This is a genomic window from Streptomyces sp. NBC_01515 (assembly GCF_045040345.1).
Taxonomy (GTDB): domain Bacteria; phylum Actinomycetota; class Actinomycetes; order Streptomycetales; family Streptomycetaceae; genus Streptomyces.
Map to the genome: position 1 here is coordinate 7,578,164 of NZ_CP109416.1, position 57,671 is coordinate 7,635,834.

Below are 57,671 nucleotides of genomic sequence, written 5' to 3' on the forward strand. Positions count from 1 at the left end.
TCCACGGTCGGAGTGTCGTGGACGCTCCGTGGGCCGCGTGCGGTGGTCCCGGGGGATGGTGTGTCGGACGGAGTCGGGTCCGTAGCAACTGGCGGTGGGGGCAGGTCGGATCTGCCTTCCTCGCTGCCAGGTTGATTGGGTGCTGGCTGCGGCGCTGCTGAAGCCTCTTCTGCATGTGACTCCGGTACCTCCTCCGGCACCGCCCGCTCCGGCTGCGCCACTACAGCGTCGTCCGCGCGGAAGGCGGCCTCGGCGAGACGCGGGATCGAGAGCGGGAGCAGGGCCAGAGTCGGCGCGGTCGCGGCACCGTCCGGCGTCGGAGTGTCTTCGTCGTTCATCACTGGCTCGGCGTCGTCCCGCAGATCCGGCACACCCGGTCGCACTGTTGGAATTGCCTCGACGAGTTCGGTGACGAGGTCTTGGCCGATGCGGTGGAACTCCACCTCGCCGTCGGTTTCCTGGTCGGTGCCAGTACGGGCGAGGTCGAAGATCAAGCCGCTCTGGGTGAAACGGAGTTGGTAGCCGTCGTCGAGGCTGTCCAGTAGTTGATGGGCTGCGGTGCGGGTGGTTTGGTTCAGAGTGCCGTGGCGGGCCGCGCGCTCCAGGTAGAACCGGAGCATGGAGGCGAGGGCGAGGTTCTTGACGGGGCGGTCGACACGGTCGGGGGTGGTGAGGTTCGGGTCGAAGGACTCGGCGAGTACGGTCTGGCTGCGCTCCAGCTGCTGGGCGACCTTGGTCTTGAGCCGCTGGTAGGCGCCGACGTCGTCGAGCGCGGTGTAGCACTTCACCTCGACGAGACGGCAGGTGATGGTCCGCTGCTGTGCGTCGAGTTGGAACAGCGCGAGGTCGCTGCGCTGGAAGGAGAGGACGTCGCCGAGTTCGCGAGCTTGGCGACGGGCCTCGGCGTACAGCTCGGGATGGGCGTCGAGGGGCACGACGATCTGGTTGTGCAGGACGTCCTGGTAGTCCAGGTAGAGGCGGGCCAGTGACAGGCCGAGGACCTCGGTGCGCTGGTTAGGTGCAGTCGACGCGAGTTTGAAGGCCAGGTTGCCCGACAACAGCCGGAGCTGGTCGAAGAACGTGTTGAGGTGGCGTTCTTCGACAGTGAGTCCGTGCTGTTCAGCTGTCGGGCGGAGGAGGGTGCGCAGCTCGTCGACCGAGTTGGAGCTGACCATGATCTGGTGCCCGAGCCCACTGCCCTGGGCGGGAGCGTAGTCGATGACGTACTCGGGCCTGCCATGTCGGCCGGCGTTGTCGAAGTACTCCAAGCCCAGTGTGCGGTCGATGGTGACGACCCAGTCGCCGGACTGGTGTGCCTGGTAAAGGAGATCGCGGGCATCGGTGTCGAGCGACAAGACTGTGCACGGGACATTGCGCAGTGCCTGGCCAGCGGTGGCTACGCAGGCCGCGGCAGTGGCGAGCAGGGCGGGGAGGCGGCCCATCAGCGTGGTGAGGTCTTCGGCGTCCTCTATCGCGAGGGCTGTGCCATGTCGTGGCGCGGTGCGCCAGACAATTTGCTGGTCGCTGTCCTCGTAGGCGGAGGCGGTTGCCTGCACCAGGCCGTGGACGGGCGCGTGGGTGATGTCCTGGCGCGCTGTAGAGGCATGCTGTTCGCCGCCGAAAGCATCGATGAGGATGGTGAGATGGGCGTCGAACTCCGTCGGCTGCCGGGTGAACTCGTACACCGAACGTACGGAGTGGACGAGCTTTGCGACCCGGGCAGGGCCAGCGGTGTGAAGGAAGGCTTCGGCCTCGGCGGAGGAGATCTGGCTCTGCGCGCTCTGCAACTCCATCAGGGCGGCGCCGGTCTCGGGAGCCTCGGGGTCGATGACGCAGAGACGGATGTCGTAGGTGAGTTCGCGGGTCGCCGTGCGGCGCTGCAGTTCGAGCAGGGTGTCGGCGACGATCTCGGCCCGGCCCGCGTTGACAACGTTCATCACGAGAGTGCTGACGTACGGGTGTAGGCGGACGTAGCGCTCGATGCGGTCGGCCAGAGCCGTCCCGGACAGTGCCCCGCTGCCGTTGGTGGTGGCGCGGTTGTTCTCGGGAGGGAGGTTTAGGGCCGTGGTGAGTCGGCCGATCACCCCGCGCGGGTCGGCGGTCTCGCTCGGCAGGTACGCGCCCCAGTACGGGGTGAGATTGTCGGCCGCGGCCATCAAACGTCCGTCCTGACGCGGGATGGCGAACGGGAAGCCGAGCGGTGCCAGCGAAGCCAGCAACGAATCCCGTACGGGTAGGACGGCCTTCTTGTCCCCGGAGATGAGGCGGCTCGTCCAGTCCAGGCCGAGCGCCGACCAGGTGGCCAGCCACAGTGCCCGCAGCGGGTGGGTGGGGGCGACGAGCAGGACGGTGTCGTGTCGGCCTGTTCCGTCGGTGAGCGTCGCTGCCACGCAGTCGATCTGCTGGACGCGGGCGAGCGCCTCCAGGGCGCCGCCCCGGGTGGTGTCGGTGGCCCTTTCGATCTGGAGCGCGGCTGCGTCGACGAGTTCGGCGTATGCCTCGGCGTACGCGGCGAGTTCGTCGCGCACCTGCTCGAAGTCGACTGCCTCGCTGACCAGGAGCTCGGCGGGTTCGACGGATCCGGCCATCTCGCCTGTGATCGCGGTGAAATAGTCCCGCCGGGCGGCAACGAACGTGTCGTACGCCTCGGCTGCCCGGCTGCTGAGAGCGCGCCCGAGGTCCACGTCGTCGCCGTCGGGCAGTTGGGCAGTGCCGTCCGGGTGTAGGAGCAGTCGGCGCAGACTGGTGTCGTCGGGGTGGGCGAGAAGATGCTGCTGGGCTTGGACGAGCAGCGGGGACAGCCGGATTTCGCCGCTGCCCGCGGCGTGAATCTTTGCACTGAGGGTGCGGTGCGGGCTCCGGGCGCTGAACGCCTTCCAGCGGATGTCTGTGGCGGTGACCTGGGCCGGGTCCTCTCCCGCGGCGAGTGCGTCCAGCTGGAGAGAGCGCAGGGCCTGGGTGAGGCCGGGGAAGCGTCCCGCGCTGCGCTCCGGCGGTTCCTCGGTCTCAGCGTCGGGGACGACGTAGAAGCGCTCGCTTTCTCCGCCGGGCAGATCGTGGGCGCCAGCGGCGACGTGGAGAGGCTCGTCCTCTGCATCCAGGGGGACGACGCGGATGTAGTGCCATCCCTCCTCCCAATCGATCTTGTTGAGGCGGTTCAGTGCCTTCTTGTACTCGGGCTTGGCCGTCTTTCCCTTGCCGACATAGGCGGCCCTACCGATCGGACCACCGTTCTCGGAGACGATCTCCACGCGGAATCGCTCCAGCCCTTCCACCTTGCGTGGGTCGGGCCGCACGGCGAAGCGCACGGTGATGTCGCGGACCCCCTTCTCGCCGGTGAGGAGGTACGGCTGGCCTGCCATGGAGGCCAGTGCCGGGTAGTCCGCCAGGTGCTGGGTGTTGTCGCCTGCTGAAGGCAGACCGAGTTCGCGAACGTCGATGGAGACGGTGGCGCGGTGTCGCTCATCGATGCGCCAGTTGCCGAAAGACAGGCCCCAGTTCTCCCGGTCGACGACAATGCGGCGAGTCCAGGTCTTGGGCTCTTCCAGGCCACAGCGTGTGGCAAAGGCGGCGAGACGGGTCGCGAAGTCGTTGTCGCTCAAGCCGAGATCTAGGACGCGTTGCCGTTCAGAGCGTGGCGAGTCTGTCAGCTTCTGCACCAGGCTGTGGTTCTTACCGACTCGGTCCCGTACCTGGGCGGGATCGGTGAACAGATCGAAATCCGGTACGAGGCCGAAGTGGTAGACCGCCGCCCCGGCGACCTGGTCACGGTAGCCGTTGACCTGGAGGGTGAGGAGGTACTGAGCGACGGCGCGGTCGCTTGCTCGCCGTCCGTCCGGGCGGGTGCGGACGGCAGCCAGCAGTTCGTCGACGGCGGGACGCAGCTGCTGCGGAACCTGGTCGAGGAGATGATCGGTGAGATGGGCGTACGCGTCGCCGAGCGGAACTTCCTCGAACGTGGCGATACCGAAGGAGTCCTCGGCGCTGACCCGGATGCCTGGCGGCACGAAGACCAGGAGCGGGCCGGGCAGCACGCCTTCACCCTCACTGCGGTTTCGTAGTTCGACCAGCTTGGTGCTGCTGACGCCCACGTCGTGCAGCGGTCCGTCCGGGGCGAGGTCCTCAGCGGGGCAGAGCAGGCAGACCGTGGTGTCGGGGCCGAGCGCACCCCGCAGCCGACGCACCAGGGAGGCGGCGAGTTCGGGGTCGGCTTCGGTGACACGCATGCAGTGCCCTGCGCTGCGCTCGCCGATGAGCTTGGCCAACTGCGGTACGAGAACGCCTTCGAGGGCTTCGCGCAGGTCCTTCGCGGTGGCCTCGGCCAGGCCGGTCGTGCCGGTCGGGGTGCTGGTCATCGGGTGCTGACCCCCATCCGTGCCGCGGTGCCGATGGCATACCTGGGGGTGATGGTCTGCGTCAGGTAGGCGTCGGACATGTCCTGGTAGTAGCCGATCTCGCGCAGGCGGTTGAGGAAGGCGGCGGAGTTGGCGCGCAGCGCCGCCTGGTCGTCAAGGTGGGCGCCGGCGAAGCCGTCGCCGTCGGGGAGGCGGTCGATGTAGAGCCCATACCGGGAGCGCAGCAAGGAGAGGAACGCGTCCACCCGCATCGGGGCGGTGGCCAGATCACCGCTGCCGTCGGCGCTCTCGCGCAGCAATGACACCTGGAGGAGGACTTCGAGGAGACGCCCGTCCAGTATGAACCGACGTGCGGAGTCCGCACCGCCACCGCGCGGCTGGGCCAGGAGAGCGCCAGGACGGTGTTTCAGCAACATGGAGTCGAGACACTTCACGAACTGGCTCCGGTAGTAACGGCCGCGATAGTGCATGAGCATCTCGGTGTACTCGTCGAACGGGTCGAGTCCGAGCTGGATGATCTGCTTGAGTTCGGGTGGGAGGTCCTCCTCCTCATCCCGTACCCGGGTGACGCGTTGTAGGAAGAAGGCGTCGCGGTCCTTGCGGCGCTTCTTGTCCAGGAGCCGCAGCGCCTCTTCAGGGGTGAAGTAGTTCCGACCGGCAGGCCGGCTCAGCGTTCCGGCTTTGGCCAGGGACTCCGCGAAGTCATCAAGCTTCTTCACCTGGTAGGTCGCCTGGACGAAACGGGGGATACGCCGGTACCAGATATCCGTGCTGTGCTCGGCGAGGGCGGCGGGGGCAGTGCCGGGGGTGCCGTCCGCGTCAAGGAAGAGCCGCACTTGGTACGGGCAGCGGTCCGCCGCGGCCTGCGAGCGGTGGCCCTTGCGGCAGGCTTCCGGCACCGTGCCGGTTGTGACGGCCGCGGGCAGCAACTTCATCATCCGCAGGTGGTACAGCGCCAGGTGGAAGGCGAACAGCGTCTTGAGGTAGTCCACCAGTACGGTGCGCGGCATGTGGTCCTGGTGGTACAGGAGTCGCATGACGTCCTGGCAGAGCAGTTGTGCGGGTTCGGCGCACAGCGGCGGATAGGGAGTGCGGGGCTTGCTCGTGTCCGCCTGGTCCCGCATCCTCCCGCCCGCGAGCTCGACCAGGTGCAACAGCGCTTGCGTCTCCACGTCGGTGTCCGGACCAGGGCTGATGGCGCCCGTGGCCCGGTCGACGTCGGAGAAGAAGAACTCGCGCAGTCCCTTCAGGGCGCCCTCGTCCGCACAGAGCATCTCGTACAGCTGCTCGTCGGCCCCGTACGGGCGGGATTTGCGGCTGTTGCGGAACCGGTAGGTGAAGCCGTGCAACGGCCTGGGAGCGGCCACGGCTTCATCGGCTCGGCCGCGATTGACCATGTCCATGAGATGAGTGACGGTCCAGCGGGTGGTGGTCTCGCGGTCGAAGCCGTCGAACACCTCGGGGTGCTCCAGGAACAGCTTGACGAATACATCGACGTCGAGCAACGCCGTACGGCTGATCTTGCTGGGCATGCCCTGGTGCCACAGTCGGGCAAGCAGCGCGGTGAGGACCCGGTCCATGTCCAGCGGCTTGTAGTCGATCCGGCTGACACCGGGGTGATGGAACGTGCCGAGAGATCCCGTCAGCGCCATGCCATCTCCTCCGGCCCGTCGGTGTGTTGGTCGTCCAGGTCGTGGGCCGCGTCTGGCGAGGCGGCTGCCAGGTCTTCCATGTGTAGGACGCCGTCCTCGGAGCGGTGGACGCGGCGTAGATCGTGTCCGTGTGTGGTGAGGAGTACTTCCTGGTACGGGACAGCGGCCAGCCGGTTCTTGAACACGGCCAAGGCGAGCTGCTGACCCTGGAGGTCGGCCACCGAGGGCCGGTATCCCTGCCCGAACCGATGCAATAGCTCGAACAGGTCGAGCCGGATGTCGAGCTCCGCGGTCCCGCCCTGCCGGCTCGCGGGGTCCTGGTAGGTCAGACGCAGCGCCGTGCGACCGGATTCGATGTAGGCGGAGGCAGCCGGGGCCCCTGGTTCCAGGTGGAATCCTTCGGCGGGGAAGCGGCGGTAACTACGGACGAGACCGCCCGACACCTCACGAACCTGCAGTGCCAGCGCCTTCCCGATGCGATCTGGAGCGGTCAGACCTTCTCCCCGGTTGAGGGCACGCAGCACCATGTCGCGTGCTTCACCGGTGGAGGCATTGATGCCCAACAGCTCCATGAAGTGCAGCACCGAGGGGTAGGGCAGCATCCGCTGCGCCCGCTCTTCATCGTGGAGCTCGAAATAGAGCAGACGACGTGCCGCGTCGAGGTAGCGGCGATGGTCGGCTGCCTGGCCCGATTGGCCTCGACCATTGAGGTTCGACCGGCCGAGTTCGGTGAACTGCTGCTTCAGCAGCACTCGATCCCGATTTCCGCGCCCGTCCACGGTGACCAGGGCACCGTCCTCCAGCAGCCCTGCATAGTCGAGGCGGCGGTCGAGGCGCGGTTGCGGCACGGCGGCGACGTCGGCCTCTCGCAGCAGGGACAGCAGCCGGTCGCGCTCCCTCGGGATACCGTCATCGGCTGGGGGAGCGCCTTGGTGAGCGGTGAAGTAGAAGCTGTCCAGGACAGCTTGGGCGTCACCGGCTGCGTACAGCTGGTGGATCTCCGCGCAGTCGCGGCTTGAGGTGAGGGTGAAGGCCAGCGCTGAGCGCAGGTCGCGCAGTGTGATGTGCAACTTGCCGCGTAGTTGCGTCAGTTCGTAGATCCGGCGCAGCCGCCGCATTGCCTGTGGGCCGGCGGAGGGGTGCTGGAAGGTCTGCGCGTTGTGCCGGGCGTAGCAGGTGGCCGCGAGGTCGCAGGTCGCGCAGTCCTCCCAGAACCGCTCGTGCGTCATCCGCGTGAGCATCCGCTCCAACAGCGACTCACCGTCCAGCGGAACGCCGTCCGCGTCTGCCGGGCGGGCCGCCACGTCACGTGTGTTCAGGTTGACGACGGCGACCGTCTGCCCCGTTTCCCGCCCGGCCAGGCCCAGGTTGACGAGCTTTGCGAGATACGGAAAGCGGTCGTGGTGGTGGCTCAGGAAGTCGATCAGCCGTCCCTCGTTGACCGCGATCAGCCGCGTCTCACTCTCGATGCCGTCCCAGCCGGACTCGTCCTTTCCGGCGAATGGCGCGAAGAACTCCTCCAGGACGTCGTCCCCGCCGACCTCGCCTTCGTCCTGGCTGCCGTCATGGTTGGTGCGGAACCGGCGGCCGTCCAACGTGAAGTCGTTGCCGTTGGGCCGCCGGGGCCCGAAGTCGGCATCCAGCTTCCGGGCCTGGCGCTCGAAGCTCTCCAGGAACGCGGTCTTTCCATCGCCCGCGTTCCCGGTGACGACGACGAGCGCATGCTTGCCCTGCCGCAGCGCGGGGACAAGCTCGCGGTCCAGGGCGGTCTCGACATACACGGACATGGCGTGCGGGTCGAGGCCCCGTGTACCGCGGTTGCTGCGTCGGCTCTGGCTGTACAGGGTCTGCAGGTGGGCGACGAACGGGTTGGTATTCGGTTCGGGGACGGACGGTTCGGCGGGGCCATCGCTGGATGACGGTGTGGGCGGCAATTCCTGGCGCTCGGGCGTAGGAGCGGGTGGCGGGACATCCCGTGCCGACTCCAATGTCTGGAGCGCCTGTAGCAGTTCCTCGGCCGTGGTGAACCGCTCGCCGCGGCTCGGGGAGATCGACCGGAGCAGGATCTCGGCGAAACCGGGGGTGAGATCGCCGAAGCCGCTGTACGCGACTCGGGGATCGGTCGGTGCGACGCCGGGCAGCGGTGAGTTCGCGTCCCACGGGTACTGTCCGCCGGTCAGTGCCTCGTACAGCGTGACCCCGAGCCCGAACAGGTCACGGTCGACGTATCCGGTGGCGTTGGCCGGCACCTGGTCCAGGTCGGGCGGGCTGTAGCGGGCACTGGTGTAGGTATGGCCCTCGGAGGAATCCGCGGTCTTGGCGATCCCGAAGTCGAGCAACTTGACGCCGTCGTCGGTCCACAGCAGATTGCTCGGCTTGATGTCGCAGTGCCACACCCCGAGGTCGTGGATGTGCCGCAGCCCGCGCGCGGTATCGACGGCCAGCCGCAGCACGTCCGCCGCGCCCATCCGCCCGCCGCGGATCACCTCGGCGACATCCTTGCCGTCAACGAACTCGAAGACCAGGTACGGGTACGGATCCGGGGCAGACAGCCGGTCCGCGTCCACCATGGACACCACGTTGGGATGCGGTGCGCTCTGCAGCCGCTGCAGTACGTCAGCTTCGCGCTTGAGCCGGTCAAGGACGGAGTCACGGTCCCTGAGGACCAGCTTCACCGCCCGGTCGATGCTCCTTATGGTGTCGTACACCCGGTAGGCCACGCCGAAACCGCCGGGTCGACCCAGCCGGTGGCGTACCAGGTACTTGGTGCCGAGCTGGAAATCGGTGGGCAGGTTCTTGAAGAAGTCCGCCCCGCGTGCCGCATCCGGGCCGCCGGGCTGGTCGGCGGCCTGCTGTGCGGGGCGAGCTGCGGAGGATCCGATCCGTCGGACCGGGGTCTGGCGCGCGCCGATCGCCAGGTCCAGTCGGCGCAAAGCTTCCAGGGCACTCGGCCGGGCGCCGGGATTCGTCGCGCACAGCGTTCGCAGCCAGTGGGCCAGCTCCACCCGGACCCCGGCGTGCTCAAGACCGTCGGCAGGCAGCTGACCGGCGGCTCCGGCTTGCTCGGTCACCGAACCGAACGGCAGCTCTCCGGTGAGTAGTTGGTAGCCGATGACGCCGACCGCATACACGTCCGAGGCCATCCCCATGGCCGCAGGGTCGGCCTGGCACTCAGGAGCGAGGTACGCCGGGTCGGCGACCTGCCGCGCCTCCTCCAGCACCGTGTGCCCGCGTTGCTGCGCGGTCTTGGCGTACTCGAAGCCGGTAAGCATCGCCCGGCCGTCCTGCGCTATCAGAATCGTCGACGGGTTCAGCTCACGGTGCGCGATCCGCCGGCTATGAGCGTGCGCGAGCCCCTGCAGGACGTGCCGGACAGTGCGCAGTTTGGCGTCGGCCGTGAGCGGGTCGGCGGCCCCGGTCAGGTGCAGCTTCAGCGCATGCCCGGGGACATCGTCGAAGACGGTGACGTACACACCCCGGTCCTCGTCGGCGAAGAAATCCCGCACCCCGACGATGTTCGGATGCGCGGGCAGCTTGCCCAACGCCTCGTAGGCGATCCCGATCCGCTTCTGCTGTCGCAGCCGCTCAGCCTCCGGCGCGTACGGGTCGGCCTGACGCACCTGGAGCCGGACCGTGCCCGAGCCCTGCACGGCCAAGGCGTTCTTCGCCCGGTACTCGTCCAAGACGTCGGCACCGTCTGCGTGCTGGGACTCGCTGAGCCGTTCGATCACCTCCCAGCTGCCGAACCTCAACGGCCCGGACGGGGCACGAGAGGCGCCTCGCACCGTGTCCACGATCGCCTGGTGGTGCGCGGAGATGTCCGTGTCGAACCGGCCGGACGACACGGGTACTTGAGAGGTGTCCGCCAGCCGCCCGATCAGGTCGGGCAGGGTGACGGTCGCCTTCGCGTCGCGCTGTGCGGGTGTGTTGTCCAGCAGGACCGCGTCCGGGGCATGGAGGACGACCAGGGCGTCGGTCCATAGACGGGACAGCGGCAGGTGCGCGGTTTCCAGGATTGTCTTGAGCTGCTTGGCGTGGCTCTGCAGCTTGGGCACCGGGCTGCGGAACGGGGCCCGCCGCGCCGGATACCAGCGGCTTCCGTCGACCTCGATGCGGCCACGTGTGCCCTTGACGTCGATGACATACACCGCGTGCCCGGTGACCACGACGAGGTCGACTTCGAACAGGCGGTTCCCGTGCGGGATTTCGACGGAGTGCAGGACTGTCCAGTCGTCCGGCGCGTGATCTCGCAGGTGCGCGATCACGTGCCGCTCGGCATCGTTGACGGCCTCCCCAACAGCAACGATCCTGGCACTCATCAGCCAGTGGCCTCCTCGACGGCAGCGGTGAGCAGCGCGAGCGCCTTGTCCTCAAGGACATCGGCCCGGTCGCGGCATTGGTAGGCGGAGCGGACGGCGGCGGCGATGCGGTCGCGGTCGGCGGGGGGTGCGATGGGGATGTGCAGCTCGCGCAGGAAGTGCGGATGATATTCCTGCTGTTTGCCTCCGACGCTGAAGGAACGAAGCGCCCGGAACGCTGCGTCGGATCGGAAGAAGGCAAACAGGTAGGCGCCGGAGATTTCTGGATCGCCGCTGACGACGCGGACGTAATCCTGACTGAAGGCATGCTCCAGCCAGGGGCCCGTGACGAAGACAGAGCGACTGTAGACCTCGTTCTCGCCGAGTGTTCCCCTGGCTGCGACCAAGATTGTCTCGTCCTGAAGGCGAATATCGTCGGGAGCTTGCGATTCGTTGATCCAGCGCCCCTCAGGGCGAATCCAGAAGGACTGCCGTTGACCAATGAGTCGGACACCGTGCTCCGGGTTGCTGTCGATCCGTTTGAATCGGGCGCCCGTCCGCAGGCTGCCACCCTCACAGATCGTGCCGAGGGACTTGCCGGATACCGACCTCAGGTGCTCGATCAACCGCCGGGCCCTGGGTGCAAAATTCAGTGCCCTTAGCGAGGTCGCCCCCACACCCGCGACCTCGAATCCAAGATCGCGGTCTTGCTGATGCCAGCGCAGCTTGTTCAGCTCGGGCAGCCCGTTGCTGTCGAAGAAGTCTTTCGTCGCGGCGACGAGTTCGGCCTGATGCCGCGCCCGCAGCGCTGCGCACTCCTCAACCAATTTATGGATCTCGGTCTCAACCCGCTCACCGAACCGCGGTACCGGAAGCCCTGTGATGTGGTGCGGTTCGATGTGCTTTACAGCCGAGCCGTACACCGATCCGCGTACAAGTGTCTCGCCGTAGTGACTGAGAAGGAAGGCGAACAGATAGCCGGGCTTGATCTTCTCAGGGTTCGGTTCGACCTTGATCATGTGTTGGGAGGACCAAATCCCCTTCATGTCGGAACGTGTGTACGCCCTCCGTCCAGCATTGAATCCCGAGCACGAGATCAGAGACATGCCAGGCTTGAGTTCTAGGTACGACAGCGCCGCTGATTGGGCGTCGGACTTCCGCAACCGGGGTAGCCCTGTCAGGTCGGCGGCCATCATGTCTCTGGTCCCGAGGAACGGCACGCTGTGGTCGGGGTCGGTGAGGTACACGCGGCGGAACATAGGGCCGTTGAAGATCCCCCCGTTGTGCCCCGCCGTCACACTCGCCAACGGCACCGTCTCCGGCAGCAGTTCCAGCAGCTTCTTCACCTTCAGCGCGCCCGAGACGTACGGCGAGGCGTCGAGCCGGAGCCCCTGCTCCCGGAACCAGGCGGACGTCACCGGGTTCGACAGGCTGGCGATCTTCACGCGCGCGCCTCCGTGCTCTTGCGCGGGTCGGCGCCGGGCACCGGGTACTTGGCCCGGAATTCTCGGTAGTTCTCCGCGATCACCGGCAGGTCGTTGTCGATGACCGGTTTGCTGCGACGCAGCGGCCGGACAACCTCCTTGCCGCGGATGCGTAGACGCTCCTGCTCCACCGAGGTCTTCACCACGATCTTCCCGTCGGGCTCGCGCTTGTACAGGTCGTTTCCGCGTCGGTCGAAGCCGACCTTCTCGGCGACCGCCATGAAGACCGGGTACTCCTTCTCCGTTCCGAGCCGGTGGTTGCGGACCTCCTGGTCCGTCTTGCGCTTGAGGAAGAGGAGCGTGGTGAGGATGTTGACGTTGGCGTCGACGACGAACGTCTCCACCGGGAGTTCGATACTCGCGAGGACCCAGCAGTGCTCCAGGATGTAGCGGCGGATCGCTTCGTCGGACGGGCCCGGGTTCGACAGGATGCCGTTCGGCAGGACGATGCCGATGCGGCCACTGGGCTTGACCCACTCAATGGCACGCTGGATGAACAGCTGCTCGGGAGCCATGCTGCCCGGCTTGCTGATCAGGCTCTCCTCGATCTCGCCGGTCACCTTGTTGCGGCCCCAGGACTTCGCGATGCCGTCACGGAAGGAGCCCAGGACCGACTCGTCGCTGACCGGGATGTCTGCCCCGAACGGCGGGTTGGTCAACAGAACATCCACGGTCTTGCCGAGCGGGATCTTCTTCTTGGCCTTCTCGACGCCGGGGAGGTGTCCGCGCGGGAAGCCGAGGGAGTCCATGTGGAAGACGTTTCCGGTGGTCTCCGCGAAGGTCATGATCGCCATGGTGGTGGCGCGCACCAGGGACGGGTCGAAGTCCGCACCCATCAGGTGCTCGTCCGCGTACTCCTGGAGCCTGTCTCGGTAGCGCTCCCGCTCCTCGTCGGTGTCCGGGAAGCCGTAGGTGCCAGCCTGTTTCTTCCAGGTGTCGTGCAGGTGCTTTAGCGTGGCCTGAAGGAAGCCGCCGGTGCCGCAGGTCGGGTCGAGAACGGTCTCGTCCTCCTGCGGGTCGAGGATCTCGACCATCAGGTTGACCGCCCCGCGCGGGGTGAAGTACTGACCGCGGTCGCCGCGCAGATTGGTACCGACAAGCTCCTGGTAGGCGAGTCCCTTGGCGTCGACGTCGGTGCCGCTGAGGTCGTAGGGGGCGATTTCACTGACGATGAAGGCGAGCGCTCGGTCGGAGAGGTTGATCTCGTCGGTAGACTTGAAGACGTCGTTGTACTCGCGCTTGACATCCTCGAAGAGCTCCCGGACGCGGCTGCTGATCGCCGCCCGACCGCCATCGTCGAACATCTCCTTCAAGCCGGTGCGGAACCGACCGTGGCCAGTTCCTCGACTGGCTCGCTCGTCGTACATCTTGGCGAAGAGTAGATAGAGGAACTGCCAGAAAGCGGCATCCTTCGACATGCCCTCGTTGCCGTGGATGTAGTTGTGGCAGCGGCGGAACGCGGTCTTGAGACGCTCGGGCTCGGCTCGGCGCAGGCGCTGGTGCGAGGCGACGGTACGGCTGCCGAGGGTCCCATCGGCGACGGCCCAGTCGCTGCGGTCCTCGAAGTCCGCGCCGAAGTCGCTGATCACCTTCTTTAGGAAGAAGAAGTCGATTCCGTCCGTCCACATGCCGTCCGTGCACAGCGGGCGGTCCTCGTTGCCCATCAGCTCTTGGAGGGCTTCGAGGTCCTTTCTTGCCTGGTCGGGCTCACGGAGCTTGACGACGTTCTTGCCCGTGCCCTTGGGCTCCGGCTTGCAGATCACCACTCGGCGCAGGTTCGCGGTGGTGTGCAGGGCGCCAGACTCGAAGATCGCGATGTCGGCCGGCTTGGTCCGCTTCCGCTTGGCGCCCTCTTCGCTGATGGTGACGCGGAAGTCGCGTGCCATGTCGGCGGGGTCGATCCCGTGCTCGTGGACGAGAGCGCGGGCGACACGCTGGCGGACCTTCTCCTTCTCGGTTTCCTTGATCGCCTTACCAGTGATGTAGTCGACGATCTGCCCCTCTTCCAGGGCCGTGACCTGGGGCTGGGTCTCTTCCGCTGTCGCCGCCCGACCGGCACCGTCCTCGGGCTGCCGCGGGATGTCCAGGTCCAAGGTCAGTTCCTCCATCGGCGTGCTGCTTCTTCCCTGTGCTCGGTGGTGCGCGAGATGCCCGCCGTCCGGGGCCATGACTTTCCAGCAGGCCCTTGCGTAACGCCAGCAGGCCCTTGCGTAACGGCTGTCACCTGCGATCCTACGGCCCCGGAACGGACCCGCCGGAGCTTCTTGAAGGAGGGGTCACGACCGGCCGTACGAGCGCGTTGACCTTACCGCCGGGCACTGACAATCGCCGGATCCCGGCGGTCGGCCGCGCATTCGGAGTCGCACGCCCATCACTGCTCCGACGGCCCGGTATCGGTGTCGGTCCCCTCGTTCTGCCGTACTTCGTACGCCAGCTCATCGAGTGAGCCCTGGTCGGGCACGAACCACCTGATCGAGCCCTGCGTCGAGGTATCCACCCCGGACGCCTCGGCTCGCATCTTCCGGGCCAGGCCACTGGGCGAGTACCATTTTCCGTCCGCGGTCCAGCAGAGCGTATTCCTGGTGCCGTTCTTGTTGGACCAGGTCGCGCGGGCGCGGTCCGGGTTCGAGGCGAGCCAGTCCGTCATCTCCCGCCGCTCCGGTCGGGAGAAGGGCCGGAACTCAAGGTCCGTGCCCTCCGGGATGCGGCCGGCTGTGATGAGCGTCTTGACGGCGTTGACCTGTCGGCCGCGCTGTTCGCTTCCGGCGACCTGGTAGTCGTCCTGGAGGGCGGGAGCGGTCGTGTCGGAGTCGAGGCCGCGCATGGCGGCGCGCACTACACGCTGCATGCGTTCGGCGTTGCGGACCGCGGCGATGATGTGACTGCTCTTGCCGTACTCGTCGTCGATCGCGCGCAGCACCCAGGCGAAGGTGTCCCGCACCAGTTGCGGCACCTTCGCGAGCTCGCCCGTCCAGTCGAAGTCTGGGCTCTCGATGGCAGTGGTACTGAGACGGCGGAAGACGATGTGAGTGACGAGGAGATCGCCGTGCGAGGCGGCGGCGTCGGCGCGCCAGAGCAAGCCGTCGCGAAGTGCTTGGAGCTCCGCGCGAATCGCACGGAGCAGCTCGACCGCACGCCAGACTCGGTACACGTTCGGTGACGCCCCAAAGATCTGCTCGTAGACGTCGTCCTCCCACAGCCCCGCGAGGTTCTGGTCCCGCTTCGCCACCGCCGCAAGCTGAGCATTGGGATGGACGGCGGCCAGAGCCTCGGCGGCCTCCGTCATGGAGCAGCCGTGCTGTGGGTCAGGCAGACGCTCGCCACGCTTGATGACGTAGCTGCGATGCAGCAACAGCGCGAAGTCGTCACGGAGCTGGATCTGTCCTTGGTCAAGGGACTTGAAGTCGCGCTCCTCAATCGGGTTCTGCGTGTTCGTCGTGGTGGTGACCTGGTCGCCGAAGCCTTCCGGACAATCCTCCAGAGAGATCAGCCGCACCGTAACCCGGCCGATCTGCGCGGTGTCAGGGTCCTTGACGAAGGCCCGGTGCAGGGCGCTCACGGTCTGGGCGCCGTTGACCACGCTGATGCCGGTCAGCTTGAAGTCGCCGACCTTTCCGGGGACGGCCCGCCCGACCGGCTTGATCGTTTCACAGAGCATGGTGATGCCGTTACTGAAGTACCAGAAGTGCTCGGGTTGCTCCAGCAGCGTGTTCTGGATCTTTACGTTGACATCAGTCAGGTCGAGGGAATCGCGGATGTTGCGGGCGAAGAGCCCTCTCCGGTGCTCGCCGTACAGGTCCGCGAGGTCGGGGACGGTCATAGTGCCGTAGAGCGCTTTGTACGGGTTCGACTCCTGAACGAAGCCATCGAGCCTGACCGTGGCATCGATCTTCGGTGTCGCCGCGTCACCGAGAATCGCCCGGTGGAAGTCACGAAGGTCGAGAACCTTGTAGTCGACGATCTCGTCGACCTCGTTCTGCGCATCGATCTTCTCCTCAAGGAGCTCCCGCACCTTGGGGTCGAGGGGTGCAGTTCGCATCAACGCCAGGACGATGGTCACCTTCGGTAGGCCAAGGTCGAACGCCTGCTGGAGGTCCGGCACGAGTGGCTGGAAGCGGCTGTTGAACTTCGAGTAGGCGCGGTCGAAGAGCAGGTCCAGCCCGCGAAACAGCTTATGCACCGCCTCCTCGTCGAACCCGCCCTTGCCGGCATCGCTCCACTTTGCCTGTACAAGGCAGATCCGTGGCTGCGGAGCGGTGAGTTCCACCGACATCGCGTCGATACCGCGGTCGTCGGAGCCGTCGAAGACGCATACGGCGGCGGCCCGCGGGCCGACCTGGTGCTCGTTCTGCACGGCGAGTGCCGCGATCCCGCGACTGAGGAATGCCTGCCTACGACTCTGCTCGGAGGTTGATTTCGGTAGATCTGACAGGTCCAGCAGTCCGGTGTACCGCTCGTCGATGGCGTTGCGGACGTACTCGATATGCAGCTTGCTCATGACCTGCCTTTGCCCCCGGAACTCACTGATGGAAGGAGGGTATAAGGCGAAGATTGGCCTCGCAGGGCTCTCCCTCGACTTTCCGCCAGCAGGAGGCGGCTCCGGGCATTCCCTTACGGCGCGGCCTGGAAGGTGGCGACGGCTGCCCGCGTGGCCCCGCATTCGCAAGGCTGGTGCTGATTCGGAGCGGTCCGTGCCGCACGCGCCGCCGGACTGTCATGGCAGGAGCGACCTCCCCGGCTGTCGCGGCATCCTTAAAGACTCGGTGCCAAGCGCTCACCTACGAAGCTGCGTGTGTAGATGGTGAAGTCGCCGTGCGCGATCGGTAGTACGCCCCGGTGAAGGCCGGGGCGTACAGATGTCTGGGGCGTTGTCTCGGTGGGCGGGGTGAAAAGTGCAACGGCCTATTCCTCCGTGTCCCTTCTGGCTGTCCCGCTTGGTAAACATGCAGGTCAAAGCACTCTCCTGAGGGTGACAGATCCACCATGCGGCTTTCTATCCCACATGTGTCCCGCAGGAATCAATTTCGCGGGATCGGACAATTGGGATTTCGTCCGCCCGGCCATGGAAAACCCCTGATCAGGGCCCTGAGGTGTCGAGTGGTCACGGCCAAGTAGGCCGTGTGCGTTTTGGCATGCACAAGAAAGGCGCTGAACTGCGTTTCCGCTGTTCAGCGCCTTGATCCGGAGTGCCCCCGGCAGGATTCGAACCTGCGCACACGGCTCCGGAGGCCGTTGCTCTATCCCCTGAGCTACGGGGGCGTGTCCGTCGCGGTGATCGCGGCGACGGGTAGAACCCTACCAGCTCCCTACCGGTGTTCATGAACAGGTTTCTGGGTGGTCAAGGAGGTGGGCGGTGAGGGGTGGTGGGTCGCTCGCAGGGGGTGGAAGTGGGGAAAACCCGGACGCGGTGGCCGGTCCGGACCTACTCTCAAGTTGTGCCAGGCGCGTCGGGTCGGGTGCTTGTTGTGGACGACAACAAGGTCATCCGGCAGTTGATCAGGGTCAATCTCGAGCTGGAGGGTCTCGAGGTCGTGACCGCGGCCGATGGTGCCGAGTGTCTGGACGTCATTCATCAAGTGCGGCCTGATGTCGTGACCCTGGATGTCGTTATGCCTCGGCTGGACGGGCTGCGTACCGCCGCTCGGCTGCGTAGCGATCCCCGGACCCGTGATCTGCCCCTTGCCATCGTCAGCGCCTGTACCCAGTACGAGGTCGACAGCGGGCTCGATGTCGGCGTCGACGCGTTTCTCGCCAAGCCCTTCGAACCTGCCGAACTCATCGCTCTCGTAAGGCAGTTGATCGAGCGGGGGCGGCGTGAGCCCCGGGACCCGCGGGGCCCGCATGATCCGGCCGACGGCCTCTCCCTCGGTGGTGCCTTCGGTGCCGGCGCCGGTGAGGGTGAGCGGGCTGGACGGGGCGGGCGTAGCGGCAGCTGAGGGCGAGACGAGACTGCCTACGGCTCGCCACTTGTCGCCACGGCTTGTAGGTCCCTTTACTCGCTTCCCCTATTACTTGCTCCCCGTACATACAGACCCGCCTCCGCGCATGCAGAGCCCGCTCCATGCCGTCAGCCCCGTGCCCGCCATGTCCACATCCCGGACCCCCGGACAAACCGGCTGGCCTACCCACCCCCCTCCTCCCATACGCTTGTCCCGTGACCCCCGTCGAGCTCTCCCGTACCGTGCTGCGCGCGGTGCGTCGTGCTGTGGAAGACGGGGAGCTGCGTGTCGTCGTACCTGAGAAGGCCTCCGTGACCGTGCCGGGGGCCGGCGGGTGGGGTGACTACGCCACCAACATCGCCCTCCAGCTCGCCCGGCCCGCGGGGGAGACCCCTCGCCGTGTCGCCGAGCTGCTGCGGCCGCATCTCGCCAGTGCCCATGGCGTCAGCGGTGTCGAGATCACCGGGCCGGGGTTCCTCAACATCAGCCTCGGGCGTACGGCGTCCACCGCCCTCGTCGAGGAGATACTGCGGCGCGGACCGCGGTACGGGTACGTCGACGAGGCCGCGGCCGGCATCAGCCATGACGCCCTCGCCGGCCAACTCGCTTCGAGCACTCCGAACACGCTCGCCGGCCAACCCGTCTCCGGCAGCCCGAACGCCCCCACTCGCAACCCCGTCTCCGGCAGCCCTTACGCGCTCACCCGCGACCCCGTCTCCAGCAGCCCGACCGCGCTCACCCGCGAACACCCCCCCACCGCCCACCGCGTCCAACTCCACGCCCCCCACGACCCCCGCGCCCTCGTCCACATGGACGTCATCGCCCGCCTCCTCCGCTCCCAGGGCACCCTCGTCCGCACCAGCTGCGAGACCCGCCCCGAGCCCGAGTGGACGGCGGTCCTCGGTGTCGAGGCCGACGCGTACGGCACCCCGGCGCCACCGGCACCGGCACCGGCACCCGCACTCACACCGGCACCCGCACCGACCCCCCTCGACGTCAACGTACGACCCGTGCCCGCCCCCACCCCCGCCCCCGCGGAACTCCTCTCCCTCGGCCGCGATGCCGCCCGCTGGGCCCTCCTCCACCCCGCCGCCCACGACCGGCCCCGCCTCACCGCCGACCATCTCGTGCAGCGGGAGAGCAACCCCCTCTTCCGGGTCCGTTACGCCTACGCCCGTACCCGGGCCGTCAGCCGCAACGCCGCCGACCTCGGCTTCACCGCCGAACCCGGCGACGTACGACAGGACACACAACAAGACGTACGACACGGCACACAACAAGACGTAAGAGAGGGCACCGCCCCCCTCGCCCCGGCGGACCCCACCCCCCTCCTCACCCACCTCGCCGACCACCCCCGCCTCCTCGCCCGCGCGGCAGCCCACCGTGCCCCCGACCTGCTCGCCCGTCACCTGGTCGCCGTAGCCGATGCGACCCTTCCTCTCCTTGCCGACACGCTGCCGCGCGGGGACGAGAAACCCTCGGCCGCCCACCGTGCCCGGCTCGCGCTTGCCGAAGCTGCCGGGGTGGTGCTCGCCGGTGGCCTGTTCCTGCTCGGCATCGATGCCCCCGAACACCTCTGAGCGCCAGGACCGACAAGACACCGCACGATCTGAGCGCCAGGAAGAGACAGAAGAGAAGACGACATGAGCCGTTCCGCACATCCCGCCGGTCCCCGTCACGCCGACGTTCTGCCCGAGGGGCACTACTCCGCCCCGGCCGCCGACCTCAACGAACTCGACCCCAAGGTGTGGGCGCAGACCGTGAGTCGTGACGCGGACGGTGTCGTCACCGTCGGCGGTATCGACGTGAAGACGCTCGCCGAGCGGCACGGCACCCCGGCGTACGTGCTCGACGAGGCCGATTTCCGCGAGCGGGCCCGGGCCTGGCGTACCGCGTTCGGGCAGGACGCCGACGTCTTCTACGCCGGCAAGGCGTTCCTGTCCCGTGCCGTCGTGCGGTGGCTGGACGAGGAGGGGCTCAATCTCGACGTGTGTTCCGGTGGTGAGCTCGCCACCGCCCTCTCCGCCGGGATGCCCGCCGACCGCATCGCCTTCCACGGCAACAACAAGTCCGTCGGCGAGATCACGCGGGCCGTCGAGGCCGGCGTAGGACGCATCGTTCTCGACTCCTTCCAGGAGATCGTGCGGGTCGCCCATATCGCGCAGTCCCTCGGCAAGCGGCAGCCGGTGCAGATCCGGATCACCGTGGGCGTGGAGGCGCACACCCACGAATTCATCGCCACCGCCCATGAGGACCAGAAGTTCGGGATTCCGCTGGCCGGCGGGCAGGCCGCCGAGGCCGTGCGGCGCGCTCTTCAGCTCGACGGGCTCGAACTCATCGGGATCCACAGTCACATCGGGTCGCAGATCTTCGACATGTCCGGGTTCGAGGTCGCGGCCCATCGGGTGGTCGGGCTGCTCAAGGCCGTCCGTGACGAGCACGGTGTCGAGCTTCCCGAGATCGACCTGGGGGGTGGGCTCGGGATCGCGTACACCAGCGACGACGATCCCCGCGAGCCGCACGAGATCGCCAAGGCGCTCACCGAGATCGTCACCCGCGAGTGCGAGTCCGCGAAGCTGCGGACCCCGCGGATCTCCGTCGAGCCGGGGCGCGCCATCGTCGGGCCGACCGCCTTCACGCTCTACGAGGTCGGCACCATCAAGCCCCTCGACGGGCTGCGGACGTATGTGTCGGTCGACGGGGGCATGTCCGACAACATTCGGACGGCGCTCTACGACGCCGAATACAGCGTCGCTCTCGTGTCCCGGCGCTCCGACGCCGAGCCCATGCTCGCGCGGGTCGTCGGCAAGCACTGTGAGAGCGGGGACATCGTGGTCAAGGATGCCTTTCTGCCGGGGGACCTGGCACCCGGTGACCTGATCGCCGTACCGGCCACGGGTGCGTACTGCCGTTCCATGGCCAGCAATTACAACCATGTGCTCCGGCCGCCGGTCGTCGCCGTGAAGGATGGGGAGTCGCGGGTCATCGTCCGCCGGGAGACGGAGGAGGACCTGCTCCGCCTCGACGTCGGCTGAGTGAGCCGGAGGAGAGAAAGAAGAGAAAGAGGGGTGGAAGATCTTCGGTCTTCCGCCCCCCTAGAAATGAAATCGATGTCTCACGATCCGGACCATGGATAGAAACTCCCGTCCGGTGAGTGAGACTGGTCCAACCGATGACGGTATGAGGAAACGAGGTCGGATGATGCGTACGCGTCCGCTGAAGGTGGCGCTGCTGGGCTGTGGAGTGGTCGGCTCAGAGGTGGCGCGCATCATGACGACGCACGCCGACGACCTCGCCGCCCGCATCGGCGCACCCGTCGAGCTCGCGGGCGTCGCCGTACGCCGGCCCTCCAAGGTCCGCGAAGGCATCGACCCCGCCCTCGTCACCACCGACGCCACCGCCCTCGTCAAGCGCGGGGACATTGATGTCGTGGTGGAGGTCATCGGCGGTATCGAGCCCGCCCGTTCCCTCATCACCGCCGCCTTCGAGCACGGCGCCTCCGTCGTCTCCGCGAACAAGGCGCTGCTCGCCCAGGACGGCGCCGCGCTGCACGCCGCCGCCGAGCAGCAGGGCAAGGACCTGTACTACGAGGCCGCCGTCGCCGGTGCGATTCCGCTCATCCGGCCGCTGCGCGAGTCCCTCGCCGGCGACAAGGTCAACCGGGTGCTCGGGATCGTCAACGGGACCACCAACTTCATCCTCGACAAGATGGACAGTACGGGCGCGGGTTATCAGGAGGCCCTCGACGAGGCCACCGCCCTGGGGTACGCCGAAGCCGACCCCACCGCCGATGTCGAAGGCTTCGACGCCGCCGCCAAGGCCGCCATCCTCGCCGGAATCGCCTTCCACACGCGCGTGCGTCTCGACGACGTCTACCGCGAGGGCATGACCGAGGTCACCGCCTCCGACTTCGCCTCCGCGAAGAACATGGGCTGCACCATCAAGCTGCTCGCCATCTGCGAGCGCGCCGAGGACGGCGGGTCCGTCACCGCGCGCGTGCATCCCGCGATGATCCCGCTCAGCCACCCGCTCGCCTCCGTACGCGGCGCCTACAACGCCGTGTTCGTCGAGTCCGACGCCTCCGGGCAGCTGATGTTCTACGGCCCCGGCGCGGGCGGCGCCCCCACCGCCTCCGCCGTCCTCGGTGACCTCGTCGCCGTGTGCCGCAACCGGCTCAACGGGACCACCGGGCCCGGCGAGTCGGCGTACGCCGGACTGCCCGTGTCGGGCATGGGCGAGGTCGTCACGCGGTACCACATCAGCCTCGACGTCGCCGACAAACCGGGTGTTCTCGCACAGGTCGCCACCGTGTTCGCCGAGCACGGAGTCTCGATCGATACGGTTCGGCAGCAGGGGAAGGACGGCGAGGCATCCCTCGTCGTCGTCACGCACCGCGCGTCCGACGCCGCCCTGGGCGGGACCGTCGAGGCGTTGCGCAAGCTCGACACCGTGCGGGGTGTCGCCAGCATCATGCGGGTTGAAGGAGAGTAACCAGCAATGACCCACCAGTGGCGCGGAATCATCGAGGAGTACCGGGACCGGCTCCCGGTGTCCGACAGCACGCCGGTCGTCTCCCTCCGCGAGGGCGGCACGCCCCTCGTGCCCGCGCAGGTGCTCTCCGAGCGCACCGGCTGCGAGGTCCACCTCAAGGTGGAGGGCGCCAACCCCACCGGGTCCTTCAAGGACCGCGGTATGACCATGGCCATCACCCGGGCCAAGGAGGAGGGCGCGCAGGCCGTCATCTGCGCCTCCACCGGCAACACGTCGGCCTCCGCCGCCGCCTACGCGGTACGCGCCGGGATGGTCTGTGCCGTCCTCGTGCCGCGCGGCAAGATCGCGCTCGGCAAGATGGGCCAGGCCCTCGTGCACGGCGCGAAGATCCTCCAGGTCGACGGAAACTTCGACGACTGCCTCACCCTCGCCCGCGAGCTGAGCGACAACTACCCTGTGGCGCTGGTGAATTCGGTCAACCCGGTGCGCATCGAGGGCCAGAAGACGGCCGCCTTCGAGATCGTCGACATGCTCGGCGACGCCCCCGACATCCACGTCCTGCCGGTGGGCAACGCGGGCAACATCACCGCGTACTGGAAGGGCTACAAGGAGTACGCCGGGGATGGGATCGCCGCCAAGTCCCCGCGCATGTGGGGCTTCCAGGCCTCCGGTTCCGCGCCCATCGTGCGCGGCGAGATCGTCAAGGACCCCTCGACGATCGCCACCGCGATCCGCATCGGCAACCCCGCGTCCTGGCAGTTCGCGCTGGACGCGCGGGACGAGTCCGGCGGGTTCATCGACGAGGTGACGGACCGTGAGATCCTGCGCGCCTACCGGCTGTTGGCCGCTCAGGAGGGCGTTTTCGTCGAGCCCGCGTCCGCCGCTTCCGTCGCCGGTCTGCTGAAGGCGGCCGAGCAGGGCAAGGTCGACCCGGGCCAGACCATCGTCTGCACGGTGACCGGAAACGGCCTCAAGGACCCCGACTGGGCCGTCGCGGGCGCCCCGCAGCCGGTCACGATCCCGGTCGACGCGCCGACGGCCGCCGAGCGCCTCGGGCTGGCGTAAAGCCGCCTGGCGGGTATTCGCCACGGGGGGTGCACAGGGGGCTTACGACACGCATCGTGCGCCTCCTGTGCGCCCTATGTCGCCACAGAACCTTCCTTCGATAGGCTGTACCGAACCCGCCCGCCGCATATGCCTGCGCGCATGGCTCGGCACCGCGCCGTCTCCACGGCCCGAGGGTCTTCACGTACCTATCGAATCTCATCGAATGTCTTCGACAGTCACGCAGCTCAAGGAGAGTCATCGAGCGATGGCCGGTCCAGCCTTCCGCGCCGCCGCCGTCCGGGTGCGCGTCCCCGCCACCAGCGCCAACCTCGGCCCGGGCTTCGACGCCTTCGGCCTCTCGCTGGGGCTCTACGACGACGTCGTCGTCCGTGTCGCCGACTCCGGGCTGCTCATCGACATCGCCGGCGAGGGCAGCGAGACCCTCCCGCGCGACGAGAACCACCTCCTCGTACGGTCCCTGCGCACCGCCTTCGACCTGCTCGGCGGACAGCCGCGCGGCCTGGAGATCGTGTGCGCCAACCGCATTCCGCACGGCCGCGGTCTGGGCTCCTCCTCCGCCGCCATCTGCGCCGGCATCGTCGCAGCGCGCGCCGTGACCATAGGCGGGGACTCCCGGCTCGACGACACGGCCCTGCTGGAGCTCGCCACCGAGATCGAGGGTCACCCCGACAATGTGGCGGCCTGTCTGCTGGGCGGCTTCACGCTCTCCTGGATGGACGGCGGAGCCGCGCGGGCGATCAGGATGGACCCCGCCGATTCGATCGTTCCGGTGGTTTTCGTGCCCGGGAAACCGGTGCTCACCGAGACCGCGCGCGGCCTGCTCCCGCGCAGCGTCCCGCACGTCGACGCCGCCGCCAACGCGGGCCGCGCCGCCCTGCTCGTCGAGGCCCTCACCCGGCGCCCCGAGCTGCTGCTGCCCGCCACCGAGGACCGGCTGCACCAGGAGTACCGCGCTCCGGCGATGCCCGAAAGTGCCGCGCTGGTCGACCGGTTGAGGGCGGACGGGGTGCCGGCCGTCATCTCCGGCGCCGGTCCGACCGTGCTCGCACTGGTCGACGCCGACAACGCCGACAAGGTGTCCCACCTCGCCGGTGAGGGCTGGGCCGCCAACCGGCTGGATCTCGACGCACAGGGCGCGTGTGTACTTCCGCTCGCGGCCCCCAGCGTCAATTGACTACGTACCGTCGCCGGATTTCGAGAGGGGGAATGTTTGTTGGATCCGGTAGTGTTAATCTCAAGTCTGCACCCGACCCCACCATGGCGAGGTGCTTGTTGTCCCCGTCCGGGACAGACATTCTTCCGGGAGCCTCCCAAGCCGCACCGTGTTCTGTAGGGGCACAGAGCGGTTCGCCGGGCACGCTCCGGAATTGGTGCGACCAAGCCACGTGACACAGACACTCGGTGCCACTGCTTCGGGAAGCGCCGTCACCAGCAATCTCTTCCGCCGCTTAGGCGGACCACCGCCCCGGCACGGTTCACACAGCAAGAACCGAAGCCGGACAGCACAACCGGTCGCCGAGCCAGACAGGCCGACGTCCGCTCCAGGGAAGGACCCTTCGTGAGCGACACCACCGATCTGATGGGCGCGCGTGTCGAGGAGACCGCTGCCGCGCCCGCCACGGACGCCTCCGCGCCTGCCACCGGTGCCGGCTCCCGGCGGCGCCGCGGTACCGGCCTCGACGGCATGGTGCTGGCCGAGCTGCAGCAGGTCGCATCCGGCCTCGGCATCAGGGGCACCGCGCGGATGCGCAAGAGCCAGCTGATCGAGGTCATCAAGGACGCGCAGGCGGGCGGAGGTGCTCCGGCCAAGGCCGAGACCGCCACCGAGACCAAGCCGAAGCGCCGCGCCACCTCCAAGACCCGTACGGGCGACGAGGCGGCCACTCCGGCCGAGCAGAAGGCCGAGAAGGTCGCCGCCGAGAAGGCCGTGGCCCAGCAGCAGATCGAGATCCCCGGCCAGCCCGCCAGCGACGACGCCCCTGTGGAGCGCCGTCGTCGCCGCGCGACCGCCGAGGCCGGCAGCCCCGAGACGGTCACCGCCGAGGCGAAGAGCGAGCCGAAGGCCGAGACGCCCGCCGCCGCGCAGGGCGAGGCCGGTGACGACGGCCGTCAGGGCCGCCGGGACCGTCGCGACCGCAGTGGCCGTCAGGACCGCCAGGACCGCGACCGCGGCGACCGCCGCAAGGACGGCGAGCAGCAGGGCGGCGGCCAGCAGCAGAGCGGCGGCCGTCAGGACCGTCAGCAGGGCGGTCAGCAGCAGGACCGTCAGCAGCAGAGCGGTGGTCGCCAGGACCGTCAGGACCGGCAGCAGCGCGACAACGGCCCGCAGGACGACGACGACTTCGAGGGCGGCCGGCGCGGCCGTCGCGGCCGGTACCGGGACCGCCGGGGCCGTCGCGGACGCGACGAGTTCGGTGGCGGTGCCGCGGGCGAGCCGCAGGTCGCCGACGACGATGTGCTGATCCCCGTCGCGGGCATCCTCGACATCCTCGACAACTACGCGTTCATCCGTACGTCGGGCTACCTGCCGGGCCCGAACGACGTGTACGTGTCCCTCGCCCAGGTCCGCAAGAACGGCCTGCGCAAGGGCGACCACGTCACGGGTGCGGTCCGCCAGCCCAAGGACGGCGAGCGCCGCGAGAAGTTCAACGCGCTGGTCCGCCTCGACTCGGCGAACGGCATGGCGGCCGAATCCGGGCGCGGGCGACCGGAGTTCAACAAGCTGACGCCTTTGTACCCGCAGGACCGGCTCCGCCTGGAGACCGACCCGGGTGTGCTGACGACCCGCATCATCGACCTCGTCGCGCCGATCGGTAAGGGCCAGCGCGGTCTGATCGTGGCCCCGCCGAAGACCGGCAAGACCATGATCATGCAGGCGATCGCCAACGCGATCACGCACAACAACCCCGAGTGCCACCTGATGGTCGTCCTGGTCGACGAGCGTCCGGAAGAGGTCACCGACATGCAGCGGTCGGTGAAGGGCGAGGTCATCTCCTCGACCTTCGACCGTCCCGCCGAGGACCACACCACGGTCGCCGAGCTCGCCATCGAGCGCGCCAAGCGGCTGGTGGAGCTGGGCCACGACGTCGTCGTACTCCTGGACTCGATCACGCGTCTCGGCCGTGCGTACAACCTCGCGGCGCCCGCCTCCGGCCGCATCCTCTCCGGTGGTGTCGACTCCACGGCGCTGTACCCGCCCAAGCGCTTCTTCGGTGCCGCGCGCAACATCGAGGACGGCGGTTCGCTGACCATCCTCGCCACCGCGCTCGTCGACACCGGCTCGCGCATGGACGAGGTCATCTTCGAGGAGTTCAAGGGCACGGGCAACGCCGAGCTGAAGCTCGACCGGAAGCTCGCCGACAAGCGCATCTTCCCCGCGGTGGACGTCGACGCGTCCGGCACCCGTAAGGAAGAGATCCTGCTCGGCAGCGACGAGCTGGCCGTTACCTGGAAGCTGCGCAGGGTGCTGCACGCGCTCGACCAGCAGCAGGCGATCGAGCTGCTCCTCGACAAAATGAAGCAGACGAAGTCGAACGCGGAGTTCCTGCTCCAGATCCAGAAGACGACTCCTGGAAACGGCGACTAAGGCAAGTCGGCGTTATCAGAGGGCCGCCCCCTGTTAAGGGGGCGGCCCTCTGCGTTGTCAGTGGCTCGCTGTACGATCGCGCCCTTCGGACTTGTTTTCGATAATCGTCCGAACTTCTGATCCCGAGGGGGGACTTGAGTGGGTACGCCCATGCCTGGGGCCGGTCGGCACAGACGCCGGATACGTTTTGGCCTGCCTGTCGCCGCGGCCGGTATCGCCGCCGCCGTGACCGCCGCACTGATGACGACATCCGCCGGCGCCGCCACCGCGCTGCCGACGCCGACCGTGAAGCCCGCCGTGAGCACGACGTCGCTCGCCACGCTGAAGAAGCGCGTCGCGGGCGCCGAGGCCGGTGACGACATCGCCGGGGAGACGACCAAGAAGGCGTCCCTGAGCGCGAGTACCAATGGCAAGGCCGTCAGCCCGAAGATCATCGGCGGCACGACGACCACCATCAACACCGCGCCGTTCATGGCGCAGCTCTGGTACTACGACGACAAGGGCACCACCGACGAGAGCGACGACCTCGGCTTCTTCTGCGGCGGCTCGGTCATCTCGCCGTCGAAGATCCTGACGGCCGGGCACTGCACCAAGGACGAGCACGGCAAGGCCTACAACTGGGCCAAGTACGGCGCCGTCGTCACCAGCGCCACCGTGCTGCCGACCACGGACACCGACGGCAACACCGACCTGCACGGCGGCCAGGCCACCGCGGTCCTGCGTCAGTGGACCCACCCGTCGTACAACGCGACGACGATCGACAACGACATCGCGGTCCTCACCCTGGCGGCCCCCGTCAAGGCGACCCCGATCCGCATGACGACGAACGGCGACACGGCGTCGTACACGGGCACGCCCGCCAAGACCGCCAAGGTCTACGGCTGGGGCCGCACCAGCTCCCAGACCGAGGACATCTCCGAGACGCTGAAGACGGCCACGCTGCCGATCCAGTCGGACGCCACCTGCACCGGCGCCTACGGCAGCCTCGTCATCAAGGCCCACATGGTCTGCGCGGGCACGCCCGCCACCGGCAGCGACACCGGTACGACGGCGATCTGCAACGGCGACTCCGGCGGCCCGCTGGTCGTCGGCGGCCGGATCGTCGGTGTCGTCTCCTGGAGCGGCGACGACGGTGACGCCACCACGGTCAACGACTGCGTCGTCGAGGGCACCTACGGCGTCTTCACCAAGGTCAGCGCCTACGTCGGCGCGGCCTACGCGCAGGTCGACGACGGCAACCTGAGCTACAGCGACAACAAGGCCGACGTCTACGCCCGCAAGTCCTCCAACAAGGTGGGCTACGAGCTGGACTCCAAGGGCACCTCGCTGGCCACGCGCGTCTCCCTGGGCGACTGGGGCGGCGTCAACCTGGTCCGGTCGGCCGACCTGAACCGGGACGGCTACCAGGACTGGATCTACCGGACCACCGCCGGCGCGGTCTACTGGGACCACTTCCAGCTCAACAGCGCCCGGGACGACGGCAGTTGGGTCAGCACGAAGATCTTCGCCAACTGGAAGACCCGCACCCGGATCATCGCCCCCGGCGATGTCACCGGCGACTACCTGCCCGACCTGGTCTCGGTCGACAGCGCGGGCGTGCTGTGGATCTACCCGGGCAAGGGCAACGGCACCTTCAGCTCGCCCTCGCGTGTCGGCGGCGGCTGGAGCCAGTACAACACGCTGGTCGGTCACGGCGACTTCAACGGTGACGGCAAGGCCGACCTGCTCGCCCGCAACAAGAGCACCGGCGTCGTCTACCTGTACAAGGGCGCCGGCAAGTCCGGCACGGGTGCCTTCGCGGCCCGCGTGAAGGTGCGCACCTGGGGCAGCTACAACGCGTTCGACGCCGTCGGTGACTTCACCGGCGACGGCAAGGCGGACCTCCTGATCCGCAACGCGAGCAACGCGCTGTACCTCTACCCGGGCACCGGCAAGGCCACCAGCGAGATCTTCGGCACACCGAAGTCCCTCGGCACCGGTTTCCAGCAGTACGACATCTTCGGCTGAAATCGCAGGTGAGCGGGGTGTAACCCGCTGAAGTGACTACACAGAGTGCCCATCGCCGTACGCGATGGGCACTCTGTGTTGTGCAACCCTTTCCCGAGTTTCCCTGTCTGACCTGGTGGAGTGACCATGGAGCGAGGAATGAGCGCTATCGGTCGCTTCGACCAGGCCTGAGCCCTGAAAGCAGGGGGTACCCGACCGGAACGAGATTCGAGGAGCCCATGTCCGCCGAGAGCACGCCGGAGCCCGCCATACCGGGCAAGGACGGCAACGACGGCCCGCGCCACCGCGCCAGAGGCCGTAAGAAGGAGCGCAGCCCGCACAGCAAGGCCCTGCTGCTCATGGCCTGGACCGCCGCGGGCGTCGTGGTGCTGGGCGGCACCGGCGCCGGGTACGTGTACTTCAAGCTCAACGGCAACATCAAGACCGTCGACATCAACCAGGCCCTCGGCACCGACCGGCCGGTCAAGGTCGACAACGGCTCCGAGAACATCCTGGTCCTGGGCTCGGACAGCCGCTCCGGCACGAACAAGAAGCTCGGCGGCGGCACCGACGACGGCAGCGCCCGCTCCGACACCGCGATGATCGTGCACGTCTACAAGGGCCACAAGAAGGCCAGCGTGGTGTCCATCCCGCGTGACACCCTCGTCGACCGCCCCGCGTGCACCGACACCAAGGGCGTCACGCACGACGCGGCGTCCGGCGTGATGTTCAACGAGGCGTACTCCACGGGCGGCGCCGCCTGCACGGTGAAGACCGTCGAGGCCGTCACCGGGCTGCGCATGGACCACTACCTGGAAGTCGACTTCGCCGGCTTCGAGAAGCTCATCGACGAACTCGGCGGCGTCCCGGTCACCACGACCAAGGCCATCAAGGACCCGCAGAGCCACCTCGACCTCAAGGCCGGCACCCACACGCTGAACGGCCGGCAGGCCCTCGGCCTGGTCCGCACCCGGCACGGCGTCGGCGACGGCTCCGACCTCGGCCGCATCCAGCTCCAGCAGGCCTTCATCAAGGCCCTGGTCAACCAGGTCAAGCACATCGGCGTCCTCACCAGCCCGACCAAGCTCTACGACCTCGCCAACACCGCCACCAAGGCCGTCACCACCGACTCCGACCTCGGCTCGGTGAACTCCCTCACATCCTTCGCCAACGGCCTCAAGACCATCAGCTCCAAGAACATGAACATGGTCACGATGCCCGTCGAGTACGACCCGGCCAACCCGAACCGGGTGATCGTGGAGAAGTCGAAGGCGCAGATGGTCTGGACGGCGTTGAAGAACGACCGCCCGATCCCGGCGGCGGCGACCAAGGGCACGGCAACAGGCGAAGCCAAGGGTGTCGTGACGTCGTAGTTCGGCCGCGGGTGCGCCCCCACCGGCCCGCAGGGAATAGACAACGCGAACCCCCGGTTTTGGGAGATGGCTCCAGTGCTGGCAGACTGGACAGTCGGCCCCGGTTCACGCCCCGCAACCCGCGGAGCGACCCGGCGCCCTCCCGAAACTAGGAGACACCCTTGAAGCGCGAGATCCACCCCGAGTACGTCGAGACCCAGGTCAGCTGCACCTGTGGCGCGTCGTTCACCACCCACAGCACGATCGCGAGCGGCACCATCCGCGCCGACGTCTGCTCCGAGTGCCACCCGTTCTACACGGGCAAGCAGAAGATCCTCGACACCGGTGGCCGCGTGGCCCGCTTCGAGGCCCGCTTCGGCAAGGCTGCTGCCGGCTCCACGAAGTAGCGAGCTTCCATTTCGCCGGTCCACGGCCGCGCCCAGCTACGGGCGCGTGCCGGGACCGGCGTTTTTGGTCGCCCGCCTACCCTTCCGTACGCATTTCAGGAGCCCAAGATGTTCGAGGCTGTCGAGGACCTCATCGGCGAGCACGCCGACCTTGAGACGAAGCTCGCCGACCCGTCGGTCCACGCCGACCAGGCCAACGCGCGCAAGCTGAACAAGCGCTACGCCGAGCTCACCCCGATCGTCGCCACGTACCGCTCCTGGAAGCAGACCGGCGACGACATCGAGACCGCGCGTGAACTCGGCGCCGACGACCCGGAGTTCGCGGCCGAGGTCAAGGAGCTGGAGAAGCAGCGCGAGGAGATCACGGAGAAGCTGCGGCTGCTGCTCGTGCCGCGTGACCCCAACGACGACAAGGACGTGATCCTTGAGGTCAAGGCGGGCGCCGGCGGCGACGAGTCCGCCCTGTTCGCGGGTGACCTGCTGCGCATGTACCTGCGGTACGCGGAGCGCGTCGGCTGGAAGACCGAGATCATCGACGCCACCGAGTCCGAGCTGGGCGGCTACAAGGACGTCCAGGTCGCCGTGAAGACCAAGGGCGGCAACGGCGCGACCGAGCCCGGCCAGGGTGTCTGGGCCCGCCTGAAGTACGAGGGCGGTGTGCACCGCGTGCAGCGCGTCCCGGCGACCGAGTCCGCGGGCCGCATCCACACCTCGGCGGCCGGTGTCCTGGTCACCCCCGAGGCGGAGGAGGTCGACGTCGAGATCAACCCGAACGACCTCCGCATCGACGTCTACCGCTCCTCCGGTCCCGGCGGGCAGTCCGTCAACACGACCGACTCCGCGGTGCGCATCACGCACATTCCGACCGGAGTCGTCGCTTCCTGCCAGAACGAGAAGAGCCAGCTGCAGAACAAGGAGCAGGCACTGCGTATCCTGCGCTCCAGGCTGCTCGCCGCGGCGCAGGAGGAGGCGGAGCGGAACGCCGCCGACGCCCGCCGCAGCCAGGTCCGCACGGTCGACCGCTCCGAGAAGATCCGTACGTACAACTTCCCGGAGAACCGCATCTCGGACCACCGCGTCGGCTTCAAGGCGTACAACCTCGACCAGGTCCTGGACGGCGACCTCGACGCGATGATCCAGGCTTGCGTGGACGCGGACTCGGCCGCCAAGCTCGCGGCGGCGTAAGGCACGGCACGGTTCGGCACGGACGAGTACGACACGGAGGACTTGCGTGAACCTGCTGCTAGCAGAGGTGGCCCAGGCCACCCAGCGGCTGGCCGACGCCGGCGTGCCCTCGCCGCGCAACGACGCGGAGGAACTCGCCGCGTACGTGCACGGTGTGAAGCGGGGCGAGCTGCACTCCGTGAAGGACGTGGACTTCGACGCCCGCTACTGGGAGACCATCGCCCGGCGCGAGCAGCGTGAGCCGCTCCAGCACATCACCGGCCGGGCCTTCTTCCGGTACCTGGAACTCCAGGTCGGGCCAGGGGTGTTCGTGCCGCGCCCCGAGACCGAGTCGGTGGTCGGCTGGGCCATAGACGCGGTCCGCGCGATGGACGTCGTAGAGCCGCTGATCGTGGACCTCTGCACCGGATCCGGCGCCATCGCGCTCGCCCTCGCGCAGGAGGTCCCGCGCTCCCGGGTGCACGCCGTGGAGCTGTCCGAGGACGCCCTCCAGTGGACCCGCAAGAACATGGACGGCTCCCGCGTCGACCTGCGGCAGGGCAACGCGCTGGACGCCTTCCCCGACCTCGACGGCCATGTCGACCTGGTCATCTCCAATCCGCCGTACATCCCGCTCACCGAATGGGAGTACGTCGCTCCCGAGGCGCGGGACTACGATCCCGAACTCGCCCTGTTCTCGGGGGAGGACGGCCTCGACCTGATCCGCGGCATCGAGCGCACCGCACACCGGCTCCTCCGTCCCGGCGGTGTCGTCGTCATCGAGCACGCCGACACCCAGGGCGGCCAGGTGCCGTGGATCTTCACCGAGGAGCGGGGCTGGGCCGACGCGGCCGACCACCCCGATCTCAACAACCGCCCGCGCTTCGCGACCGCCCGCCGGGCGACGCCGTGAGCAGCGCCCCGACTTTCGACCCGCAGCAGTACGTGTACGAGGAGGCCCGCTAGACATGGCACGGCGATACGACACCAATGACGCGACCGACCGCACGACGGGTCTGCGCGAGGCCGCGTCCGCCGTCCGCCGGGGCGAACTCGTGGTCCTGCCGACCGACACGGTCTACGGCATCGGGGCCGACGCGTTCTCCTCGGAGGCCGTCGCCGATCTCCTGGACGCCAAGGGCCGGGGCCGCAACATGCCCACCCCCGTCCTCATCGGCTCCCCGAACACGCTGCACGGCCTCGTCACGGACTTCTCCGAGCTGGCCTGGGAACTCGTCGACGCGTTCTGGCCGGGCGCCCTCACGCTGGTCGCCAAGCACCAGCCGTCCCTGCAGTGGGACCTGGGGGACACCCGGGGCACGGTCGCCGTCCGGATGCCGCTGCACCCGGTCGCGATCGAGCTGCTGACGGAGGTCGGTCCGATGGCGGTCTCCTCGGCGAACCTCACCGGCCACCCCGCGCCGGAGGACTGCGACGCGGCCCAGCAGATGCTCGGCGACTCGGTCTCCGTGTACCTCGACGGCGGTCCGACGCCCGGCAACGTGCCGTCGTCGATCGTCGACGTCACGCGCGAGGTGCCGCTGCTGCTGCGCGCGGGCGCGATCTCGGCCGAGGAGCTGCGGAAGGTCGTCCCCGACCTTGAGGTGGCGAATTGACAGCCCCTGACGCGGGGCGTGGCATAGGCAACGGGGAAGTGACGGGGACCTTCGGGCTCCCCATGGACAGCTTCCGCATCCTCCACGTCAGCACCGGCAACGTGTGCCGCTCGCCGATCACCGAGCGGCTGACCCGTCATGCCCTGGCGGACCGGCTCGGCGACCCGCTGTGGGGCGGGCTGATCGTGGAGAGCGCCGGGACGTGGGGCCATGAGGGCGCACCCATGGAGACCAACGCGGCGACCGTCCTCACCGACTTCGGCGCGGACCCCTCCGGGTTCACCGGCCGCGAGCTGCTCGACGACCACGTGATCCGCGCCGACCTGGTCCTGACGGCCACCCGTGACCACCGCGCCCAGGTCATCTCCATGGGCCACTCGGCAGGCCTGCGCACCTTCACCCTCAAGGAGTTCACCCGCCTGGTGAAGGCGATAGACCCCGCAACCCTCCCACCCCTGGAGGACGGCATGGTGGCCCGCGCCCGCGCCCTGGTCCGCGCGGCAGCGGCCCTACGAGGCTGGCTCCTGGCTCCCACGGCGGAAGCGGACGAGGTCTTCGACCCGTACGGCGCACCCCTGCCGTTCTTCCGCTCCATCGGCGACGAGATAAACCAGGCGATCGATCCGGTGGTCACGGCGCTGACGGGTGTACCTGCGCGGACTTGACCGGACGGGAGCGGAGTCGGCGACGCCCGCCGCGGAGCGGCTGATGTGGCTGAACCAGGCGATCGATCCCGCGGTGACCGCCCTCACCGGCGTCCCCGCGAAGACGTAGCGACGCCCGCGCGCCCCACCCGCCCCGGGCCTACATTGGACGTACGTCACCGTCGACGGTCCGGAGTCCACCATGTCGGTCATCCCTGTCCTTGAGGCCGATGTGCTGCGTCGGCAGGATCCCGAGCTGGCCGAGATCCTGCTCGGGGAGCTGACGCGGCAGTCGACGACGCTCCAGCTGGTCGCCGCCGAGAACTTCACCTCGCCCGCCGTGCTGGCCGCGCTCGGCTCCCCGCTCGCCAACAAGTACGCCGAGGGATACCCCGGCGCCCGCCACCACGGCGGCTGCGAGATCGTCGACGTCGCCGAGCGGGTCGCCGTAGACCGGGCGAAGGCGTTGTTCGGGGCCGGGCACGCCAACGTGCAGGCGCATTCCGGGTCTTCGGCCGTGCTGGCCGCCTACGCCGCGCTGCTGCGGCCCGGTGACACCGTCCTCGCGCTGGGGCTGGCGTACGGCGGGCATCTCACGCACGGGTCGCCCGCGAACTTCTCCGGGCGGTGGTTCGACTTCGTGGGGTACGGGGTGGACGCGGAGACCGGGCTCATCGACTACCAGCAGGTGCGTTCCCTCGCCCGTACGCATCGGCCCAAGGCGATCGTCTGCGGGTCCATCGCCTGTCCCCGGCATATCGACTACGCCCTCTTCCGCGAGGTCGCCGACGAGGTGGGCGCCTATCTCATCGCCGACGCCGCGCATCCCATCGGCCTCGTCGCCGGGGGAGCCGCGCCGAACCCGGTGCCGTACGCCGATGTCGTCTGCGCGACCACGCACAAGGTGCTGCGCGGGCCGCGCGGCGGGATGCTGCTGTGCGGGAGTGAGCTGGCCGAGCGGGTGGACCGGGCCGTTTTTCCGTTCACGCAGGGCGGCGCGCAGATGCACACCATCGCGGCGAAGGCCGTCGCGTTCGGCGAGGCGGCGACGCCGGCCTTCACGGCGTACGCCCATCAGGTGGTCGCCAACGCCCGGGTGCTCGCGGCCGGGCTGGCGGCGGAGGGGCTGGTCGTCACGACGGGCGGTACCGACACCCATCTCATCACCGCCGACCCGCTGCCCCTCGGCGTCGACGGACGTGCCGCACGCGGTCAACTCGCCGCCGCCGGAATGGTGTTGGACTGCTGCGCGCTCCCGCACGGCGACTCGCGCGGGCTGCGGCTGGGTACCGCCGCGGTGACCACGCAGGGCATGGGGGAGGGCGAGATGGCGGGGATCGCGGCGCTGATGGCCGGGGTGCTGCGCGGCCGGGTCGACGCCCGGCGGGCCCGTGACGAAGTGCGGGATCTTGTGGGTGGATTCCTGCCGTATCCGGGCTGAACGGGGGTACCCGTACCCAGGTACACAGCCACACGTGCAACCATCTTCGCTACCCGGAAGTCCCCAACCATATGCGTCCCTCGCTAGGGTGTGGGGCTGTGATGGCCAGCGAGACCTGTGGGGAAGCCTGTGCGTGAATACCTGCTGACGCTCTGCGTGACGGCCGCGGTGACGTATCTGCTGACCGGGCCGGTGCGTAAGTTCGCGATCGTCGCCGGGGCGATGCCGGAGATCCGGGCCCGTGACGTGCACCGGGAACCCACTCCGCGGCTCGGCGGTATCGCCATGTTCTTCGGTCTGTGCGCCGGTCTGCTGGTCGCCGACCACCTGACCAACCTGAGCGAGGTCTTCGAGAACTCGAACGAGCCGCGTGCCCTGCTCTCCGGAGCGGCCCTGATCTGGCTGATCGGGGTCCTGGACGACAAGTTCGAGATCGACGCCCTGATCAAGCTGGGCGGCCAGATGATCGCCGCCGGCGTGATGGTCATGCAGGGTCTGACGATCCTGTGGCTGCCCATCCCGGGCGTCGGCAACGTGGCGCTGACCCAGTGGCAGGGCACCCTGCTCACCGTCGCCCTGGTCGTCATCACCATCAACGCGGTCAACTTCGTCGACGGCCTCGACGGCCTCGCGTCCGGCATGGTGTGCATCGCCGCCGCCGCGTTCTTCCTGTACGCCTACCGGATCTGGTACTCGTACGGCATCGAGGCCGCCGCCCCGGCCACGCTCTTCTCGGCGATCCTGATGGGCATGTGCCTGGGCTTCCTGCCGCACAACATGCACCCCGCGCGGATCTTCATGGGCGACTCCGGCTCGATGCTGATCGGCCTCGTGCTGGCCGCGGGCGCGATCTCCATCACGGGACAGGTCGACCCGGACGCGCTGCAGCTGTTCGTCGGCTCCGAGAAGGCGGCGGTGCACCAGACGGTGCCCGTCTACATCCCGCTGCTGCTCCCGCTGACGATCATCGCGGTACCGGCCGCCGACCTCGTGCTGGCGATCGTCCGCCGTACCTGGCGCGGACAGTCGCCGTTCGCCGCGGACCGCGGCCATCTGCACCACCGGCTCCTGGAGATCGGCCACTCGCACAGCCGGGCGGTGCTGATCATGTACTTCTGGTCGGCGCTCATCGCGTTCGGGGCGCTGTCCTACTCGGTCAACTCGGCCTCGATGTGGATCGTCCTCGGCATCGTCTTCCTGAGCGCGGTCGGCCTGCTCCTCCTCCTGCTGCCGCGCTTCACGCCGCGCGCTCCGCGCTGGGCCGAGCACCTGGTGCCGCCGCGATATCGCCGTCGCAGGGCCGCAGTTGACCCCGTGGCCGTGCTGGCGGAGGAAGACCGTGACCCGCGTCCTCCGGTTGTCACCGGAGTGTCAGGAGTCAACGGGGCGACCGCAGTCGGCCCTCGTTCGCGCCTTCTGGACGGACGTAAAGCGGAGTCCTCGCGCTGACGCCAAGGTAAGAATCTGACTAAAGCGTTGCCATCTCGTGGGAGGACAAAGCCTCCCTATACCAGACAAGTTGGCCGTTATTTTGCACAGACGCGCACTGTCACTCTCATGTGTGACAGCAAGCACACCTTCTAGGTAAAGACCGCATCAAATAGTTTGTGATACGGTTCACGAGAACCCGGGACAGAGCCGAAGGACCGTAGTGCGACGGTCCATTGGCGTGAGGTTCTCTCTCATCCCGGGACTACGCTCGTCCATGACGACACGCCCCCCTTAGCAAGCGGAGTTGCCGCCATGCCGTCCAATGACGCCCGGATTCTCCTTCAAGCCGCTGTGCCCACAGCTGCCGTCGGCGCGATTGCCGCCGTCGTCAGTGCCGTGGTCGCCGGCGGTGAAGGAGCTATTGGGGCAGCCGTTGGGACGCTGATCGTGATCCTCTTCATGGGAATCGGGCTCTACGTTCTGCAGCGCACTGCCAAATCGCTTCCGCACCTGTTCCAGGCGATGGGCCTCATGCTCTTCGCGGCGCAGATTCTTCTGTTGTTCATTTTCCTCGCCGCGTTCAAGCACACCACGCTGTTCAATCCCAAGGCCTTCGCGTTCACCCTGCTCGCCGGAACCATCGTCTGGACCGTCGCGCAGACCCGTGCCCACATGAAGGCCAAAATCCTCTACGTCGAGCCCGAGAAGTCGGGGCACTCGTCGTGAGAGGTAGGGCCGGGATAAGAGCACGTAAGCGACCCTGCTATCGTCCGGTGCCAACTGCGGCATCGCGGGCGCGGGCATCTGAGCTGACGCCTGCTCAATCGCGAGGCTCGATGCCCCACTGCCGCCCCCACATCCGTAACACCAGTCCAGTGCCGAACCGCGGCTGCGCGCCGCGCCGACACAACGAGGTTGCCGTACCTATGCGCCACGCTGAAGGAGCCCGCGGTGAGTGCTGACCCGACGCAGGTGCTCGCCTTCGAGACCGACTGCCACATCTTCGACGGCTGTGGCTTCCCGGCTCCCGGCCTGCACTCGTTCCTGTTCAAGCCCCTTCTGGGGGACGGCGACAGCAACGTGTACTTCAACAAGCCGATGCTGCTGGCGCTGCTCGGCTCGGTCATTGTCGTCGGCTTCTTCTGGGCCGCCTTCCGCAAGCCGAAGGTCGTCCCCGGCAAGCTGCAGATGGTCGCCGAGTCCGGCTACGACTTCATCCGCCGCGGAGTCGTCTACGAGACGATCGGAAAGAAGGAGGGCGAGAAGTACGTACCGCTGGTCGTCTCGCTCTTCTTCTTCATCTGGATGATGAACCTCTGGTCGATCGTCCCGGTCGCCCAGTTCCCGGTGACGTCGATCATCGCGTACCCGGCGGTTCTCGCGGTCATCGTCTACATCCTCTGGGTCTCGCTGACGTTCAAGCGGCACGGATTCGTCGGTGCCTTCAAGAACTTCACCGGCTACGACAAGTCGCTGGGCGCGGTGCTGCCGCTGGCCATGACGATCGAGTTCTTCTCGAACCTCCTCGTCCGACCGTTCACGCACGCCGTGCGACTCTTCGCGAACATGTTCGCGGGCCACACCCTGCTGCTGCTCTTCACGATCGCCAGCTGGTACCTGCTGAACGGCATCGGTATCGCCTACGCCGGCGTCAGCTTCATCATGACGCTCGTGATGACGGCCTTCGAGCTCTTCATCCAGGCCCTGCAGGCGTATGTGTTCGTCCTCCTGACCTGCACCTACATCCAGGGCGCGCTCGCCGAGAACCACTGAGCGACACCCCTCCAGAATCCCCTTAAGCGTCCGGTGGCCAACCCCCGCCGGTCCGTACAGAGAAGGAAGAATCAGCATGGCTGCCACTGAGACCCTCGCCGCCGTCTCCGGTTCGCTCGGCTCCATCGGCTACGGCCTTGCCGCCATCGGTCCCGGCGTCGGCGTCGGCATCATCTTCGGCAACGGCACCCAGGCTCTTGCCCGTCAGCCCGAAGCTGCCGGCCTGATCCGTGCCAACCAGATCCTCGGCTTCGCCTTCTGTGAGGCGCTCGCCCTCATCGGTCTGGTCATGCCGTTCGTCTACGGCAAGTAGATCTGCGGATCCACGACAGCCCACTAGACGAAAGGCACTGACATGAGCCAGCTGCTCATTCTGGCGGCCGAGCAGGAGAACCCGCTCGTCCCGCCGATCCCTGAGCTTGTCATCGGCCTGATCGCCTTCGTCATCGTCTTCGGCTTCCTCGCCAAGAAGCTCCTCCCGAACATCAACAAGGTTCTGGACGAGCGGCGCGAGGCCATCGAGGGCGGTATCGAGAAGGCCGAGGCCGCCCAGACCGAGGCACAGAGCGTGCTTGAGCAGTACAAGGCTCAGCTCGCCGAGGCCCGGCACGAGGCCGCGCGGCTGCGCCAGGAGGCGCAGGAGCAGGGCGCCACGCTCATCGCCGAGATGCGCGCGGAAGGCCAGCGGCAGCGCGAGGAGATCGTCGCCGCCGGTCACACGCAGATCGACGCCGACCGCAAGGCCGCTTCACAGGCGCTGCGCCAGGACGTGGGCAAGCTCGCCACCGACCTGGCCGGCAAGCTCGTCGGCGAGTCCCTTGAGGACCACGCCCGGCAGAGCCGTGTGATCGACCGTTTCCTTGATGAGCTTGAGGAGAAGGCCGAGGCGGCGCGATGAACGGAGCGAGCCGCGAGGCCCTGGCAGCCGCACGTGAGCGTCTCGACGCGCTGACGGACTCCACGTCCGTGAACGCGGCGCAGCTCGCCGACGAGCTGGCCGCCGTCACCGCGCTGCTCGGCCGTGAGGTGTCCCTGCGCCGGGTCCTCACCGACCCGGCGCAGGACGGCGAGGCCAAGGCCCAGCTGGCCGAGCGCCTGCTCGGCGCCCAGGTCGGCGGCCCCGCCCTCGACCTGCTGTCCGGCATGGTGCGCTCCCGCTGGTCGCAGTCCCGCGACCTGGTGGACGCGCTGGAGGAGCTGGCGGCCACCGCCGACCTCACCGCCGCCCAGCAGTCGGGCGAGCTCGACGACGTCGAGGACGAGCTGTTCCGGTTCGGCCGGATCGTCTCCTCGAACACCGGGCTGCGCGCCGCGCTGACCAACCGCGCCGCCGGCACCGCGGCCAAGAGCGAGCTGCTCGGCAGCCTGCTCGGCGGCCGTGCCAAGCCGGCCACCGAGCGACTGGTGACCCGCCTGGTGACCGCGCCCCGGGGACGTAGCCTGGAAGCGGGACTCGAATCCCTCTCCAAGCTCGCCGCCGAGCGCCGCAGCCGCCTGGTCGCGGTCGTCACCACGGCGGTCCCGCTGAGCGACCCGCAGAAGCAGCGCCTGGGCGCCGCCCTCGCGAAGCTCTACGGCCGCCACATGCACCTGAACATCGACGTGGACCCTGAGGTCCTCGGCGGCATCCGGGTGCAGGTCGGCGACGAGGTCATCAACGGCTCCATCGCGGACCGCCTCGATGACGCCGCCCGCCGCATGGCGAGCTAGCAGCACCACAACAAAGACGTAGTAAGGCGGCCCGAGTTGGGCCGTGCAGAGGATTCACCTCGTCACGGGGGGAGTCCCCCCATCCCCCCAAGTGAAACTTCGGGCCCAACAAGGAGAGCAGGGAACCCAGATGGCGGAGCTCACGATCCGGCCGGAGGAGATCCGGGACGCGCTGGAGAACTTCGTCCAGTCGTACAAGCCGGACGCGGCCTCGCGCGAGGAGGTCGGTACGGTCACCCTTGCCGGCGACGGCATCGCGAAGGTCGAGGGCCTCCCCTCGGCCATGGCCAACGAACTGCTGAAGTTCGAGGACGGCACCCTCGGTCTCGCGCTCAACCTCGAAGAGCGTGAGATCGGTACCGTCATCCTCGGCGAGTTCAGCGGTGTCGAGGAGGGCCAGCCGGTCACCCGCACCGGAGAGGTCCTGTCCGTCGCCGTCGGCGAGGGCTACCTCGGCCGTGTCGTCGACCCGCTCGGCAACCCGATCGACGGCCTCGGCGAGATCGAGACCACCGGTCGCCGCGCGCTGGAGCTGCAGGCCCCGGGCGTCATGGTCCGCAAGTCGGTGCACGAGCCGATGGAGACCGGCTACAAGGCCGTCGACGCGATGACCCCGATCGGCCGCGGCCAGCGTCAGCTGATCATCGGCGACCGCCAGACGGGCAAGACCGCCCTGGCCGTCGACACGATCATCAACCAGCGCGACAACTGGCGCTCGGGCGACGTGAACAAGCAGGTCCGCTGCATCTACGTCGCCATCGGTCAGAAGGGCTCCACCATCGCCTCCGTGCGTGGTGCGCTCGAAGAGGCCGGCGCGCTGGAGTACACGACCATCGTCGCCGCCCCGGCGTCCGACCCGGCCGGCTTCAAGTACCTCGCCCCGTACACCGGTTCGGCCATCGGCCAGCACTGGATGTACGACGGCAAGCACGTCCTCATCATCTTCGACGACCTCTCCAAGCAGGCCGACGCCTACCGCGCCGTGTCCCTGCTGCTGCGCCGTCCGCCGGGCCGCGAGGCCTACCCGGGTGACGTCTTCTACCTGCACTCCCGTCTGCTGGAGCGCTGCGCGAAGCTCTCCGACGAGATGGGCAAGGGCTCGATGACCGGTCTGCCGATCGTCGAGACCAAGGCCAACGACGTGTCGGCGTTCATCCCGACCAACGTCATCTCCATCACCGACGGCCAGTGCTTCCTGGAGTCGGACCTCTTCAACGCCGGTCAGCGCCCCGCGCTGAACGTCGGTATCTCCGTCTCCCGAGTCGGTGGTTCCGCGCAGCACAAGGCGATGAAGCAGGTCTCCGGCCGACTGCGCCTCGACCTCGCCCAGTACCGCGAGCTGGAGGCGTTCGCCGCCTTCGGTTCCGACCTGGACGCCGCGTCGAAGGCCCAGCTGGAGCGCGGTCAGCGTCTGGTCGAGCTGCTCAAGCAGGCTCAGTACCAGCCGATGGCCACCGCCGACCAGGTCGTGTCCGTGTGGGCCGCGACCACCGGCAAGATGGACGACGTACCGGTCGCCGACATCCGCCGCTTCGAGACGGAGCTGCTGGAGTACCTGCACCGCAAGGAGCAGGGCCTCATGACCTCCATCAAGGAGGGCGGCAAGATGTCGGACGACACCCTCACCGCCGCCGCGGACGCGATCGCCGAGTTCAAGAAGCAGTTCGAGACCTCGGACGGCAAGCTCCTCGGCGAGGACGCCCCGGCCGCGGCCAAGTGACGTAGGAAGGGACCTGACTCATGGGAGCCCAGCTCCGGGTCTACAAGCGTCGCATCCGATCCGTCACCGCGACCAAGAAGATCACCAAGGCGATGGAGATGATCGCCGCCTCGCGCGTCGTCAAGGCGCACCGCAAGGTGCAGGCCTCGACGCCGTACGCGAAGGAACTGACGCGCGCGGTCACGGCGGTCGGTACGGGTTCCAACACCCGGCACCCGCTGACCACCGAGGCCGAGACGCCGACCCGTTCCGCGGTACTGCTCCTCACGAGCGACCGCGGTCTGGCCGGCGCCTTCAACTCCAACGCCATCAAGGCGGCGGAGCAGCTGACCGCGCGTCTCGTGGCCGAGGGCAAGGAGGTCGACACGTACATCGTCGGCCGCCGCGGTGTCGCCCACTACAACTTCCGTGAGCGCAAGATCTCGGAGCAGTGGACCGGCTTCACCGACGAGCCCACGTACGCGGACGCGAAGAAGGTCGCGGGTCCGCTGATCGAGGCGATCGAGCTGGACACGGCGGAGGGCGGCGTGGACGAACTCCACATCGTCTACACCGAGTTCGTCTCGATGATGACGCAGACGCCGATCGACAGTCGGCTGCTGCCCCTCAGCCTCGAAGAGGTCGCGGAGGACGTGCCCTCGGGCGAGATCCTTCCGCTGTACGACTTCGAGCCGTCGGCGGAGGACGTCCTGGACGCCCTGCTGCCGCGGTACGTCGAGAGCCGCATCTACAACGCGCTGCTCCAGTCGGCCGCCTCCAAGCACGCGGCCACCCGCCGCGCGATGAAGTCGGCGACCGACAACGCGGGAGACCTGATCACCACGCTCTCCCGTCTTGCCAACGCGGCCCGCCAGGCCGAAATCACCCAGGAAATCAGCGAGATCGTCGGTGGCTCCGCAGCCCTGGCCGACGCGACCGCGGGGAGTGACAAGTAATGACGACGACAGTTGAGACGGCCGTTGCCACGGGCCGCGTCGCCCGGGTCATCGGCCCGGTCGTCGACGTGGAGTTCCCCGTCGACGCGATGCCGGAGATCTACAACGCTCTGCACGTCGAGGTGGCCGACCCGGCCCTGGACGGCGCCAAGAAGACGCTGACCCTGGAGGTCGCCCAGCACCTGGGTGACGGCCTGGTCCGCACCATCTCGATGCAGCCCACCGACGGTCTGGTCCGCCAGGCCGCGGTCACCGACACCGGCAACGGCATCACCGTCCCGGTCGGCGACTTCACCAAGGGCAAGGTGTTCAACACCCTTGGTGAGGTGCTGAACAGCGACGAGAAGTACACGGGCGAGCGCTGGTCCATCCACCGCAAGGCCCCGCGCTTCGACGAGCTTGAGTCGAAGACCGAGATGTTCGAGACCGGCGTCAAGGTCATCGACCTGCTGACCCCGTACGTCAAGGGCGGCAAGATCGGCCTGTTCGGCGGTGCCGGCGTCGGCAAGACGGTGCTCATCCAGGAGATGATCTACCGCGTCGCCAACAACCACGACGGTGTCTCCGTGTTCGCCGGTGTCGGCGAGCGCACCCGTGAGGGCAACGACCTCATCGAGGAGATGGCCGACTCGGGCGTCATCGACAAGACGGCGCTCGTCTTCGGCCAGATGGACGAGCCCCCGGGCACCCGTCTGCGCGTGGCCCTGGCGGGTCTGACCATGGCGGAGTACTTCCGCGATGTGCAGAACCAGGACGTGCTGTTCTTCATCGACAACATCTTCCGCTTCACGCAGGCCGGTTCCGAGGTCTCGACCCTGCTCGGCCGCATGCCCTCCGCGGTGGGCTACCAGCCGAACCTGGCCGACGAGATGGGTCTCCTCCAGGAGCGCATCACCTCGACCCGCGGTCACTCGATCACCTCGATGCAGGCGATCTACGTCCCCGCGGACGACCTGACCGACCCGGCCCCGGCCACCACCTTCGCCCACCTCGACGCGACGACGGTTCTCTCCCGTCCGATCTCCGAGAAGGGCATCTACCCGGCCGTGGACCCGCTGGACTCCACGTCCCGCATCCTGGACCCGCGCTACATCGCGGCCGAGCACTACAACACCGCGATGCGCGTCAAGACGGTCCTCCAGAAGTACAAGGACCTTCAGGACATCATCGCGATCCTCGGCATCGACGAGCTGGGCGAGGAGGACAAGCTCACCGTCCACCGTGCCCGTCGCGTGGAGCGCTTCCTGTCCCAGAACACCCACGTCGCCAAGCAGTTCACCGGCGTCGACGGGTCGGACGTCCCGCTGGACGAGTCGATCGTGGCCTTCAACTCGATCATCGACGGCGAGTACGACCACTTCCCGGAGCAGGCGTTCTTCCTCTGCGGTGGTATCGAGGACCTGAAGGCGAACGCGAAGGAGCTGGGCGTCTCCTGACCCCGTGCTTCACCTGAGGGGGTGGGGCGTGTCCCACCCCCTCTTTCACGCCTACTAGAATTGAACCCACACCCGGCACGACCGCCGGGTGGTGACCCGAGGAGCCCACCTTGGCTGCTGAGCTGCATGTCGAGCTCGTCGCCGCGGACCGCCAGGTCTGGTCCGGCGAGGCCACCCTGGTCGTCGCGCGCACCACGTCCGGCGACATCGGCGTCATGCCCGGTCACCAGCCGCTGCTCGGTGTGCTGGAGTCGGGCCCGGTGACCATCCGCACGAGCGACGGCGGGACGGTCGTCGCCGCGGTGCACGGCGGTTTCATCTCGTTCGCGGACAACAAGCTGTCGCTGCTCGCCGAGATCGCCGAGCTGTCGGACGAGATCGACGTCCAGCGCGTGGAGCGGGAACTGGAGCGCGCGAAGGCGGAGGGCGACGAGTCCGCCGAGCGCCGCGCCGACGTCCGCCTGCGTGCGGTGGAGACGCGCTGAACCCAGTTTTGACGCGATGACGTGACTCAGCCGCGGCTGGGACCGGAGGAATCCGGCCCCAGCCGCGGCTGAGGCGAATGTGGGTGTTTTTTCCGTTCCGTTACCTGTTTTACCTAGGAGACGAGGAGGTCGGTGTCGATGGTCCTCGCTCTGACTGCGTGCGGAATCGTGGTGGCCCTGGTAGTGGTGGGGCTGTTCGTCTTCGGCCTGCGCCGCAGACTCATCCAGCGCTCCGGCGGCACCTTCGACTGTTCGCTCCGCTGGGACGTCCCGGAGAAACCCGACACCAACGGCAAGGGCTGGAGCTACGGCGTCGCCCGCTACAACGGCGACCGCATCGAGTGGTACCGCGTCTTCTCCTACGCCTACCGCCCGCGCCGCACGCTGGAACGCTCGGCGATCGAGGTGGCCGGCCGCCGTCTCCCCGAGGGCGAGGAGGAGCTGGCCCTGCTCTCCGACGCGCTCATCCTGACCTGCCTGCACCGGGGCACGCGTCTCGAACTCGCCATGAGCGAAGACGCGCTGACCGGTTTCCTCGCGTGGCTGGAGGCAGCCCCGCCCGGTCAGCGCGTCAATGTCGCTTAGGTGCTACGGGTAGTTCCTGTCGGCAACTCGCTTATGAGAGACCGCTGTTGATGGCGGTCACCAGTTCACCGTTGCTGGTGTCGCCGCTGAAGTCCCAGAAGAACGCGCCGCCCAGACCCTGGGTCTTGGCCCAGCTCATCTTTCCGGCGATCGTGCTCGGGGTGTCGTAGGACCACCAGTTGTTGCCGCAGAAGGCGTACGCCGTGCCGGCGATCGTGCCGGTGGCCGGGCAGGTCGTCTTGAGGACCTTGTAGTCCTCGATGCCCTGCTCGTAGGTGCCCGCCGCCGGGCCGGTCGCCGAGCCGCCGGGTGCGGCCTGGGTCACGCCGGTCCAGCCTCTGCCGTAGAAGCCGATGCCGATGAGCAGCTTGTTCGCGGGGACGCCCTTCGACTTGAACTTGGCGATCGCGTCGGCCGTGGTGAAGCCGGGCGTCGGGATGCCGCTGTAGGTGGTGAGCGGGGAGTGCGGGGCGGTGGGGCCGGTCGGGTTGAAGGCGCCGAAGAAGTCGTACGTCATCACGTTGTACCAGTCGACGTACTGGGCCGCGCCCGCGTAGTCGGCGGCGTCGATCTTGCCGCCCGAGGTGCCGTCGGCCGTGGTGGCGGCGGTGACCAGGTTGCTGGAGCCGAACTTGGCGCGCAGGGCCTGCATCAGGTTCTTGTAGGCCGCCGCGCCGCTGGTGTCGCAGGACAGACCGCAGGCGTTCGGGTACTCCCAGTCGATGTCGATGCCGTCGAACACATCGGCCCAGCGCGGGTCCTCGACCAGGTTGTAGCAGGAGTTGGCGAACGCGGTCGGGTTGGCCGCGGCCTGGGCGAAGCCGCCGGACCAGGTCCAGCCGCCGAAGGACCAGAGGATCTTGATGTTCGGGTACTTGGCCTTCAGCTCGCGCAGCTGGTTGAAGTTGCCGGCGATCGGCTGGTCCCAGGTGTCGGCGACGCCGCTGACCGACTGGTCGGCGGTGAACGTCTTCTGGTAGTCGGCGTAGGCGTCACCGATCGCGCACTGCCCGTTGGTCACGTTGCCGAAGGCGTAGTTGATGTGCGTGATCTTCGCGGCCGAGCCCGAGGTCACCAGGTTCTTGACCTGGTAGTTGCGCTGGTACGTGCCCCACTCGGTGAGGTACCCGAGCTTGACCGCGTTGCCGGTGGCCGGGGGAGTGGTCGTACCGCCCGTGGTGTGCACGGCGACCGCGCCGCTGACCGGGCCGGTCTGGTCCGCGGTGTCGCGGGCCTGCACGGTGTAGGAGTAGTCGGTGCCTGCGGTGAGGCCGGTGTTCGTGTACGACGTCGTCGTCACCGTGGCGACCTTGGTGCCGTCGCGCAGGACGTCGTAGTTCTTGACGCCCTTGTCGTCGGTGGCCGCGCTCCAGGAGAGGTTCACCGAGGTGTTGGTGATCGCGGAGGCGGTGGGGGTGCCGGGGGCGGAGGGGGCCGCGTCGCCGGGGACGGTGGTGCCACCGTCACAACTGCCGCCGTTCAGCAGACAGTTGGAGGGCGAGCCGCTGCCGGCGCCGTTGAAGCCGAAGGAGACGGAGGCGCCGGCGGCGATGGTGCCGTTGTAGGACTTGTTCTTCGCGGTCCAGTGGTTGCCGGCGTTGGTGACGTCCGCGTCCCAGGCCGAGGTGACGGACGTGCCGGAGGGGAAGTCCCACTCGACCGTCCACGAACTGATCGCGCTGGTACCGGTGTTCTTGACGGTCCACTGACCGCCGAAGCCGGTACCCCAGTCACTGGACTTGGTGAAGCTGGCGGTGGCGGTCGACGCGGCCTCGGCGGGCGCGGCCAGACCGACGAGGGCGGCGAGCGGAAGCAGCAGGGTCGTCAACCCGGCAACTGCTCGATGTCTGAAGCGCATTGAGCGCCTCCTCGGGGGTGTCGGGGGGTATCGAGGATGTCGGGGCGCGACTGAGCCTTCGCACCCACGGTGCCGCGAGAATAGAAAGGTCTGGACCACGGGTCAATAGGTCTGGACCACTTTGGTATGCCTGTGCTAAACCCCAATTCACGCACCGGCAAAGCCACTTGAACCCGGCCGCAGGGCCCCGACTCGCCCGGCAACCGGCTGACGTGCGTCTTCACCGCGGTGGCCGCGATCGTGCCCATGTCCAACTGCAACGCGCTGGAGGACGACGCGTCGCACGCCACCCGTGCGGACGTGCGCGCGGACATCTTCGGCGGGCCGGCGCCGGACGGGGTGTGACGCACGACGATCTGTACCGGCCACGCGATCGCAGACGGCAAGCTCCTCGTCCTCGTCGTCGTCGAGGTCGGGCATCGCCGGGAGGTCTACCGCTGGCTCTGACAGCCGGTCAGCGCTCCCCGCCCGGAACCCACAACACGTCCCCCGCCTCCTTGTTGGCCGTGCGGGCCAGGATGAACAGGAGGTCCGACAGGCGGTTGAGGTAAGTCGCCGTCAGGGGGTTCATCACCTCGGCGTGGACCTCCAGGGCTGACCATGTCGACCGCTCCGCCCGCCGTACGACCGTGCAGGCCTGGTGGAGCAGGGCCGCGCCCGGGGTGCCGCCGGGGAGGATGAAGGAGCGGAGTTTCTCCAGCTGCTCGTTGAAGTGGTCGCAGTCCGACTCCAGCTTGTCGATGTAGAACTGCTCGACACGGAGGGGTGGGAACTCCGGGGTCTCCACCACCGGTGTGCACAGGTCCGCACCCACGTCGAAGAGGTCGTTCTGGACGCGGGTGAGGACCTTGACGATGTCCTCGGTGAGGGCGCCGAGGGCGATGGCCGTGCCGATCGCCGCGTTCGCCTCGTTGGTGTCGGCGTACGCCGAGATCCGGACGTCCGTCTTGGCGACCCGGCTCATGTCGCCGAGGGCGGTGGTGCCCTGGTCGCCGGTCCTGGTGTAGATGCGCGTCAGATTGACCATGCGGCCAGCGTAGTTAGGGCCCGGGGATTCGGCGAAGGGGGTCAACTAGGCCGTACGGGGGGTCGAATGACCCGTGCCGGTGTGATGTCCGTCAGATGAGACGTGACGCGCGTTACTAACCGGTCACACAGCGCCGCACCTTCGCTAGTGTCCGCCGAGAGGCATACGGATACACGCTGTAAGCGTTTCAAAGGGGAGTCGCACAGTGGCACGGAAGCTTGCCGTCATCGGCGCCGGACTCATGGGTTCCGGTATCGCCCAGGTCTCCGCGCAGGCGGGCTGGGACGTCGTCCTGCGCGATGTCACCGACGAAGCCCTCAAGCGCGGCACCGACGGCATCAAGGCCTCGTACGACAAGTTCGTGAGCAAGGGCAAGCTGGAGGCGCACGACGCCGACGCGGCCCTCGGACGCATCACCGCGACCACCGACCTCGACGCCGTCGCCGACGCGGACATCGTCGTCGAGGCCGTCTTCGAGAAGCTCGAAATCAAGCACGAGATCTTCCGCGCGCTGGACAAGATCGCACGCGAGGACGCCGTACTCGCCTCCAACACCTCCGCCATCCCGATCACGAAGATCGCGGCCGTGACGGAGCGTCCGGAGCGCGTCGTGGGAACGCACTTCTTCTCGCCCGTCCCGATGATGGGGCTGTGCGAGCTGGTGCGCGGATACAAGACGAGCGACGAAACCCTCGCCACCGCAAGGGAGTTCGCCGAATCCGTCGGCAAGACCTGCATCGTCGTCAACCGTGACGTGGCCGGGTTCGTGACGACCCGTCTCATCTCGGCGCTCGTCGTCGAGGCGGCGAAGCTGTACGAGTCGGGCGTCGCCACCGCCCAGGACATCGACCTCGCCTGCAAGCTGGGCTTCGGCCACGCGATGGGCCCGCTGGCCACCGCGGACCTCACCGGCGTCGACATCCTGCTGCACGCGACGAGCAACATCTACACCGAGTCGCAGGACGAGAAGTTCGCCCCGCCGGAGCTGATGCGCCGAATGGTGGACGCCGGTGACATCGGACGCAAGAGCGGGCAGGGCTTCTACAAGCACTGAAACCGCACACGCCCCTGCCCCATCACACGCAGGGGTGAATTCGGTATCGGTTCGCTCACAGACGGCAACCTCATGGCACTTCACGCAGTCAGAGGTTGCATCACCTACATCACGGAGAACGCCACCGCACTCACGGGGAGCGCATATGTACATCAGGGGCGACCACGTCGAGCTGGTCGTCGGGGGCCGCCTCGACGTCCGCAGCGCGGCGGACGCCCGTACGGTCCTGCACTCGGCCGTCGACGACGGAGTCGGCGATCTGGTACTGGACCTGTCCGAGCTCGACTCCTGGGACGCCACCGGCCTCGGCGTCATCATGGGAGCCCACCGACGGGCCGGCCGCTGCGGCCGCCGCCTGGTGCTGCGCCGCGTACCGCCGCAGATGCAGCGCCTGCTCGTGGCCACCCGGCTGCACCGCATCCTGGCCATCGAGGACGCCGTCGGGGCGGAGTCACTTCCGCGAATGTGACACATGCCCTATGAAGTGTCACATTCGCGAAAGACACCGGTCAGGCGCCCGCACCACACGCACCGCGCACAATCCTCACGAGACTGTGATGTCTCGGACGGCGCGGTACCCCGGCCTGTCGTAGATACTGTGCCAAGGTTTAGGGTTCGGTCGCCCGCTGCCTTACAACCCTTCGAGCGGGCCCGGACCAGAAGCGACAGCGCGGTGTGCACAAGGCCGGGAGGGGCCTTGGGTCCTGTCGACCCGCACACGACGCTTTTGGGGGGCTTGGACCTATGGACCCGATCGACCGGGGACCCGAGGAGTACGGCCATGACGGCGACGACACGTCGTCACGTCAGCGGCCGCTCCGGGAACCCCTCGCAGCCGACTTCGGCCAGCACACACCTGCACTCGCCCGTACCGTGCAGCTGGTCACCGGCGACCTCCTGCTCACCGTCAACCCCGTCGACGGCAGCGAGATCGAGGTCTGCCCGCCCGGCCAACGGCCCGGCCGGCCCGCGAAGTCCGCCGCCGCCGACCGCGCAGAGGCGGCCCGCGCCGCCAGACCGCCGGTCCCGCCCGGCCTGAACCGCCCCGAACTGCCGCTCCTGGAGCGCCAGGAGGAGCGCGAGCGTCTCGTACGGCTGCTCGCCCGCGGCCGTTCCGTACGCCTCACGGGCCCCTCGGGCTCCGGCCGCACCAGCCTGCTCGACCTGGTCGCCGAGGACTGCCTGGACCTCGCCCCCGACGGCGTGATCCGCCTCACCGGCTTCCACCGCACCGCCACCGACCTCCTCCACGATCTCTTCTACGCCGTCTACGACGCGCCCCTGCACCGGCCCGGCCGGGAGGAACTCCTCGCGCTGACGCGGGAGATCGGCGCCGTCGTCGTCCTGGACGACATCGAGTTCGGCGCCGCCGCCCTCGACGAACTCCTCGACGCGACGCCCGAGTGCGCCTTCCTGATCGCCGCGACCCCGGAGGTCTCGGCGCCGTCGGCGGACTCCGCGATCGAGGAGGTCTTCCTCGGCGGCCTGGCCCGGCCCGGCGCCGTGGAGGTCCTGGAGCGGACCGTGGGCCGCGTCCTCACCGAGGAGGAGGCGAACTGGGCGGGCGACCTCTACTTCGAGTCCGAGGGCCTGCCCCTGCGCTTCGTCCAGGCCGGCGCCCTGCTCCGCCAGCGCGACCAACTGCGCGTCGGCACCAGCGCCGTCGAGGAGTTCGGCGTCTTCCAGGACACGCCCCCGGTCGACGCGCCCTTCGACGCCCCGCCGCTCGACGAGGTCGACGCCGTACCCCTGCCGTCGCTCGGTGAGGCCGCCGCGCCCGCGCCGCTGCTCGCCTCCCGGCTCAGCACCTCGGCGCGGGCCACCCTGCGCTTCGCCGTCGCGCTCGGCGGCGAGGTGCCGCACCAGGCGCATCTGCCCGCGCTCGTCGGCGACACCCACGCCGACGCCGCACTCGGCGAACTCGCGGGCTGCGGACTGGTCTCCCCGGTCGGCTCCCGCTACCGGCTCGCCGCCGGCGTCCAGACCCAGCTGGAGACCGCCGGATACGGCGACGACGTCGCGTCCGGCGCCCTCATCGCCGCCCTGCACTACTCCTGGTGGGCCGGGCACCCCTCGGTCACGCCCGCGCGCGTGTGCGCCGAGGCGGACGCCCTGCTCGCCGCGCTCGTCGCCCTCCTGCCGGCGACGACACCGCCCGGCGACGGCGAGGAGAGCACCACCGTCCACCTCGCCCGCACCGCGGCACCCGCGTTCGCCGCCGGACTGCACTGGAGCGACTGGGAGCGCGCGCTGCGCTCCGGCATCGAGGCCGCGCGGCTCGCCGGCGATGTGGGTGAACAGGCCTATTTCCAGCACGAGTTGGGTGTCCTCGCGCTCTGCGAGGGCGACCTCGACCGGGCCCGTGCCGAACTGGAGTCGTCCATCGCCCTGCGCGGCGAGGCCGCCGACAAGCGCGGCGCCGTAGCGGGCCGCCGCGCCCTCGCCCTGGTCGCGGACCGCTCCGGCATCGCGCTCGGCCTCGGTTCCACGGCCGGCGAGGAAGTACCGGACGCGCGCTACGAGGAGTCCGCCTCGCCGCCCGGCGGCACACCGACGCCCTTCCCACCGCTCCAGTTGCCCGGTGACACCGCCTACACCCTCGTCGCGCACCAGCCCTCGCCCCCGAAGCCCCACAACAAGGCCCGGGGCGGCCTGCGCGGCTACGCCCGGCGCAACCTCGTCGCGGCCGGCGCGGGCGTCCTGCTCGCCGCCGTCCTCGGCACGGTCGTCACGCTCGGCGCCACGTCCAACAACAACGCCGACAATCCGTCCGACAAGGTCGGCGTCAACCCGTCCGCCAGCCAGGGCACCGACGACGACACCCTCGGCGCCGACAAGGCGAAGAACGGCGACAAGAACGACACCGGTACGACGACCAGCCGTCCCACCGACCCGGGCCCGGACGGGACTTACGGCACGTCGGACGATCCGACGCCGACGGACGGCACCGGGCAGCCTTCCGACAACCCGAGCGGGACGAGTAGTTCGGGGGGCGGGCATACGACCCCGTCGCCGACCAAGTCCACTTCACCGACCAGCAAGCCGCCGTCCTCGCCGTCCACCCCGTCGGGTGGCTCCTCCTCGTCCGCGCCCCCGAGTGGCGGTTCCTCTTCGTCCGCGTCCCCGAGCGGTGGTTCGTCCTCGTCCGCCACGCCGACCGACGGCACCACGAACCCGTCCGCCAACACCTCGGCGAGCGGCGCGGTCTCAAGTGCCCCTGTCGGGACGGCCAGTTCGGCCGCGCCTGGGAGCAGCACGGTGGACACCCCGAGTTCGGGTTCCGCTTCGGGCGCTGTCATCTGACCCTCCGTACGACAGGAAAAGGGCCGGCTCCGATGATCGGAACCGGCCCTTTTCGTCGTGGTGAAGTCGGTGTCTGCCGACGGCTGTTCGGAACAGGCTCAGAACAGGCGGAGCTTGTCGTCCTCGATGCCGCGGAGGGCGTTGTAGTCGAGGACCGTGCAGCCGATGCCGCGGTCGGTGGCGAGGACGCGGGCCTGGGGCTTGATCTCCTGGGCGGCGAAGATGCCGCGGACCGGGGCGAGATGGGGATCGCGGTTCAACAGCTCCAGGTAGCGCGTGAGTTGCTCCACGCCGTCGATCTCGCCGCGCCGCTTGATCTCGATCGCGACGGTCTGGCCCTCGGCGTCCCGGCACAGGATGTCGACCGGTCCGATGGCCGTCATGTACTCGCGGCGGATCAGCGTGTAGCCCTCGCCGAGGGTGTCGATGCGGTCGGCGAGCAGCTCTTGGAGGTGCGCTTCCACGCCGTCCTTGATCAGGCCGGGGTCCACGCCGAGTTCGTGCGAGGAGTCGTGGAGGATCTCCTCCATCGTGATGATGAGCTTCTCGCCCGCCTTGTTGATGACGGTCCAGACGCCTTCGTCGTCCCCGGAACCCTCCTTCAGCGTGCAGGGCGGAGACATCCAGTTGAGGGGCTTGTAGGCCCGGTCGTCCGCGTGGATCGAGACGCTGCCGTCCGCCTTCACCAGGATGAGACGGGGGGCGGAGGGGAGGTGGGCGGTGAGCCGGCCCGCGTAGTCCACGGAACACCGGGCAATGACGAGACGCATGGTCGGCAACGCTACTCGACGGGCGTGGGTGCACGCGATTCGCCCTGGAAGACCCGTGACGCCCGTTGTTCATTCTTGGCCGATTGTGGGCCCATTGAGAGTTCCCTATGTACGCATTCTCCTGGTGCCGCCACCCTCCGTTGCCTACCGTATAAGCGGGAGGTCGCGAGACATGTACGCAGCGTGTTCGTCATCGCGAACTCCCTTACCTGTCCGGCAACCCCCGCGCGTTGGGGGTGCGAGAGGAGAACCCATGTCGCTCGACGTCTCACCGGCCCTACTCGAAAAGGCCGAGCGAGGCGAGGTCGACGAAGCTGAATTCGTCGACTGCGTCCGGACCTCCCTGCCTTACGCATGGGAGATGATCAGCTCCCTGGTGGCTCAGCTGAAGGTCGACGGCGGTGCGTTCGCCGACAACCAGACGCCGCCGCCGGACGAGCAGGCACGCGGTCAGTTGCTGCGTGCGCTCGCGAGTGACGCGATACGCGGCGCGCTGCAGCGGCACTTCGGTGTACGCCTTGCCTTCCAGAACTGCCACCGGGTGGCGGTGTTCCCGCTGGAGGGCTCGGTCGACGAGACGCTGGCCCGCTTCACCTCGGTGCGCAGTCAGCTGCTGAACCAGTCCCCGGAGTTCAGGGACTGCTGACGCGGCGGACGGCGCTCTGCTTGCCGCTCCGTACGCGGGAGGTGCTCTGTACGGGGCGGCAAGCTCCCCGCGGATCGTCCAGCGCGGTTCGCTCAGCCGAGGTGGGGGAGCACTTCGGCTCCGAGCCGCCGTACGTTCTCCTCGGTCGCCGCGAGGTCCCCGGACCCCTCGACGAGCAGCGCGAAGCGGGAGATGCCGGTCCGCTCCGAGGTCGCCGCGAGGCGGTCGGCGCACAGCCGCGGGGTGCCCACCGGGTGCAGCCCGCAGAGGAGTTCGGTGTACGCGAGCGGGTCGCGCATCCGGCGCTCGCGGTCGTCCACCGTCACATGGGCGTCGAGCCCCTGCTTCAGCCAGCCCGGCATCGCCTTCACCAGGGCCTCCACCGCGTCGGCACGCTTGTCCGCGATCTGGCACACACCGGCCGACACATGGGCCGCCCCGCGGATCTCCGCCGCCGACCGTCCGGCCGCCCGCGCCGACTGCCGCCACAGGGCGACCATTTCCGCCTTCTCCTCGTCCCCGACGTGCATGCCGAGCAGCATCGGCAGGCCCCGCTCGGCCGCCAGCCGCACGCTCGCGGGCGAGGTGCAGGCGACGACGACCTCGGGGCCCGGCGCGTCCGACAGCGCCTCCGACGGCCTTGGTACGACGGGCACTTCACGGAACGCGAAGCGGTCCCCGGTGCCCGCGACCGACGGCTCGCGCAGCCAGCTCATCAGCAGATCGAGTGATTCCGGGAACCCCTGTTCGTACGCGGCGAGGCCCGAGCCGAACACCTCCAGGTCGACCCACGGCCCGCCGCGCCCCACGCCCAGCGAGAAGCGCCCCCCGCTCGTCACGTGCAGCAGCGCGGCCTGCTCGCCGAGGGCGACCGGGTGCACGGTGGGCAGCACGCTGACCGCGGTGCCGACGCGGATGCGCCGGGTGCGGCCCAGCAGCAACGCGGCCAGGGTGACCGCGGACGGGCAGGTGCCGTAGGGCACGAAGTGGTGCTCGGCCAGCCAGGCCGTGTCGAGACCGGCTTCCTCCGCGACCTCCACCGAGCGGACCGCGCGGTGCAGGGCCTCCCCCTGGCCCTGCCCCGGGAACTGGGCCGCCAACACAAAACTTCCGACGCGCATGGCTTTTCCTGCTTCCTTGGCTCCGACACGGAGCTCCCCCACCGGGCATAACCGCCCGACACGTGCCGAGGACACGGCCTGGCGGAGAGATTTCCGGATTGTCTGCAGAATGCGCGGGCCCGAGGGGGACTTGTACGGGTTGATGCCCTTCGCGTACCCCTGTGCGGGCCACGTAGGCTGGACACAGCCCTTGCCTCCTGTATAGCCCCGTGAGGTGTTCCGTGTCCCCGCGTCGCAACCGACCCAAGGAGTCCGGTTCCGCCGGCCAGAGTGCCGACGACGAACGTTCGGGCCGCTACGGCGGCTGGCAGTCCTCGGAGCACTGGCAGGGCGAGGAGTGGAGCGTGCGCCATGTCGCCGGGGCGAGCGCGCAGGGCAAGACGTACCGCTGCCCCGGCTGTGACCAGCAGATCCCCTCCGGCGTCCCGCACGTCGTGGCCTGGCCGGAGCACGCGGGCGTCGACGACCGCCGCCACTGGCACAAGGCCTGCTGGAACGCGAAGGACCGCCGCACCACACGGGTGCAGCGGTCCAGGAACGCGCCGAGGTTCTAGGCCGAGGTTCTAGGCCGACCTTTTAAAGAGTGGTACGGCTCACACGTCCCGCTGCTCCAGCAGCGCGACCGCGCCCGCGAACGCCACGGCCGTCACGCCCACGATGATCCACAGCGGGTCCCAGCCCGAAGGGCCGCTCTCCGTCAGGGAGTTGGAGTAGAAGACGCTCAGCTGGTTCGGGATCGAGTACTCGAACAGCTTCTGGCGTACGTCCTCCAGCGACTGCGAGAACATGAACAGCGCGATGACCAGCGGGGCGAGCACCGCGCCGATCATGACGGTGATCGCGCCCGCCGAGTGCCGGATGATCGAGCCGACGATCAGCGAGAGCAGCCCGAGCAGCGCGATGTAGAGCGAGACGCCGACCGTCCCCTTGAGCCATTCGCCGGCGGACGGGTCCTTCGCGCCGTTGTTCTCCAGCAGCGCGGCGTCCACGAAGGCGATGAACCCCGAGGCGACCAGGGTGACCACGAAGGCGACCCCGAAGAACACGATCGACTTGGCCGCGAGGACCCGGCCGCGGCTGGGGCACGCGGTCATCGTGGTGCGGATCATGCCCGTGCCGTACTCCGAGGCCGTGGTCAGCACGCCGAGCGTGATGATGCACATGCAGCCGAGCAGCAGCCCGAAGAAGCCGTAGGACAGGGGATTCTCGTCGTTCAGCTCCGAGGACGAATTGCTGACCACGACGGCGGCGAGCAGGCCGATGCCTACGACGAGGACCACGAACACGCCGAGCGTCCAGATCGTCGAGCGCACCGACTTGATCTTCGTCCACTCGGAGGCGAGCGCGTGCCCGAGATGCGTGCGCACCACCGGGATCGGCGAGGTGTAACCGCCGTACGAAGGACCGGGCGCCGCCTGCCAGTTGGGCGCGGCTGCCTGCGGCATCGGGGGCTGGGGCGTACTCATCGGGCGTCCTCGGGCTTGGTCAGGTCGGCGGCGGGTGCGGGGGAGGAGGGCTGCGCGGAGGCAGGCGCGGGCGCGGCCGGGACCACGTCCGCGACCGGAGCCGGAGCGGCCACCGGGGCCTGAACCGCCGGGGCACCCTGAGCCGGGGCCTGCGGTGCGCCCTGCGCCTGCGACGCACCCTGCGCCGGCCCCTGGGGCGGCTGTGCCGCCGTCTGCGGGGTCAGGGGCGGCGGAGGCCCGTACGGGCCCGGCGCGGCTGCCACGGGCGCCGCAGGGGCGCCGTACGGATTCGGGGCGCCGTAAGGATTCGCCGGCGGCTGCCCCATCGCGAACGGGTGCCCGCCCTGCTGCGGTGACGGCGGCGCGTACCAGCCCGGCTGGCCCTGGCCCGGTACCGGCATGGGCGGCTGCGCGCCCGGCGGCAACTGCTGCATCAGACCGGCCTTCTGGTCGATCGTCGAGCGGTAGTCGACCGCCCCCTGCGTCATCCGCATGTACGCCTCCTCCAGCGAGGCCTGATGCGGGGACAGCTCCCACAGCCGTACGTCCGTGTCGTGCGCGATGTCGCTGATGCGCGGCAGCGGCAGGCCCGTGACGCGCAGCCCGCCGTCCTGCTCGGGCAGCACATGGCCGCCCGCCTCGGTCAGCGCGGAGGTCAGCTTCTCGCGCAGCTGGGGCTCGGTGTCCGGCGTGCGCACGCGCGCGAAGTCGGCGGAGTTCGCCGAGATGAAGTCCCGCACGCTCATGTCCGACAGGAGCTGGCCGCGCCCGATCACGATCAGGTGGTCCGCCGTCAGCGCCATCTCGCTCATCAGGTGCGAGGAGACGAAGACCGTACGGCCCTCCGCCGCGAGCGCCTTCATCAGGT

44 protein-coding genes and 1 tRNA gene (2 of these 45 running past the window's edge) are annotated in these 57,671 nt (G+C 68.5%); 32 read left to right on the forward strand and 13 right to left on the reverse strand.

Annotated features, from left to right (window positions below; all coding sequences use genetic code 11):
• The 7 genes from mads8 to OG407_RS34490 form a co-directional block, all read right to left on the reverse strand.
• Positions 1-4,355, reverse strand: partial view of a methylation-associated defense system ATP-binding protein MAD8 gene (mads8, locus tag OG407_RS34460; RefSeq protein WP_405863372.1) — the 5' portion only. 1,246 nt of this gene lie to the left of the window's left edge; the window shows 4,355 of its 5,601 coding nt (coding positions 1-4,355); its start codon is at positions 4,353-4,355; its stop codon lies off the left edge, out of view.
• The gene (gene mads7, locus OG407_RS34465; RefSeq protein WP_405863373.1) at positions 4,352-6,007 is read right to left on the reverse strand and encodes a methylation-associated defense system protein MAD7; all 1,656 of its coding nucleotides are present in this window, start codon (positions 6,005-6,007) and stop codon (positions 4,352-4,354) included. The genes mads8 and mads7 overlap by 4 nt, the downstream gene beginning before the upstream one ends.
• Complete coding sequence (gene mads6 / locus OG407_RS34470; protein ID WP_405863374.1) at positions 5,998-10,326, reverse strand: methylation-associated defense system protein kinase MAD6; 4,329 nt, start codon at positions 10,324-10,326, stop codon at positions 5,998-6,000. The genes mads7 and mads6 overlap by 10 nt, the downstream gene beginning before the upstream one ends.
• Positions 10,326-11,750 carry a methylation-associated defense system restriction endonuclease subunit S MAD5 gene (gene mads5, locus OG407_RS34475; RefSeq protein ID WP_405863375.1) on the reverse strand — a complete coding sequence of 475 codons (1,425 nt, stop codon included), beginning with the start codon at positions 11,748-11,750 and terminating at the stop codon, positions 10,326-10,328. Before mads5 ends, mads6 begins: the two co-directional genes overlap by 1 nt.
• A complete protein-coding gene (gene mads2, locus OG407_RS34480; RefSeq protein ID WP_405863376.1) occupies positions 11,747-13,897 on the reverse strand; it encodes a methylation-associated defense system DNA methyltransferase MAD2 in 2,151 nt (716 codons plus the stop codon). The genes mads5 and mads2 overlap by 4 nt, the downstream gene beginning before the upstream one ends.
• A 263-nt stretch (positions 13,898-14,160) precedes the next feature.
• The gene (locus tag OG407_RS34485; protein ID WP_405863377.1) at positions 14,161-16,287 is read right to left on the reverse strand and encodes an AIPR family protein; all 2,127 of its coding nucleotides are present in this window, start codon (positions 16,285-16,287) and stop codon (positions 14,161-14,163) included.
• 689 nt (positions 16,288-16,976) lie between these two features.
• Positions 16,977-17,048: transfer RNA gene (locus tag OG407_RS34490), tRNA-Arg, on the reverse strand.
• 128 nt (positions 17,049-17,176) lie between these two features.
• Here OG407_RS34490 and OG407_RS34495 point away from each other — a divergent pair.
• From OG407_RS34495 to OG407_RS34625, 27 genes are all read left to right on the forward strand, one after another.
• A complete protein-coding gene (locus OG407_RS34495) occupies positions 17,177-17,725 on the forward strand; it encodes a response regulator (RefSeq protein ID WP_405868772.1) in 549 nt (182 codons plus the stop codon).
• Between the two features lie 218 nt (positions 17,726-17,943).
• Complete coding sequence (nrtL, locus tag OG407_RS34500; protein WP_405863378.1) at positions 17,944-19,308, forward strand: ArgS-related anticodon-binding protein NrtL; 1,365 nt, start codon at positions 17,944-17,946, stop codon at positions 19,306-19,308.
• 63 nt (positions 19,309-19,371) lie between these two features.
• Positions 19,372-20,763 carry a diaminopimelate decarboxylase gene (gene lysA / locus OG407_RS34505; RefSeq protein ID WP_405863379.1) on the forward strand — a complete coding sequence of 464 codons (1,392 nt, stop codon included), beginning with the start codon at positions 19,372-19,374 and terminating at the stop codon, positions 20,761-20,763.
• A 163-nt stretch (positions 20,764-20,926) separates the two neighbouring features.
• The gene (locus tag OG407_RS34510; RefSeq protein ID WP_318018838.1) at positions 20,927-22,219 is read left to right on the forward strand and encodes a homoserine dehydrogenase; all 1,293 of its coding nucleotides are present in this window, start codon (positions 20,927-20,929) and stop codon (positions 22,217-22,219) included.
• Positions 22,220-22,225: 6 nt separating this feature from the next.
• Positions 22,226-23,284, forward strand: a complete 1,059-nt coding sequence (thrC, locus tag OG407_RS34515) for a threonine synthase (protein ID WP_033285390.1) — start codon at positions 22,226-22,228, stop codon at positions 23,282-23,284.
• A gap of 247 nt (positions 23,285-23,531) precedes the next feature.
• Positions 23,532-24,461, forward strand: coding sequence for a homoserine kinase (gene thrB / locus OG407_RS34520; protein WP_403590842.1), 930 nt, complete (start codon positions 23,532-23,534; stop codon positions 24,459-24,461).
• Between the two features lie 384 nt (positions 24,462-24,845).
• Positions 24,846-26,873: a transcription termination factor Rho gene (rho, locus tag OG407_RS34525; protein WP_405863380.1), complete on the forward strand. Its 2,028-nt coding sequence runs from the start codon at positions 24,846-24,848 to the stop codon at positions 26,871-26,873.
• Between the two features lie 150 nt (positions 26,874-27,023).
• Entirely contained in the window at positions 27,024-28,880 is a 1,857-nt protein-coding gene (locus OG407_RS34530; protein ID WP_405863381.1) for a trypsin-like serine protease, read from the forward strand.
• Between the two features lie 218 nt (positions 28,881-29,098).
• Positions 29,099-30,232 (forward strand): LCP family protein, encoded by a 1,134-nt coding sequence (locus tag OG407_RS34535; protein ID WP_405863382.1) that lies wholly within the window; start codon positions 29,099-29,101, stop codon positions 30,230-30,232.
• Positions 30,233-30,393: 161 nt separating this feature from the next.
• The gene (gene rpmE, locus OG407_RS34540) at positions 30,394-30,618 is read left to right on the forward strand and encodes a 50S ribosomal protein L31 (protein ID WP_317881999.1); all 225 of its coding nucleotides are present in this window, start codon (positions 30,394-30,396) and stop codon (positions 30,616-30,618) included.
• Positions 30,619-30,726: 108 nt separating this feature from the next.
• Positions 30,727-31,803: a peptide chain release factor 1 gene (prfA, locus tag OG407_RS34545; RefSeq protein ID WP_403590824.1), complete on the forward strand. Its 1,077-nt coding sequence runs from the start codon at positions 30,727-30,729 to the stop codon at positions 31,801-31,803.
• A 46-nt stretch (positions 31,804-31,849) separates the two neighbouring features.
• Positions 31,850-32,695, forward strand: a complete 846-nt coding sequence (gene prmC / locus OG407_RS34550) for a peptide chain release factor N(5)-glutamine methyltransferase (RefSeq protein WP_019060714.1) — start codon at positions 31,850-31,852, stop codon at positions 32,693-32,695.
• Positions 32,696-32,750: 55 nt separating this feature from the next.
• The gene (locus tag OG407_RS34555; RefSeq protein WP_019060715.1) at positions 32,751-33,398 is read left to right on the forward strand and encodes an L-threonylcarbamoyladenylate synthase; all 648 of its coding nucleotides are present in this window, start codon (positions 32,751-32,753) and stop codon (positions 33,396-33,398) included.
• Positions 33,395-34,063: a low molecular weight phosphatase family protein gene (locus OG407_RS34560; protein ID WP_043683118.1), complete on the forward strand. Its 669-nt coding sequence runs from the start codon at positions 33,395-33,397 to the stop codon at positions 34,061-34,063. Before OG407_RS34555 ends, OG407_RS34560 begins: the two co-directional genes overlap by 4 nt.
• Positions 34,044-34,172 (forward strand): hypothetical protein, encoded by a 129-nt coding sequence (locus tag OG407_RS34565; protein WP_405863383.1) that lies wholly within the window; start codon positions 34,044-34,046, stop codon positions 34,170-34,172. Before OG407_RS34560 ends, OG407_RS34565 begins: the two co-directional genes overlap by 20 nt.
• A 72-nt stretch (positions 34,173-34,244) precedes the next feature.
• A complete protein-coding gene (gene glyA / locus OG407_RS34570; protein WP_405863384.1) occupies positions 34,245-35,483 on the forward strand; it encodes a serine hydroxymethyltransferase in 1,239 nt (412 codons plus the stop codon).
• Positions 35,484-35,612: 129 nt separating this feature from the next.
• Positions 35,613-36,932, forward strand: coding sequence for an MraY family glycosyltransferase (locus OG407_RS34575; RefSeq protein WP_328679034.1), 1,320 nt, complete (start codon positions 35,613-35,615; stop codon positions 36,930-36,932).
• A 294-nt stretch (positions 36,933-37,226) separates the two neighbouring features.
• Entirely contained in the window at positions 37,227-37,640 is a 414-nt protein-coding gene (locus tag OG407_RS34580; protein ID WP_366098239.1) for a hypothetical protein, read from the forward strand.
• Positions 37,641-37,850: 210 nt separating this feature from the next.
• A complete protein-coding gene (atpB, locus tag OG407_RS34585; RefSeq protein WP_328686341.1) occupies positions 37,851-38,687 on the forward strand; it encodes a F0F1 ATP synthase subunit A in 837 nt (278 codons plus the stop codon).
• A 76-nt stretch (positions 38,688-38,763) separates the two neighbouring features.
• Positions 38,764-39,000 carry an ATP synthase subunit C gene (locus OG407_RS34590; RefSeq protein ID WP_019060721.1) on the forward strand — a complete coding sequence of 79 codons (237 nt, stop codon included), beginning with the start codon at positions 38,764-38,766 and terminating at the stop codon, positions 38,998-39,000.
• A 42-nt stretch (positions 39,001-39,042) separates the two neighbouring features.
• Complete coding sequence (locus OG407_RS34595; RefSeq protein WP_328679025.1) at positions 39,043-39,585, forward strand: F0F1 ATP synthase subunit B; 543 nt, start codon at positions 39,043-39,045, stop codon at positions 39,583-39,585.
• Complete coding sequence (locus OG407_RS34600; protein WP_405863385.1) at positions 39,582-40,397, forward strand: F0F1 ATP synthase subunit delta; 816 nt, start codon at positions 39,582-39,584, stop codon at positions 40,395-40,397. Before OG407_RS34595 ends, OG407_RS34600 begins: the two co-directional genes overlap by 4 nt.
• A 130-nt stretch (positions 40,398-40,527) precedes the next feature.
• Entirely contained in the window at positions 40,528-42,117 is a 1,590-nt protein-coding gene (gene atpA, locus OG407_RS34605; RefSeq protein WP_327401279.1) for a F0F1 ATP synthase subunit alpha, read from the forward strand.
• 20 nt (positions 42,118-42,137) lie between these two features.
• A complete protein-coding gene (locus OG407_RS34610) occupies positions 42,138-43,052 on the forward strand; it encodes a F0F1 ATP synthase subunit gamma (RefSeq protein WP_328679022.1) in 915 nt (304 codons plus the stop codon).
• Complete coding sequence (atpD, locus tag OG407_RS34615) at positions 43,052-44,488, forward strand: F0F1 ATP synthase subunit beta (RefSeq protein WP_327401277.1); 1,437 nt, start codon at positions 43,052-43,054, stop codon at positions 44,486-44,488. Before OG407_RS34610 ends, atpD begins: the two co-directional genes overlap by 1 nt.
• A 110-nt stretch (positions 44,489-44,598) precedes the next feature.
• A complete protein-coding gene (locus tag OG407_RS34620; protein ID WP_266772606.1) occupies positions 44,599-44,973 on the forward strand; it encodes a F0F1 ATP synthase subunit epsilon in 375 nt (124 codons plus the stop codon).
• A gap of 138 nt (positions 44,974-45,111) precedes the next feature.
• Entirely contained in the window at positions 45,112-45,558 is a 447-nt protein-coding gene (locus tag OG407_RS34625) for a DUF2550 domain-containing protein (protein WP_033285408.1), read from the forward strand.
• A 31-nt stretch (positions 45,559-45,589) separates the two neighbouring features.
• Here the strand turns inward: OG407_RS34625 and OG407_RS34630 are convergent, their stop codons facing one another.
• Complete coding sequence (locus OG407_RS34630; RefSeq protein WP_405863386.1) at positions 45,590-47,416, reverse strand: glycosyl hydrolase family 18 protein; 1,827 nt, start codon at positions 47,414-47,416, stop codon at positions 45,590-45,592.
• Positions 47,417-47,870: 454 nt separating this feature from the next.
• Positions 47,871-48,443 carry a cob(I)yrinic acid a,c-diamide adenosyltransferase gene (locus OG407_RS34635; RefSeq protein ID WP_405863387.1) on the reverse strand — a complete coding sequence of 191 codons (573 nt, stop codon included), beginning with the start codon at positions 48,441-48,443 and terminating at the stop codon, positions 47,871-47,873.
• 205 nt (positions 48,444-48,648) lie between these two features.
• On the opposite strand from OG407_RS34635, the gene OG407_RS34640 reads away from it, so the two are divergent.
• From OG407_RS34640 to OG407_RS34650, 3 genes are all read left to right on the forward strand, one after another.
• Positions 48,649-49,497 (forward strand): 3-hydroxyacyl-CoA dehydrogenase family protein, encoded by an 849-nt coding sequence (locus tag OG407_RS34640; protein WP_405863388.1) that lies wholly within the window; start codon positions 48,649-48,651, stop codon positions 49,495-49,497.
• 145 nt (positions 49,498-49,642) lie between these two features.
• Positions 49,643-49,966 carry an STAS domain-containing protein gene (locus tag OG407_RS34645; protein ID WP_403590784.1) on the forward strand — a complete coding sequence of 108 codons (324 nt, stop codon included), beginning with the start codon at positions 49,643-49,645 and terminating at the stop codon, positions 49,964-49,966.
• A gap of 275 nt (positions 49,967-50,241) precedes the next feature.
• The gene (locus tag OG407_RS34650) at positions 50,242-52,800 is read left to right on the forward strand and encodes an ATP-binding protein (RefSeq protein ID WP_405863389.1); all 2,559 of its coding nucleotides are present in this window, start codon (positions 50,242-50,244) and stop codon (positions 52,798-52,800) included.
• 98 nt (positions 52,801-52,898) lie between these two features.
• Here OG407_RS34650 and nucS read toward each other — a convergent pair whose 3' ends face one another.
• A complete protein-coding gene (nucS, locus tag OG407_RS34655; protein ID WP_363097072.1) occupies positions 52,899-53,570 on the reverse strand; it encodes an endonuclease NucS in 672 nt (223 codons plus the stop codon).
• Positions 53,571-53,823: 253 nt separating this feature from the next.
• On the opposite strand from nucS, the gene OG407_RS34660 reads away from it, so the two are divergent.
• Entirely contained in the window at positions 53,824-54,216 is a 393-nt protein-coding gene (locus OG407_RS34660; RefSeq protein WP_365309666.1) for an SCO5389 family protein, read from the forward strand.
• Positions 54,217-54,308: 92 nt separating this feature from the next.
• Here OG407_RS34660 and OG407_RS34665 read toward each other — a convergent pair whose 3' ends face one another.
• The gene (locus tag OG407_RS34665) at positions 54,309-55,337 is read right to left on the reverse strand and encodes an LLM class flavin-dependent oxidoreductase (protein WP_405863390.1); all 1,029 of its coding nucleotides are present in this window, start codon (positions 55,335-55,337) and stop codon (positions 54,309-54,311) included.
• Between the two features lie 221 nt (positions 55,338-55,558).
• Here OG407_RS34665 and OG407_RS34670 point away from each other — a divergent pair, with 221 nt between their 5' ends.
• The gene (locus OG407_RS34670; RefSeq protein ID WP_365608134.1) at positions 55,559-55,891 is read left to right on the forward strand and encodes an ATP/GTP-binding protein; all 333 of its coding nucleotides are present in this window, start codon (positions 55,559-55,561) and stop codon (positions 55,889-55,891) included.
• A gap of 39 nt (positions 55,892-55,930) precedes the next feature.
• On the opposite strand, the gene OG407_RS34675 is transcribed toward OG407_RS34670, so the two are convergent.
• Together OG407_RS34675 and OG407_RS34680 are read right to left on the reverse strand one after the other, a co-directional pair.
• Complete coding sequence (locus OG407_RS34675; protein ID WP_405863391.1) at positions 55,931-56,803, reverse strand: ABC transporter permease; 873 nt, start codon at positions 56,801-56,803, stop codon at positions 55,931-55,933.
• Positions 56,800-57,671: the 3' portion of an ATP-binding cassette domain-containing protein gene (locus OG407_RS34680; protein ID WP_405863392.1), read on the reverse strand. Its footprint extends 502 nt past the window's final position; the window shows 872 of its 1,374 coding nt (coding positions 503-1,374); its start codon lies beyond the right edge, outside the window — the gene reads right to left on this strand; the stop codon is at positions 56,800-56,802. Before OG407_RS34680 ends, OG407_RS34675 begins: the two co-directional genes overlap by 4 nt.

What these genes read in the sequence shown, in the direction of transcription:
- OG407_RS34650 (WP_405863389.1), top strand. Translation starts at nt 50,242, where the DNA reads ATGGACCCGATCGACCGGGGACCCGAGGAGTACGGCCATGACGGCGAC.
- OG407_RS34645 (WP_403590784.1), top strand. Translation starts at nt 49,643, where the DNA reads ATGTACATCAGGGGCGACCACGTCGAGCTGGTCGTCGGGGGCCGCCTC.
- OG407_RS34590 (WP_019060721.1), top strand. Translation starts at nt 38,764, where the DNA reads ATGGCTGCCACTGAGACCCTCGCCGCCGTCTCCGGTTCGCTCGGCTCC.
- nucS (WP_363097072.1), bottom strand. Translation starts at nt 53,570, where the DNA reads ATGCGTCTCGTCATTGCCCGGTGTTCCGTGGACTACGCGGGCCGGCTC.
- lysA (WP_405863379.1), top strand. Translation starts at nt 19,372, where the DNA reads ATGAGCCGTTCCGCACATCCCGCCGGTCCCCGTCACGCCGACGTTCTG.
- OG407_RS34535 (WP_405863382.1), top strand. Translation starts at nt 29,099, where the DNA reads ATGTCCGCCGAGAGCACGCCGGAGCCCGCCATACCGGGCAAGGACGGC.
- OG407_RS34635 (WP_405863387.1), bottom strand. Translation starts at nt 48,443, where the DNA reads ATGGTCAATCTGACGCGCATCTACACCAGGACCGGCGACCAGGGCACC.
- OG407_RS34530 (WP_405863381.1), top strand. Translation starts at nt 27,024, where the DNA reads ATGCCTGGGGCCGGTCGGCACAGACGCCGGATACGTTTTGGCCTGCCT.
- OG407_RS34595 (WP_328679025.1), top strand. Translation starts at nt 39,043, where the DNA reads ATGAGCCAGCTGCTCATTCTGGCGGCCGAGCAGGAGAACCCGCTCGTC.
- atpA (WP_327401279.1), top strand. Translation starts at nt 40,528, where the DNA reads ATGGCGGAGCTCACGATCCGGCCGGAGGAGATCCGGGACGCGCTGGAG.
- glyA (WP_405863384.1), top strand. Translation starts at nt 34,245, where the DNA reads ATGTCGGTCATCCCTGTCCTTGAGGCCGATGTGCTGCGTCGGCAGGAT.
- prfA (WP_403590824.1), top strand. Translation starts at nt 30,727, where the DNA reads ATGTTCGAGGCTGTCGAGGACCTCATCGGCGAGCACGCCGACCTTGAG.
- mads2 (WP_405863376.1), bottom strand. Translation starts at nt 13,897, where the DNA reads ATGGAGGAACTGACCTTGGACCTGGACATCCCGCGGCAGCCCGAGGAC.
- OG407_RS34625 (WP_033285408.1), top strand. Translation starts at nt 45,112, where the DNA reads ATGGTCCTCGCTCTGACTGCGTGCGGAATCGTGGTGGCCCTGGTAGTG.
- OG407_RS34580 (WP_366098239.1), top strand. Translation starts at nt 37,227, where the DNA reads ATGCCGTCCAATGACGCCCGGATTCTCCTTCAAGCCGCTGTGCCCACA.
- OG407_RS34660 (WP_365309666.1), top strand. Translation starts at nt 53,824, where the DNA reads ATGTCGCTCGACGTCTCACCGGCCCTACTCGAAAAGGCCGAGCGAGGC.
- thrC (WP_033285390.1), top strand. Translation starts at nt 22,226, where the DNA reads ATGACCCACCAGTGGCGCGGAATCATCGAGGAGTACCGGGACCGGCTC.
- atpD (WP_327401277.1), top strand. Translation starts at nt 43,052, where the DNA reads ATGACGACGACAGTTGAGACGGCCGTTGCCACGGGCCGCGTCGCCCGG.
- OG407_RS34485 (WP_405863377.1), bottom strand. Translation starts at nt 16,287, where the DNA reads ATGAGCAAGCTGCATATCGAGTACGTCCGCAACGCCATCGACGAGCGG.
- OG407_RS34675 (WP_405863391.1), bottom strand. Translation starts at nt 56,803, where the DNA reads ATGAGTACGCCCCAGCCCCCGATGCCGCAGGCAGCCGCGCCCAACTGG.
- OG407_RS34600 (WP_405863385.1), top strand. Translation starts at nt 39,582, where the DNA reads ATGAACGGAGCGAGCCGCGAGGCCCTGGCAGCCGCACGTGAGCGTCTC.
- OG407_RS34665 (WP_405863390.1), bottom strand. Translation starts at nt 55,337, where the DNA reads ATGCGCGTCGGAAGTTTTGTGTTGGCGGCCCAGTTCCCGGGGCAGGGC.
- mads6 (WP_405863374.1), bottom strand. Translation starts at nt 10,326, where the DNA reads ATGAGTGCCAGGATCGTTGCTGTTGGGGAGGCCGTCAACGATGCCGAG.
- OG407_RS34630 (WP_405863386.1), bottom strand. Translation starts at nt 47,416, where the DNA reads ATGCGCTTCAGACATCGAGCAGTTGCCGGGTTGACGACCCTGCTGCTT.
- mads7 (WP_405863373.1), bottom strand. Translation starts at nt 6,007, where the DNA reads ATGGCGCTGACGGGATCTCTCGGCACGTTCCATCACCCCGGTGTCAGC.
- OG407_RS34610 (WP_328679022.1), top strand. Translation starts at nt 42,138, where the DNA reads ATGGGAGCCCAGCTCCGGGTCTACAAGCGTCGCATCCGATCCGTCACC.
- OG407_RS34510 (WP_318018838.1), top strand. Translation starts at nt 20,927, where the DNA reads ATGATGCGTACGCGTCCGCTGAAGGTGGCGCTGCTGGGCTGTGGAGTG.
- thrB (WP_403590842.1), top strand. Translation starts at nt 23,532, where the DNA reads ATGGCCGGTCCAGCCTTCCGCGCCGCCGCCGTCCGGGTGCGCGTCCCC.
- OG407_RS34555 (WP_019060715.1), top strand. Translation starts at nt 32,751, where the DNA reads ATGGCACGGCGATACGACACCAATGACGCGACCGACCGCACGACGGGT.